Source organism: uncultured Paraglaciecola sp. (genome assembly GCF_963977085.1).
GTDB lineage: Bacteria > Pseudomonadota > Gammaproteobacteria > Enterobacterales > Alteromonadaceae > Paraglaciecola.
In genome coordinates this window covers 288,357-346,027 of sequence record NZ_CAXBNC010000002.1, presented here as the reverse complement: position 1 = coordinate 346,027, position 57,671 = coordinate 288,357, and the positions used below count along the sequence as shown (strand labels likewise).

Genomic DNA, 57,671 nt, shown 5'->3' with positions numbered 1-57,671 from the left:
GGCATATCTCCGATAGGTGAGGCATTAGCCACGTTGCCACCCAGACTCGCTTGGTTGCGAATAGGCGTGGCAGCAAAGCGCCATAACAATTCAGATAGTTGTGGAAAATGTTTCAATAAGCTGGTTTCAATTTTACCCAAGGGTAGGGCGGCACCAATTAATAAACCTAGCGGTTGTTCAACAAGTTGGTTTAATTCAGGTACTTCACCTAAAGCAATTAGTTTATCAAAGGTTTTTAATTGTTGAGTGACTTGTAATGCTAAATCTGTACTGCCAGCATATACATTGGCAGTAGGGTATGTGGATTTGGCCGCTGCTAATTCTTCTCTTGTGGTAGGTACCAGTAAATTAGTCGTGCTGATACCTTGTTTATTGATGTCATCTAGACGAGTAATTGTTTGGGCTTGTGTTTGTTGAAACTTGTCGGGTTCTTTATTTTGGCAGGCACTCAAAGTGGCATCAATTATGGGGCGATAACCAGTGCAACGACATAGATTGCCGGATAGTGCTTGGATCACTGCTTCTCGGTCTGGTTGTTGTGCTTTTTGGTACAAAGCAAACATAGACATAATAAAACCAGGGGTACAAAACCCACACTGGGAACCGTGATGTTCGACCAAACTTTGCTGCACTGGATGCAGCACTTTGCCTTCGGGCAAATGTTCAACAGTAATCAATTGTTTGCCATGTAATGCAGATAAAAAAGTCACACAACTATTAATGGCTCTATATTCAAGGCTACGGGTTGTTTGGTCATCATCTTTGACCACTTCAGCTAACACTACTGTACAAGCTCCACAATCACCTGATGCACAGCCTTCTTTTGTGCCAGTTAGTTTTTGTTGTTCCCGTAAATATTCAAGTAAAGTCAAGTCAGCTCTGGCTTGATCTATGTTTGTCATTTTATTATTAAGCAAAAAGCTGATCATGTTGCGCTCCATTAACGGGATTCAGTATGCATATTATCCGACTAGTGATGTTAAATACAACAAAAACTAGACTATTTGGTCAGGTTTTTTAGTATCTACGAAAAAAGAAGTCTTGTAGAATAATTTTTCACTTAAACTAGAAACTATCTTTATTTTATGTTTCATCTTTTTCTTAGGTGAAAGCAATTAAAATGCCGATCGTTATAACAATTGCAATTTTGTTTTGCTGTCATGATTCTAGTAATCCCTTAGATTGGGTGATATTTTTGTGTGGAGCGACTGAGTTTGTATCTATATTACGTAAAGGGAAATGAATTAATAAATGTCTGCAAGTATGAATTACAAAGAACTAAGCATTGGTGAGCTTAACCGCAACAAAATATTGAACGCTGCTGAAAAGGAGTTTGCGTTACACGGTTTTAAAGGCGCGCGAGTTCAACAAATAGCCGATAGAGCTGAATTACCTAAAACCAATGTGCTTTATTATTTTAAATCTAAGGAATCATTATATTTAGCGTTATTGGAAGATATTTTGCGGTTATGGAATAGCCGGTTTGACGAAGCTACAGTGGGGGACGACCCTGCTGAAGTGTTGGCACATTATATTGCCGATAAAATGGAAATTTCTCGTTGTCGTCCCGACGCTTCGAAAATGTTTGCACTAGAAATAATCAATGGTGCACCTAATTTAAACGAATTTTTTAAAGACCAACATGCATCTTGGATGGCAGGTCGAGTTGATGTTATTAAACAATGGATTGATCAAGGCAAGTTAGCTCCAACTGATCCACATTATTTGCTATTTAATATTTGGGCAACTTCACAACATTATGCTGATTTTTCGGTTCAAATAAATGAACTAAGAGGCAAACCTATGACTCAAAGTGACTTTGCCGAAGCCACAAATAATTTGATTAAGCTAATATTAACTGGTTGCGGACTAACTGTTCCAACTGAATTTGAATAAGGTGCTCAATGAGACATGCATACCCTAGAGATTTAAGCGGTTACGGTCAGTTTCCCCCTCATCCTAAATGGCCTAATCAGGCTAAAATTGCGGTGCAATTTGTACTCAATTACGAAGAAGGTGGTGAAAACTGTGTATTACATGGTGATGATCAATCAGAAACTTTTCTTTCAGAGATCATTGGCGCCCAAGCTTTCTCAGACAGACATTTAAGCATGGAGTCAATGTATGAATACGGCAGTCGTGCTGGATTTTGGCGACTCTATAATTTGTTTGTTCGTTATAATTTACCGATTACCGTATTCGGTGTCACTATGGCACTGCAACGTAACCCAGAAGCGGTTGCAGCGATGAAAGAAGCAAACTGGGAAATAGCCAGTCACGCTATGCGCTGGATCAGTTTTCAAGATATGCCTGAAGCCCAAGAAAAGAAAATGATCAATGCTGCAGTGCAATTACATCAAGCGATCACTGGCAGTAAACCTAGAGGTTGGTACACAGGTCGAACTAGCCCTAACACACTGAAGTTGATAGCCGATCGTAGTGATATTTTATACTGTGCTGACTCTTATGCCGATGACTTACCCTATTATGATACGCAGAATTCCCAACCCCTATTAATGGTACCTTACACCTTAGATACCAACGATATGCGCTTTGCTACTCCACAAGGTTTTAATAGTGGTGAACAGTTTTATCAGTATCTAAAAGACGCCTTTGATGTGTTATACGCAGAAGGTGAAATCGCGCCTAAAATGTTATCCATTGGATTACATTGCCGAATTATTGGACGTCCTGCACGCATGGCCGCACTACAAAGGTTTATTGAATATGTGCAAAGTCATGACCGGGTTTGGTGTTGCACCAGGGAGCAGATTGCTTTGCATTGGAAGGAACATTTTCCGCTTTAAAAATAGTTAGCATCAGTGCCAAGCTAGCCCATAAAATTTCCTAAAACCGACTTGATTGATTGTGATTAAGTCGGTTTTTTGTTGTTCGCGAGTTTAGTGTTATTCGAACTGAATTTGCCTCTGTAGAGATTAAAAGCAAAATCTTGCTTGTACCTTGAAAAGACAGACATGACCATGAGTACAGATAAAGGTTTAAAAATATAGGACATAAAAAAGTAGTCGACTTACTTATTTAATTAAACCGTTGTTATAGGGATATCACTTTATTCTTCTAGTACAGGATATCCTTGTAAAAAGTGCTTAGCCTTGAGAGTTTGCACTATGTTGTACTTACTTGAAGCCGTTACAGTGCAAAGTGTTTTACTACAAGATAATAAGATATCGACAGAGTCGTATGCTTTGTTGTTATTTAATGTCTCAACTTTAGCTGCAATACTTTGTAAGGTGTCAGTGTCAGTAATATTAAAGTTTATTTTCTGAGAATAAACTGACTGACTAAAAAAGTTAAAATTATACATGTGCAAAGTGCCTAAATTGAAAGCTAATGCAACGATATAAAAGACTATGGTACCCAAAATTATTTGGCGTTCATCAAATCCCTCTAACAATCTTGACATGGTATTTTCCTAAAGGTTTTACAACATCTACTATTACGAGCCCTGTACATTTTTTACTCTATCAAATTTAATCGGAAAATCAATTGCTTACTAAGTGTAATTGAGTTGCCTTAGCAATAAGCTGTTGTGTAGCCTTAGGAACTCACCGCAAATTACCGTTACGTCGCAGTAGGAACTTCTCCTTCCATGTTCGATGATAACTAAGGCATATTAAATCCCATGGGTAACTCCCTTCAGCACTGCTGTAAGCCCTGATCCCATTTATGACTGGCATTTGTATTATGCTGATGGTGTAACTGCATTATTTTTTATCGTTCACCACAAAACATTTATTTACGCCACCTTTCAAAGCTGAAAAGCCACATCACTTTACCGTCAAGATTTACTTCTGCTGCCATTTTCTAAGTGTTGTTGCTGATGCTTTTAAGATTATTTGGTTGCTTATTTATTTTGTTAACCCGGCCTTAACCTTGGCCTTGTTATCCTTTAGTCAATAGTGGCCTTATAACCCTTTATATTGAGTTGTTTCAGGAATATTGGGTGGTATTGGCCTGGTTTATTTAGGTTATTAACGAGGAACGCTTTATCATGAAATCTTCAATCTGCATTGCAGGGCTGCTATTCACTGCTGCTGTGCTAAGTGGGTGTCAACAAGACAGCACGCCGGCCATCAGTGCACCTGTACCTGCTGTTTCGTATATTACGGTCACCACAGCTGAGCACAATATTGACACAAAAATGCAAGGTCGCGTCGTCGCTTCCCGTAGTGCTGAAGTGCGTCCTCAGGTTGGAGGCATCGTATTGCAGCGTTTGTTTGAGGAGGGTAGTACAGTAGAGCAAGGCCAATTGCTTTATCAAATTGATCCTGCCACCTATCAGGCTGCTTACAACGAAGCTAAAGCTAGCTTAAACAGTGCTAAAGCATCCCTTGAAACGGCAAAATTGAAAAATGAACGTTACGCAAACTTACTCAAGTTTGAAGGGGTATCACAACAGGATGCCGACGATGCAAATGCTACCTATCTGAAAGCTAAAGCGGATATCGAAAAATATCAAGCGGCCTTAGCGACAGCGTCTATTAATCTAGAATTTACTAAAGTGACTGCACCTATTTCAGGAAATATTGGTATTTCTAATGTGACAGTAGGCGCGTTAGTTTCTGCTGGGCAATCCACTGCTTTGGCCACTATACGTACATTAGATCCTATCTATGTGGATATGACAAAAAGCAGCAAAGCGTTACTTAAACTACGCAAAATGATAAATAAGAGCGGGATCTCCCAAGGGTCTGCTGAAGTATCTCTTACATTAGAAGATGGCTCTGAGTATGGGCCCGTAGGTAAACTTAAAATGCAAGAAGTGTCAGTTGATGCGTCTACTGGCTCTGTTACATTACGCGCCGAATTTCCTAATCCTGAGGGAGTTTTATTGCCCGGTATGTTTGCACGTACTCAGGTAAATGAAGCCGTAGACAAAAATGCCATATTAGTACCCCAACAAGGTGTTTATCATGAGGCAACAGGTGAAGCTTATGCTTATGTAGTAGATGATAACAACTTAATCGAAAAACGTATTTTAGAAACCATCAATGCCGTTGATAATAAATGGCTGATTGCCAGTGGTTTGTCAGTCAATGATAAATTATTGGTAGAAGGCTCCAATAAAGTACGTCCAGGCAGTGAGGTTAAGCCTTTAGAAGTGCTAATGGACACTAACGGCTCTATGGTTACTCTAAACGAACAAACAAAAGACTCCTCCGCAATGCAAGGAGGCGTGTAATTTATGTTTGCCCGTTTTTTTATCGACCGCCCTGTTTTTGCTTGGGTTATTTCGATCATTATAATGTTAACTGGTATTGCATCGATTATGTCCTTACCGATAGCGCAGTACCCAAGTGTGGCTCCACCCGTTATCAGTGTTAAAACTAGTTATACAGGTGCAGATGCGCAAACCGTTGAGAATAGTGTTACCCAAATACTCGAACAACAATTAACTGGTCTAGATGGCCTGTTATACTTTTCGTCATCCAGCACCTCAGATGGGGGGGCGTCAGTAAACATTACATTTGAACAAGGTACTGATCCAGATTACGCTCAGGTTCAAGTACAAAATAAAGTACAGCAAGTTACCTCTCGCTTTCCTGAGTCAGTACAAACTCAAGGGGTAACAGTAACCAAATCGAATAGTGACTTTTTACTAGTGACTGCGATCTACGATTCTACGGATCAGGTTTCTTCATTTGATATCGCAGATTACATTTCATCTAGCATAGAAAATGAGCTGGCACGAATTAATGGAGTAGGAGATACGCGGGTATTTGGGTCAGAGTATGCCATGCGTATCTGGCTAGACCCCACTAAATTGGCAGCCTATGAGTTAATGCCCTCTGATATTACTAAGGCGTTAGCTGCACAAAATGTGCAAATACCTGCGGGTAAAATTGGCGCGATACCTTCTTTAGCTGACCAAGAACTCAATGCCACTGTGACGGCGCAGTCAATGATGTCTACTCCTGAACAGTTTCGTAATATTATCGTGAAATATGACGCAAGCGGTGCCAATGTGCGCCTGAGTGATGTTGCGCGAGTTGAAATAGGCAGTGCAAGTTACGATGCTATTCCCCGTTTAAATGGCCATCCGGCATCGGGTATTGCCGTTATGCTGTCGCCTGGGGCCAATGCCTTAGACACCGCAACTCGAGTAAAAGAGAAAGTGGCCGAGCTTTCTAAAAACTTACCAGATGGCTACAAAGTAACCTTTCCTCGTGATAGTACTGATTTCATCAAAATTTCAATCAGCGAAGTGGTACAAACCTTAGTGGAAGCAGTGGTGCTGGTTGTGATAGTGATGTTCTTATTCCTACAGAACTGGCGAGCCACACTCATACCTGCAATCGCGGTACCAGTGGTATTGCTCGGTACCTTTGGGGTGTTATCAGCCTTTGGGTTTTCCATTAATACTCTGACTATGTTTGGTATTGTGCTATCCATTGGTTTACTGGTAGATGATGCAATAGTGGTGGTTGAAAACGTCGAGCGACTGATGCGCGAGAAGAACTTATCTCCGCGGGATGCGACCATTGAGTCCATGTCAGAAATAAGTAGTGCTTTGGTGGGTATTGCGGTGGTGTTATCCGCAGTATTTTTACCTATGGCGTTTTTTGGTGGTTCAACTGGGGTTATCTATAAACAATTCTCTGTGGCTATTGTATCGTCAATGACACTTTCGGTTATTGTCGCCTTAACCCTTAGCCCGATGTTGTGTGCCAGCTTACTGACCAAAACTACACATAGTAAACAAGGTAAAGGTTTTTTTGCTGGATTTAACCGTATATTCGACCGTATGACCGCCTCTTATACAGGGCATGTGGAGCATATCATTAGCCGTAAAGTGCGCTGGATAATAGTGTACGGCGTTATTATTGGGATATTGGGTTTACTGATTGTGCGTATGCCAACGGGCTTCTTACCCCAAGAAGACCAAGGCAGTACTATGTTTCAAATTAGTTTGCCTAATGGCGCGTCTATTAAACGGACACGGGCTGTAGCCCAGCAAGTAGAAGAATACCTTTTGACCCAAGAAACAAGGGATATTGAGCGAGTGTTTTCTATTTCTGGTTTTAACTTTTCTGGTAGCGGACAAAATGCGGGTATGGGATTTGTAGGGTTAAAGCCTTGGGATGAACGTACCGACGAGGATCAAAGTGCCGATGCATTAATTGCACGCATGAATAAAAACCTCTCTACTATTCGTGATGCAAGTATTTTTGCTATGCAACAACCTGTTATACGAGGGTTAGGGCAAAGTAATGGTTTTACCTTTGAATTGCAGGCTGCCACAGGCACAAGCCGTGAAGAGTTAACACAATTGAAAGACGAACTGCTAAATAAAGCGCGACAAAGTGAGTTACTCACCAGTATTCGCGAAGGTGCCCTAGGTGATACCCCTCAACTCAAGATTGATATTGATAACGGCAAGGCCACAGCCCTTGGTTTGTCGCTGGCGGATGTGTCCTCAACGTTAACCTCGGCCTGGGCGGGGTCTTATGTCAATGACTTTGTAGACAATGGCCGGGTGAAAAAAGTGTATGTGGAAAGTGACGCTGAATATCGCTCGAAACCAGAAGATCTTAATGAGTGGCATGTTCGCGGTGTGAATGCAGACGGTGAAACCACCATGACGCCATTTTCAGCGTTTAGCTCCACTTCTTGGTCGAATGCGCCACAAAGCTTGTCTCGTTTTAACGGAATTGCATCTTATTCAATACAGGGGGCTTCTGCTAGTGGGGTAAGTTCGGGCCAAGCCATGGCAGAAATGGAGCGCTTAACTGAAGAAGTAGGTCAAGGTAAGTTAAGTTACGCATGGAGTGGTTTATCTTATCAAGAAAAGCTTTCTAGCGGGCAATCAAGCATGCTGTACGCCATTTCTATTTTGGTGGTGTTTTTAGCACTCGCAGCCTTATATGAAAGTTGGGCAGTGCCGTTTTCAGTTATTATGGTTATTCCATTAGGGTTAGTTGGAGCGGCATTAGCTAGCTCAATGCGCGGATTAGAAAATGATATTTATTTTCAAGTGGCGCTGTTAACCACTATTGGTCTGGCGTCTAAAAATGCGATTTTGATTGTTGAGTTTGCTGAGGTGTCCTATCAAAAAGGCATGTCATTAGTAGGTTCTGCATTAGAAGCGGCAAAATTACGTTTACGTCCGATTATTATGACCTCTTTAGCTTTTATGTTTGGTACTTTACCACTGGCATTGTCATCAGGAGCGGGCGCAAATAGCCGTATTTCAATAGGTACTGGTATAGTGGGGGGGACATTAACTGCAACAATTTTAGGTATTTTCTTGGTGCCTATGTTTTTTGTGTTAATTCGCGGTTTATTCCCAAAGAGGCGCCCGGTTTATGACGTTGCGGCACCTACAAGGGAGAATGCTCATGATTAATTCATCACAGACTGTGTTTAGTGCTAAGTTATTATCTATTGTTGGGGCGTTAATATTGGCAGGTTGTGGCACTTTAGCGCCAGATTATTCTCGTTCTAAATTACCAGTATCAAATCAATGGGAGAATCAACCCAGTACTCAAATTCAAGGTTTGTCTGACCAACAAGCCATGGAGGTGCCATGGCAAAGTTTTATCCAAGAACCCCGTTTAGTGCAGATCATCGAACTGGCACTCAGTAGTAACAGAAGTTTGCAGCAAACCCTTGCTGCTGTTGACGCGGCTCGTGCGACCTACCGGATTCAAAAGGCGGATTTATATCCGAATTTAAATGCTGGGCTAAGTGGAAATCGTACTAAGTCGTCATCTGGAAATATTGCTACCACTTATGAAGCCGAGGCTGGCTTAAGTGGTTATGAAATAGATTTGTTTGGTAAAATTCGTAGCCTTAATACGGTGCAAATGGAGGCTTATTTAGCCAGCGAAGAAACCGCCAAAGCAACAAAAATCACGCTAATTGGTGAAATTGCAAATGCTTGGTTAACCTTAGCTGCAGATCAAAATCAACTTAGTTTAGCCCAAGAAACCGCGGCTAATAGCCAAAAAACCATGGACATCACTAAAAAACGCTTAGAGCTAGGAGTCGACTCTAGAATAGACTTGGCCAGTGCTGAAACAGTTTATTATAATGCTCGTTCAGACATGGCTAGTTATACAACCCAAGTTTCCCAAGATATTAATGCCTTACAGTTATTGGTTGGTGCACAATTTGATGACAACTTATTGCCAGTAGGGTTACCTGAAAGCCAGAGTTTGGTATCTGATGTGCCTGCGGGGTTGTCTTCTGAAGTGCTATTACAACGCCCTGATGTATTAGCGGCTGAGCATAACCTAAAATCAGCGAATGCGAATATAGGAGTGGCGAGAGCGGCGTTTTTTCCGACATTGTCATTAACGGCAACCGGTGGCGTGGCGAGTTCGGTTTTGGCAGATATTTTTAGCGGTGGCGCTAGCTCAATTTGGAGCATAGCGCCTAGTTTAACTCTTCCGATATTTGATGGTGGAGCGAATGAAGCGAATTTGGCATACACCAAAGCGCAACAACGTAAATATTTGGCGGCTTATGAATATGCCATTCAAAATGCTTTCTCCGAAGTGGCTGACGCCCTTGCACGCAGAGCAACGATTCAACAACAGTTGCACGCTCAAGAAGCCCTAGTGGCTGCAGCGAGTCGCAGTTATGACTTGTCGTTAGCGCGTTATGAAGGTGGAGTGGATAGTTTTCAAAATGCCCTAGAAGCGCAGCGTACTATGTATAGTGCAAGGCAATCCCTGATAACCACAAGATTGACGGATCTCGATAATCGCATTACTTTGTACCGTGTGTTAGGTGGTGGTGTGGCAGAAAATGTCATTGTATCAAGTGAAGATTAAGCTTGTTTTGAACATGGTACTTAATCCTTGCTTTGTTTTCGGCCGAAAGGTCAATTGGAATATAGTAAAATGATGAATGTGTTGCTGGTTGAGGATGATATTGATCTTGCTACAACCATTGTTGATTATCTCGAAATTGAGTCAATAGAGTGTGATCATGCGAGTAATGGGCTTATGGGGTTAAGTTTAATAGAAAGTCACCGTTACCAAATGATAATACTCGATGTCAATATGCCCAAAATGGATGGATTGACCCTATGTAATACATTGCGAGATAGGGGGTTAGACATTCCTATTCTGATGCTTACGGCGCGGGATACGCTTGAAAATAAGTTGCAAGGGTTTGCTGCCGGTAGTGATGATTATCTCGCAAAGCCTTTTGCTATGAAGGAGCTAGTGGCCCGTGTACAAGTACTTGCGAAACGCCGCAGTGGCGAAGTAAAACGCTTAATATTAGGTGATTTGACACTAGATTTAAATCAGCACACTGCACTGATAAAACACCAAACATTGAAGCTCTCGCCTATCGCCTTTAAATTATTGGAGGCCTTAGTGCGAGTGAGTCCACAAGCGCTGAGTCGCCAGCAAATCATGCAAACTGTTTGGGGGGATGAACAACCCGATAGTAATAGCTTAAAAGTGCATATTTATCATTTGAGGAAAATACTCGAAACCGCAACGGCTAGTATTACGCTAGAAACGTTGTCAGGTATAGGTTTTGCTATTAAATTAAAGAGAACAGTGAAGTAGATGTTAAAGATCATATTGAAGGAAGTTCCTAATGAAAATTAGGCCAAGTATTAGGCTGTATTTGTTTTTCAGTGTGGTATTTCTAGGCTCAGTGATGGCGGTTGGTTTTTCACTATTGAGTGTGCATTACTTTATTGATGGCCTCGATAAAGGATTCAGTGTTGTCATGAGTGATCTAGCCAAATCAGTAGACGTTGAAGAGGGGGAACCCAAAAATATCGCTGGCTTTAATGTATCAAATCGTTGGCAAGATACGCCTGATATTATTCAACAGCGTTTTATATCACCACCCACTGAAGTGGGAAAACTGCAAAAAATAAAAGAACAGTCATCTATTTTTGCTGTGCCTGAGAATATATATTTTGTGATTCTGTTTTACAGTCCTCAAGGTGAAAAAAGGTTTATTTCTAGGGTAATGCTCGAGAAAGATCGACCTGTTATTGTTGGTTCATCTGCGCCAGAAAAACGTTTATATTTAATCATTTTTACAGGTGTGGCCGCGATTGGCTTGTTCACCTTCTTTTTAGTGATGATAATGCAAAAAATCGCTAAACCAGTGGAATCTTTGAAACATTGGGCTAAATCGCTAAAACAAGATAATCTGCAAAAACCGCTTCCGGATTTTACCTACAATGAATTAAATCTGTTAGCGTCTTTGCTGCAAAGTAGTTTAAATTCTGCTCATCAAAGTTTGCAGCGAGAGCAACATTTTTTAAGTTATGCAAGCCACGAGTTACGCACGCCTATTGCAGTTATTCGTAGCAATGTTGACTTATTGCAACGGCTTAGTGAAAAAACGCCTTTATGTGAAAAACAGCAACTGACCTTGCAGCGAATTCAGCGAGCTGGTTTAACCATGAGTAACTTAACAGACACCTTACTTTGGCTTAGCCGTAATGATGAACAAGAGGTTACTCAAGAACCGATAAATCTATATGAAAAAATTAAACAATTATGTGCAGATCTTGATTATTTACTGAACGCTAAAAACGTTAAAGTGAATATAGACAGTGAAGACTTTGTCGTGAATGTCGAAGCGACCGCCTGCCATATTGTATTAAGTAACCTTATTCGAAATGCCTATCAACATACACAGCATGGGCAAGTCTTTATTAAACAGCAGGGCAGTCGTGTGACTATTATTAATTGTAATGACAATGCTGATAGTACTGCGCCTATTTCTGAAACAAATGTTAAACAGGCTGCGTTTGGTTGTGGTTATGGTTTAGGTTTACAGCTTAGCGAAAAGATTATTAAACGCCATGGTTGGTTTTATGAAATAGCGGATGTTCATGGGCGTTATCAAGTCACGGTAGATTTTAATCGGAATAATAGTTAAAGGTAAGCAACAAAAAAGTCGCCACAATTAAATATTGAGGCGACTTTTTATTGTTAGTTAAATTGTAAACTTTAAAATTTTTAGAAGCTAGAAGCTAGAAGCTAGAAGCTAGAAGCTAGAAGCTAGAAGCTATTTCAAATCTAACATGTACCGCAATACAAACACCGCTGCCATGATGTAGGTGATCCAAGTGACTTGTTTATAGCGTCCTGTGCCCAGCATAATACCGACATAAGTAATAAAACCTAAGGCAATACCTTCACTGATGCTGAAGGTGAGCGGCATAGCCAGCAAGGCAACTGTAGCAGTGGCGAGTGAAGTTAAATCGTCAAAGTCGAGTTGTCTGAAGGAGTCCATCATAAGGATTCCCACCATGATCAGTGCGGGGGTAGTTGCCATTAGTGGGATCACTTTCATGAGGGGCGTGAGGAACAAGGCCAACATAAAACATAAGGCTACAAATACTGACGTCAGTCCTGTTCTGCCACCAGCTGAGACACCAGCGGCTGATTCCACATAAGAGGTAACAGGTGAGGTACCAATGGCTGCACCCATAACACTTGCCACGGCATCTGCAGTCATGGCTTTACCCATTTTAGGTAATTTACCTTCTTTATTTAAGAGGTTTGCTCGACGAGATACGCCAATTAGGGTGCCTATAGTATCGAACATATTGACAAAGAGTAGGGCAAAGATGAGATCCCAAGTTTCTGCAAGATTCTCAATGGGGTACATGATGTCCATAGCAAAAAACGTACTGCTAATACTGTCAGGTAGACCAATAAACTGATCGGTATGTTGAGTGAGGTACCCGTCTCCAACAGGAATAAATGTACCTATTATGCTCAATACAATGACAGAAATAAGAATAGCGCCAGTCACTTTTCTAATGACTAATACTATGGTCAAGATGATTCCTGCTAAGGCTAACAAGGTTGCAGGCTCTGACAGATCACCAATAGAAACAAAGGTAGCAGGATTATCGATAACCAATCCCGCATTTTTTAAACCAATAAACGCAATAAATAGTCCAATACCACACTGTACCCCAATTTTAAGGGCTGCGGGGATTGCCTCGGCGATTTTGGTTCTAACACCTGTAAGTGACAAGATTAAAAATAAAATACCATTCCAAAATACTATGCCTAAGGCTGCGTCCCATGGGATTTCACGCGTTAAACAAATGGTAAATGCAAAGAAGGCATTGAGTCCCATTCCCGGCGCCATTGCGATGGGATAGTTGGTCATGTAGGCCATTAATAAGGTACCCAGACATGCCGCTATGGCCGTTACTGTGATAAGTCCAGCTATTGGCATACCCCCAGCACTTAATATGCTTGGGTTGACTACCAACACATAAGACATAGCAGCAAAGGTGGTTAAACCGGCAATAAATTCAGTTTTAAGGTTGGTACCTTTTTCTTTAAGTTTAAAAAAGTGATCAAGAAAATTAGACATATTTAACGCTCTGGTTTTGATGTGACATCATTTTTGTAATTTTAATTTATAGGTTTACTGCAATAAGCTGACCATCTAGTCTGGCCTTGGTCTGATTTATGCTGGTAACATAGGCTAGATGGTATCTGACGTGAAGAAACATTTATATATTTTTACACTAGCCCTTTGATTTGATGTAAATAAATCAACAATATAAGACTAACATAGTCAGTGTTGCACCAAGATTTAGCTAAGTTACTTATTTTGGTGCAAGTAGGAACAATAATAATCATAGAAATAGAATACTAAGCAGGTGAAAAAATGACCAAAGATGACTTGAAAAAATGGGTTGCAAATTTACCTAAAGTAGAATTACACCTGCATATTGAAGGATCCTTAGAGCCTGAGTTAATGATGGCCTTAGCAGAAAAACATCAGGTTGCATTACCCTATGCAACAATTGAAGAGGTAAAAACGGCCTATAATTTTGATAATCTGCAGAGTTTTTTAGATCTGTATTACTTTGGCGCATCGGTACTAAAGGATGAAGACGATTTTTATCAATTGATGTGGGATTATTTGTGCAAATGTAAAGAAGATAATGTTGTGCACGTGGAAATTATGTTTGATCCACAGACCCATACTGAGCGGGGAATTGGATTTGATGTGTTTATGCCAGGTTTTAAACGAGCCATACAAAAAGCTGAGCAAGAATGGGGACAATCTTGTTTATTAATTATGTCTTTCTTGAGGCATTTACCCGAACAAAGTGCTATTGAAACCTTAGAAGCGTCTACTCCTTACCTAAAGGATATCATCGCGGTTGGGCTAGACAGTGGTGAATTAGGTAATCCACCTGAAAAATTTACCCAAGTGTTTAGTATGGCTAAAGAACTCGGCTTAAAGCGAGTGGCTCATGCAGGTGAAGAAGGTCCAGCTGAATATGTTTGGGGTGCACTTAACGCCTTAGATGTGCATCGCATCGATCATGGTGTGCGTAGCATAGAAGATCCAGAATTGATTCAGTTTCTTATGCAGTCACAACACCCACTTACAGTGTGTCCTTTGTCTAATACTAAATTAAAAGTGTTTAAACACATGCAAGAGCATAATCTTTTAGAATTGCTCGACTTAGGGTTGATGGCGACTATTAATGCCGACGATCCTAGTTATTTTGGTGGTTATTTAAATGATAATTTTTTTGCAATCATCGATCATTTACCTATAGAGAAACATCATTTAGAACAGTTAGTGAAAAACAGTTTCAACGCCAGTTTTATGCCAGCAGCACAAAAACAACAGTGGCTAACAAAAATTAACAGCGACTAACTGCATTTCCTTTTTTATTGCTTAGTATTTACACGTTATTTGCACATTCTGAGCGTAACTTTGTACCTCTTAGTAATGAATTTGCTGCAAGTGGTGGTGTAAAGATGACAATTAACAAATCGATGAGTGTAGTAGCAATAGCGCTGGTATCGCTATTTAGTGTAGTTGGATGTGGTACCAGCGATTCAAGTGATGAGGTGGTCATTGATGACGGTGATACCGCTACTAGTGATACCCAGATTGGTTTAGACCCAGCACTCTTTGTTGACGGTGCACTCATTGAGTCGGTGACAACCGAGAATTGCACATTGAGTGGTGGTACCGCCACCACTTGTTATCGTATTAGCATAGCGGGTGTACCGGCTAATGCTGAAATTGGCCCGTTTTGTCCACCTAATATTACGTCTGATGCGTCAGAAGGAGGAATTTGGTTCGACGGTAATGGCGAAGTGTATGACATTAGCGGCGAGTTTATTAAAAACTTAGATTCTTTATATGGTTCTAGTTGGTTGTTGTACGACCCTGCAACGGGTGACGTCAATATAACTGACAGCCAAGTGGCCTGTGAAGCAGCCGCAAGACCAGATGTTGCTGAAGAGTATCAAAACCATTGTGTGGTGTGTTCAATTGATTATTACGATGGTGGGATATCGTCTACTTTTTTGATCCCTACAACGCCTGTGCCTTTAAATAATCCACAGAACATTGGAAATGATGATTTAGGGGTAACGTTAAACGGAGTAGTGTTCGCACCTGCAGCGCCTGTAGACGCCATTCTGGCTGCCAACACTATAGCTGCATTCGATGATTGTGGTGGTCATGTTAATCCTTTTGAAGGTTATCATTATCATGCAGCGACAGGCTGTACTGAAACACTTTCAGAAGCCGATGGACATGCCAGCTTATTAGGTTACGCACTAGACGGATATGGTATTTTTGCTATGCGAGATGCGGCAGGTGAAGAAGAGTTTGATCTCGATGAATGCCGTGGTCACAGCGACGATACCCGAGGCTATCATTACCACTCAGCCAGTGCTGCAGAAAACATGTTTATTGGTTGTTACCATGGAGAGCAGGGAGCGAAACAATGATAGGTCACAATAACCTAAGGGTTTTGCTTGTCGCAACCCTGCTTGGGTTGTCACTGAATTTAAGTGCCCATGAAGGACATGCTAATACTAAGGCGATACAGGTTTGCCATGACAAAGCCCTTGCAAGTGATTGTGCTTATGTATTAGGTAAAAAATTGTATAAAGGCAGTTGCAGAATTATCGCTAACAAGTCGATGTGTGTGAGAAGTGCGCCTATAGAGCTTTTAACAGAAGACACTGAGTTGAATTTAACAGCTAACATTCAAGACAAAAAAAATTAGGATTTTGTTAAAATAGTAATATAAAAAAACGGCTCTATGAGCCGTTTTTTTATATTACTTGTGAACCACTAGCGCTTATCTTGCGATGCCATTGCAACAACAAGCTGAAGCGCTTCGTCTTTACTAAATCCGCTTTGGATGAGTGCTTCATAGTGTTTACGTAACAGTTCAGCCTGAGCTTTTATCAATTTTGAATCACTCAATGCCAAAGTTTGATTCAGCAACTGTTCCGATAATTGTTCATTCATAAAATTGAGAGGTTTTCTCTCTTGAGCGTCACTGTTAGCAACGTACAATGCCAAAATGGCGACAACTGGAATACACAGATGTTTCATATGTTTACTCGACTTTAAATAAGTAAATTAAGTGGCAATGTTTGTAGGAGTCCAATGGCTTAATAAAGTTCATCAGTCGCGACTGAGTTCAGTAATGAGCTGGGTATACTTAGGAAACTGTTTAAGTAAGTTAGCCTTTTTACCTAACTGCATATCTGCATAGTCAAATCCAGGCGCTACTGCTTCCCCTATTAGCCCGTATCCATATTGTCCATCTTGAGGAATTTTTGAAGCTTTCCATGTACCACCTTTAACCAGCATTTGCATCTGCTGCCCTTTTGTTGGATCTGGTCCTAAAATAGTTTGCTGCAAACTACCGTCAGGATTAAGCATATAGTAGGTAATTGGGTCGCCCATATGAAAATAATGCATGATATCTGATTGATTCATATGAAAATGTCCAATAGGTGACTCTGCACTTAACAGGTAATAAATACTGGTCATTGTCACTCTTTCACCATTTTCAGTGGCAATAGTAGGGCGGTGATCTGCTTTAAAGGTTTGTCGAAAATATCCGCCTTCAACATGGGCTTCTAAGTTTAAAGCTTCTGCCAATTGTTTTGCAGTCATCTTACCTTTGTTGGCGGTACTGGAAAGTTCACTGATTGAGGTAGAACTTTTATTGTTTACTGTAAACCGTTGTTGCGCCACTTTTGTGGTATTGCCGTCAACGTCGTAAGGCATGGTTGTTTTGAAAGTCGACCAATTAGCAACAATAGTATCCACCACTTTACTGCCTACTAAATACGCAGATTCAAGGGCAGATTGCATGCCAGCATAGCCATTTTCACCACTCTCTAGTCGTAAATTTTCGATAGCACTCAAGTCTTTGGGAGGCGCAGAATAATTGCTGCCTGTACGCACCACCATAAAACGCGATTTATCGACCTTTTGCACTTTGTCTAGATAAATCATAGATTGGTAACTGCCAGTATCTTCCATACCTGAACTGACAAAATTACCTTGTCCTGCCGTCCAATAATGGGTCCAGTTATTGGCCCATTGATTTAATAAATCCCCATGCCAAAAAGTGGATGCAGCCAAATGTTCGCCTTTTAATACAAAGGGCAATTTTTGTGCGTTAGGATAACCTGTGTACTTGTCTCGCAGTGCCTGCATTTGCGGGTAATCATTTAGCTCAATATCTTTAGTGAGTGCGTAAGCCCAATCCACTAACTGAGGATCAAGTTGATAGACTTCTCCATTTGAAGATTGGCCGTGTCTATTAATTTTTTTAGGATCTATAGTTTGCTTTTCTAGCAATGGATCTGTAGTAAACAAGGGAAAATAGCCAGAATCCCAGCTATCAGGTATTTCTCTGGCATCAATTTGATGGGCTAAATCCCCGTCAAGCAACCAAGTCGCCCAAGCAGCAGATCCTATTGAAGCATCAGCAGGGTCAAAACCGGCGATCCCTGCCACTAACCAGTAGGCATGGGTTAAATCAAATCTAGGGTCTAAGCCTAATGCCAAAATGGCTGTTGCAGCTTTAGCCGTGCCCATACCTGTGACTATGCCCAATACACCTGTTTCTGTGTTAATACAAATATCATGGTGTGAAACCGCAAAAGGTAAACAAGTGTCGAGCTTTTGGCCTGCTTTCCATAGCTGAAATTCACCTGGTTTATCACCCTCATCGGCACCAATTTCAAACATAGTGACTACTACTACTTTTATTTCTATGGGGGCAGGGGCGTTAGTATGCTGCGATACTGATGCTTCTTGAGGGGAACAACTAGATAACAATAACAGTGTGAGTCCAGCAAGGTGAGTGATTTTTAACAAATGGGTAAACATAAAATTTCTGCCAATAAAAAAGGGTAAATACATCACATATTTACCCTAAATATTAATTTTATAAAAGTTAATTAAAACTTATAACTGAACTTCGCTTGATAACTGGTTGGTAATTCTGGCAACACAATTTGTGCACCAAATAAATCAGGGAAGTTAGCACGGTAATATTTTTCATCCGTTAAGTTTTTAACTGAAAGATTGGCTGACCAGGTATCTGTCGTATAAGAAATACCAGCATTGACTAGTGTGTAGGCTGGTAATGTTACACTCTTGGAAAAGCCTGAGTAGGTTGAATCAGCACGAATTATACTAGTGTTAATGGTAAAGCCATTTTGGAAGTCATAAGTGGCAGTCGCAGTGTAAATGTTTTCTGGAATACCTTGCTTACGGGCATCTTCAATCGTTCCGCCATCTTCGGCGCTAGCAATTAGGGTCAAACCAATTGGGTTACCACCTAATACTAAGGAAGGATCCGTTAAACCTGTTAAGTCCTCAATGCCTAAGAAACCGAATAGTGAGCCACCTTGACCGTTATTCCAAGCCGTTAAATTATACACTTTCATATTGGTATAACCGGCTGTAACAACTAATTGGTCGTCAACTACCCAACGTAGTTCAAACTCAGTCCCTTCATTAAGTGTTGTTGCATTAGTCACTATGGCTTGAGCATTAAAGTCCGTTCTTTCCTGTTCATATGAAGCAATAGCAAAGTATAAGCTATCATCCAAGAACGAACCTTTCACACCGAATTCAGTGAGTGTTGATGTATCAAATGCACCATTGAAAGAATTGCCGTCATCATCAATCAATTGTCCATAACCAATTTCAGCACCTTGACCCGCTACTATTGTCGCTTGTTCCGCTTGGGTGTAATAAGGAATCAAACCGAAGTCAAACTTATATGAAATACTGGCATTCCATGAAGTGCCACTAAAGGTGTCTTCTGCAGTCGCGACAGGTACTTTAGTTAACAATAAATCGCCACGAGTAGTGGTTTTGACATCTATGCTGTCGTAACGCACACCTAGTACAATGTTAAGTCCAAAATCCCACGTGAGATCAGTCATCGCGGCTAAACCTAAATCGGTATAGTGACCTACATCATAATTATCAAAGTTATCGTTGATTCGAGTGGAAAGTTCACGTTTGTCTAGTGCCGTAGAAGGTCCAGTTAAATCACGTCGGTTAAAATATTCATAGGTGAAATCGTCAGCATGCATAAACTCAGTGTGGCGAATTGAAGGTGATAACTGTACTTGAGCAACAAAAGAATCAGTCTCATATGTATTGGCAAAAACCAATTTATTTTCAATTACTGAACTGTCATGCATTTGTGAAAAGCCGTAAGCATTTTCATTTAGGTTGTCATATGCTTCATAGAACAACTGGTTTTTAATTTCCCAACCGCTATCGGTGTAGTACATAATGTCAAAATACAAAGTGTCCACGGTGTTGAGTAATACATCATCTGAAGAAACCAGAGTTTGGTTGCCTTTTAATGTGGTAGTCCCTGGGTTATCTAACTGCATCAGTTCAGTTGCATCAGCATCTGTGAAACCTGGTGCATAGGGGTAAAAGTAACCCGCTCCAGCTATATTTACCGCACCATACTCGGCATGAGATATCAAACCATCACTATCAGTATCTAAAGGTTTAGCTGTACCGGTAATATAGGTACCATTATCTACTAAATCTTGCGTTAAACGGTTCCAACCAGCTACTTGGTTACCATCGTATAAATGATGCATGCCGCCCATTTCGAGGCGCAAATTGTCAGTTACATCAATGTTGAACGAGCCCTGTAAGATGGTTTGATCTGTACCGCTGTTGTCGTAGTAACTGCCAGAGTTTTCAACTTCACCGTATAAGTAAAATCCGCCTTTTTTATCACCAATTGAGGTTGGTCCACCAATCTCGGCCGTTAACACACTTTTATCCCAGCTGCCGCCTGTATAAGAAATCGCACCAGCATTGTCTGCTAGATATTGCCCGCGACTGGCACTGGCTGATTTGGGATTAAAATTTAAATAGCCACCAATTTTGGCTGGTCCATAAATAGGTGACGCTGGGCCACGTACAATATCTATTCGGCTAGATGCGCCAATAGGTGTTGGGTAGTTACCAGGGTTATCTAAGCGTTTAACACCACGAAAGTATGCTTCACCGGGTGTACCACGTACATCCAACGAGCCTGCCACGCCAAAAAATGATTGAGTATAAGTACCAGGGGCGAATGCCACCAGTTCATCAATATCACTAATAGCAAAACGCTCCATTTGCTCTTCACTGATAGTTGAAGCAGAACGAGGTGTTTCTAGAATAGATTTACCAAAGCCGAAAACAGCTTCAACATCCTGTCCGGGTAAGCTACCTAATGAGCCTGTTACCTCAATGCGCTCGAGATTTTCTGCTTCCGCTTCTTGAGCTATGCCTTGAAATGGCAATAAAGTGGCTAGGCTTAAAGCAACAGCTTTAGCAAGTGGATTAGTTATAAAATTTTGTTTTGTCATTCTTGTGATCCCAGGTAGTAGCTTTGCTATTTGTCGTTAGGCTCTGTGGACTATTCAACGCATAGTATAGTTTTTAATAAAATTTAGTGATTTGTTGAAAGATTTTGCATGAACAATGCCAAGATCTTGTCCAAATGGTCTGGTAATGGAACTATTCTATAATTCATTGAAAACATTGGATATTTACGAAACTTAGAAAAAAAATCTGGTAAATTAATTGCCGGTGTAATTGGGCGCCCAATTTTATAACGCACCAAAGCAAACCAATAAGGACTAAATTGCACCTTCTAAGTGCTTGGTCAATCTAGATAAAGGAATTAAAGGATCCCTTTATCTAGAATTTTTTGCGCTAATAATTGATGTTTTTCCATAAGTTGCCCACTGATGATTGAACTGTGCTCGGTGTTTTCTATCAACCATTTCCCTGCAATCATCAATTTGTCTACTTGATATGCTCCACATGTAATCAGCCCATCAAGGGCGCTTCCCACTCCAGAAAAACGCAATTCATCTAAACTAAAAAGGGCTAAGTCGGCCTGCATTCCAACAGCAAATTGCCCTATTGAAGGTCTGCCTAATACCTTTGCAGAACCTGTTGTTGCGTAACCAAGTACGCGCTCTGCGGTGATAACTTCAGCGCCATAACGCAGACGTTGCTGCAATAATGATTGACGCACTTCTTGAATCATATTTGAACAATCGTTTGATGCGGACCCATCTACAGCTAATCCCAAATGACATCCAGCGGCTTCAAGATCAACAGTTGGGCAAATACCTGACGCCAATAACATATTGGAGGTGGGGCAGTGAGCAATGCCCACCTGAGCTTTGCCTAAGCGGTTAATTTCATCTTGGTTAAAGTGGATCCCGTGAGCGAGCCAAGTTTTGTCTCCAAGCCAATTGCAATTTTCCAAATAATCTAACGGGCGCATGCCAAATTGACGCAAACAAAAATTGTTTTCGTCTTCAGTTTCTGCCAAATGAGTGTGAAGCATAACGTCATTTTCTTTCGCTAACTGGGCCGTATCTTTCATCAATGAAGTAGATACTGAAAAAGGCGAACATGGGGCCAAGGCTATTTGTATGTAAGATTCTGCACTGGTGTCGTGGTATTTCGATATTAATCTTTGGCTATCTTGCAATATAGTGTCTTCAGTTTGAATGACACTGTCTGGCGGTAACCCTCCGGCACTTTCTCCTAAACTCATTGAGCCTCTAGTGAGTGTTGCTCTGCATCCTAAGGTATGAATAGCCTCTACTTGAATATCTATGGCGTGTTCAAGACCTGTGGGAAATACGTAGTGATGATCGGCAATACAGGTTGCGCCAGATAACATCAACTCCAAGCCCGCTAATTGTGTCGCTGTGTAGATCATCTCTTCATCTAAATTTTTCCATATTTGATAAAGATATTTAAGCCAAGGAAATAAGGGTTTATTTAACGCACCGGGTACTGCTCGAGTAAGTGTTTGATAAAAGTGATGGTGTGTATTTATAAGCCCAGGTGTAATGACTTTATTACTACAATCAAGGTAACTATCGATTGCCGTTTTGGGTCGCATTCCCGATGGCACTAATTCTACAATTGTATTGCCTTTGATAACTAAGCCATTAGTAGCGTCTAGGTTATTTCCTGTGAATATCGCGGCGGGTGACTTAAGCCATAAGGTCTGATTTTGCATAGTTGATGTCTCGTACTGCTATATTGGGGAGGTGGTCGGCTGTGAACTATTGTCAGGTATCAACAAACTCATAATTATCGCACAGAAACCCGCAACGGTAACCGAGGAAGATAAGATATTAGCTGCCAATGGTGGTAACTGAGTTAGCGCCTCTGGCACCATCATGACGCCTAAGCCTAAACCTAATGAAGTGGCTATAATCAGACTTTTACGACGATCAATAGCATCAGTTGTTAGTATTTTGACACCGGCCACCGCGATTGTGGCAAACATAACTAGGGTTGCTCCCCCTAAGACGGCTTTTGGCATCAGTAGAATGAACGCCCCTACCGCAGGAAACAACCCCAATAACACCAATAATCCAGCGATATAAAACCCCACATGGCGACTTGCTACACCTGTCATTTGTATCACCGCATTATTTTGACCAAAAGTGGTGTTAGGAAAGGTATTAAACACTGCTGCCAGTAGTGAATTAAAGCCATCGGCTAAAATTCCACCTTTAATACGTTTTATGTAAAGTGGCCCGGTAATAGGTTGATTGCAGAAAAGACTATTGGCGGTGAGATCACCAGAGGTTTCAATGGCGCTTAAAAAATACACTAGCGCAACTGGAATAAATACGTCCAATTCAAAGGAAATGCCATATTTAAAGGGTTCAGGAAAGCTAAAAAGAGGCAAGGTCAGCATCTTATCGAAAGACAACATGTCTTGCGACCATGCGATAATAGACCCTGCAAGCATACCTAAAAAGATTGCCGATAAACGTAACATGGGGTGTTTCGAGGTATTTAATGCAACCACTATCACTAATACAGTAAATCCCAATAGTAAGTTGTCTACTGAACCAAAGTCAGCGACGCCAAACCCACCTGCCAAGTCGGTTATACCCACTTTAATTAAGGTGATGCCAATAGTTGTAATCACAATTCCAGTGGTAAGTGGGGTGATAATTGACTTTAGATGGCCAATAAATCGGCTGAGTATAATCTCTACAAATGCTCCCCAAAAACAAATCCCAAACATTATGGCCAAAATTTCATCGTTGCTGCCGCCTTTTCCCTTAACCAATAAACCTGCTACCAATAAGGCACTAATAAAGGTAAAGCTGGTGCCTTGCACGGCAATTAGCCCACAACCTATAGGGCCAATAGTTTTAGCTTGTATAAATGTCGCTACTCCAGACACCATCAATGCCATGCTAATTAAATAAGGGATTTCTGCAGTTAACCCTAGTGTTGTTCCTATTATTAGGGTCGGAGTAATAATACCGATAAAACAGGCCATAACATGCTGTAAGGCGGCGTTGACGCAATGTAATACTATGGGTTTATCGTGTAATCCGTAAAGTATTTCATTTTTGTAAAACATATTTTTTGTGCACCTAATAGAAAACAATTTACCTATATATCTAAGTAAGCAAATATTTGACCAACTAGTCAATTTTGATGTCTATTAGTTAACGTATTGAAAAATATGTATATTTATAAAGTCTGATAGCTAATTTATGGTATATATTGAAGTTGTAAACGACTATTGGCACTGGCTTGGTGCAGGGGGAACGCAAATTTTATAACTGGTCATAAAAATGACTGCAAAGTAAAATACTCCAGAATCCACACTATCTTTAAGGAATATAATATGCAGCCAAACACCAATTTGGTCACCAGTGATTGGCTTAAAGCGCATATGGATCAGCCTAATCTGGTGGTGTTGTACACTCAAATGGACAACCCAGTAACAGCTGAAAGCGATAATCACCCTGAGGCTTATATCCCTAATTCACTTTTTTTTGATTTCGAAAAAGTGTTTTGTGATCCTGATTCTAGCTTGCCACACACCATGCCAAACGAAGCACAGTTTACAGATGGTGTACAAAAGCTTGGTATTGATAAGCAAAGCTTAATCGTTATTTATGACAACAAAGGCATATATTGTGCGCCTAGAGTGTGGTGGATGTTTAGGTCTATGGGTCATCACAATGTATTTGTACTTGACGGTGGATTACCTAATTGGTTAAACCAGAACATGCCAAGTGTACCCAAGCTTGTTTCTGCATCCAAATTAGGGAATTTTGTAGCACAATACCAAAGTTGTTATTTTGTCAGTGCTGAGAAAATAACCCAGCAATTAGCTAGTATGACTGTAATAGATGCCAGAAGTGCAGGGCGTTTTAATGGTACCCAACAAGAACCCCGAAAAGGTTTACGTTCGGGACATATCCCCAAGTCTGTTAATCTACCTTTTACAGAATGTATTCAAGGTACAACCCTGCTACCTAGTAACAAGCTAAAATTAATGTTTTCTCAATTGGTTAGTAATCTAGACAGAGAGTTAGTGTTTAGTTGTGGCTCAGGTGTCACAGCGTGTATTTTGGCTTTGGCTGCCACTGAAGCAGGCTATGCAAATATAGCGGTTTATGATGGCTCGTGGAGTGAATGGGGCGCTAAAATGGAATTGCCGGTTGAGTTGTAGCATAAAAAAAGCCCGTAAAATCATATAAGTTTACGGGCTTATTAATTGGAATAGGGTTAAAACTCGTTTGTTTCGTTTTCAGTTTTAACTTCTAGTTCCAATTGTGACAAATAGCCATCTTGGTTGATATCCAGCTCTGCAAAAATGGCACTTAAAGTGGTGTCTATTTTTGCTTCATCAATACTGACTAATCCGTCTTTGTCTGTATCTAATGGGTGAATTGCCATTTCTTCTGATTCTGCAAATACACTAAGGGTTGCAAAGCCAAGTACAGATGCTAATAGTAATTTTTTCATAATGTCATTCCTTTATATATTAAATTAAAACATCAAATTTAGTTGGATTGGATTTGTACTAGTGTGCAAAAATCCGTCTAAATTATTTGAAACTTTATTTATTTTCTAGCTCGCTAGGTGAGAGGTAACCGTCTTTATCGGTATCAAGTTCAGTAAACATTGCTGATAACGCTGCATCTTCTGCGGCTTCTTGGATACTAATTCGGCCATCGTTATCAGTGTCTAATTTTGCTATTAAGTCTTCTTCAGCGATTAAAACCATAGATGCGAACGTCAGGGCGAATAGTGGGATTAACTTTTTCATACATTGACTCCTTTTTGTCTTAGTTTAAAAACGACCAAGTTTAATTAAATAGCAAACTGCTTTGATTAACTGTTTGCTGTTAAAACTGATTTTTAAAAATGTAAAATGAGAAGTTTAAAAAGTTATCTGAGGTTTTCTTTGATTACTACCCTCTGAAACTTCACTCGCAGGTGTTATTACAAAGGTCATGCCAAAAACGAAAAGTCATTTAAATACAATTGGTTATCATGATTTTGTAGGCTGTAATTGGATGTGTTGAAAAAATTTACCTGAAATGTGTCTTTGGATCCAGACAGATATCAATTGGAATGCATAAAGTATATAAAAATCAAATGAATAGGGTGAGGCTTATGTGCTACATAAGCCTAGTGTTGGCTATTTCAGGGGGAGTTAACCTCTAATATTTGAGATCCACATAGATTGGTAGGGAGTCAGTTGGCATTCCAAATCTTCTAAACTAATGGTTTGCCCGCTGATAAGATCGAACCACATGTCTGTGCCAATCAAGTTAAGGTCACTTAGCCTAATGATTTGCGGCTCATCAGACACATTGTAAATACAAAAAATACTTTGTCTTCTGTCTGTACTTTGACGCCAAAATCCAAATATTTGTTCGCCCAATTGCAATGTAAACTGAGTCGCGCTAGGGTGAAATGCAGGTTGATTTTTTCGGATGTTGAGTAAGGTAATCATTCTATCGTGTACTTTACTGTGCTGACTATAAGGCGCAGCTAACTGTTCCTGTAACTCAGTATAATTCCATTTATGACGATTGATTGAGCGATTGTGGCTGGTGTTTTTGACTCTTTCATAGTCATTGCCCGTACCTAATAAACTATGAATGTAAATACCAGGAATACCTTCTAGCCCAAACATTATACTGTGGGCACATATAAATCTGTCGAGTCCCCATTTATCAGTACCTTTAGTGGTACCTTGCAGTGCATCATAAAGGGCAATATTGATTTCATAGGCTTTTTGTTTGCCTTCTTCAGAGGTTCGCCAAGAAATTCTGCCACCAAAGTTTTGCATAGTATTCACTAGCTCGGTGAGTTCCTGATCCTCCAATAGTCCCTCTGCTGGTCGCAATCCAATGCCATCATGAGAGGCAATAAAATTAAAAAAGAAGGTGCCGTTTTGTGAAGGAGGCATACTGCCTAACCATGATTTAAGGTGTTTACAAGAGCCAGTCACCAAAGTATTCACTAATAAAGGAGGTAGCGAAAAGTTATAGATGCCGTGTGCTTCATTGGCATTTCCAAAGTAGGTGAGATTTTGCCTATTAGGAATGTTGGTTTCGGTGATGATAACGGCATCACTGACCGCATGTTCTATTAAGGTCCGTAACAAGCGCACCACTTCATGGGTTTGTTCAAGGTTAATACAGCTTGTACCTATTTTTTTCCAAAGAAAAGCAACGGCATCCAAACGGAATATGCGGATCCCCATATCGAGATATTGGCGCATGATTGAAACAAAGGTATCCAATACAGCAGGGTTTCTGAAATCAAAATCCACTTGATCATGACTAAAGGTACACCAAACTTGTTTTTCGCCGTCTTTTGTTTCGGTTAACCTAAGTAAATCAGAGGTTCTAGGTCTAACCACGTTAGAAACGTCGTCTTCTAAAGAGGCTGTATAAAAGAAGTCGCTACCAGTGCCTTCACCTTTGATGAAATTTTGAAACCATAAGCTTCTAGACGAACAATGGTTAATCACTACATCAGACATTACTCTATAGTCTTGTGTAATGGCCTTTATGTCATCCCAGCTTCCTAGAGATTCATTCACACTGGAATAATCAATAACAGAAAAACCATCATCTGAACTGTATGGAAAAAATGGCAATAAGTGCACGCTATTGATTGCATCCCCACAATAATCTTTTAGGAAATGATGTAAAGAGTGCAGCGGTTTTTCTCCTGGCTTTTCAATGCTATCGCCATAAGTGATCAGCATGACATCCCTTTGATCCCAATTATTATGATGACGTTTTGGCTCTACCAACAATTCACCACTGTCTATACGCATAGTGCGTAATAATTGTTTACATAATTCAGGATACTGAGTGTTCAACTCAACATCCTGATATATAACAGCTAAGTGATGCTCAACACGCTCTGTTAGTTGTTCTAATACCGATAACATTAACTGCCCCTTAAGGTTGCTTAAACTCTAAGTAATCTTGTTCTACTGCGTCTTTTAATTGTTCTAATACATCAGGCATGGCACTCACCACACGGTTCCAACTTGGAATAAAAGGAGTTTCCATAGGATTATCTAGAAAGCTCTCTCCAGCTTTCATAATATTACTGGCGAATAGCTCTACGGCTTTTTCTTCGCTGTGAATATCTAACTTAAGACCGTTTATAATGGCGTCATTGTTATAGGTTTCTATGAAATCTAGGGCAATGCGGTAATAGGTGGCTTTGAGTGATCTAAAGGTCTCAGTGGAGAATGTTTCACCCTGAGTGGCCAGTTTTCTCACTAGCGCTTTAGTGATATCGATAGACATTTTAGACAGTCCACCTTGATCGTTATTGGCTGATAAATCTTGGTGTTTATGATCGTAGGTTTTGGCGATATCTGCCTGACATAATCTATTATGAGAATAGTTACGTTGCATTTCAGACAACACCCCAATTTCCAAGCCCCAATCACTTGGGATACGGATATCATTTAACACATCTCGTCTGAAGGAAAACTCTCCAGCTAAGGGGTATCTAAAACTATCCATATATTCGAGATATTCATTGTGGCCCACAACTTTTTGTAACGCTCTGATCAATGGTGTGACCAATAATCTTGACACCCTGCCATTAATTTTGCCATCGGCTACTCGTGCATAGTAACCCTTACAAAATTCATAATTAAACAGTGGGTTGGCAACGGGGTAAATTAACCTTGCTAGCAGACCTCTATCGTAAGTCAAAATATCGCAATCGTGTAATGCCACCGATTCAGCTTTTCCTGTAGCTAACACGTATCCCATGCAATACCAAACGTTACGACCTTTACCCAATTCTTTAGGCGCTAACCCTAAGGCCTCTAATTTTGCATCTAAGGCTTTTAACCTTGGCCCTTCATTCCATAAAACACGGTGATTTTGTGGCAATTTACCAAAGAATTTAAGAGCATGTTGGTATTGCTCAAGATTGGCTCTGTCTAAGCCTATTACGATTTGTGAAAGGTAGGGGACTTCAGTGATATGTTCGATTATGTTAGGTAAAGCGGTGCCTTCAAGCTCGGAAAATAAAGAAGGGAGTATTAGCGCCATTGGTCGTCTTTTTGAAAATGCGACCAGTTCGTTTTCTAGATCTTCAATTGGTCTTTCAGACAAGTTGTGTAACGTTGTGACTATGCCATTTTGATAAAAATCAGCCATAAAATCTCCGTACTAATTGTTAATTTGTGAATCGATAAAAATAATTTGCTCAAGGCATTCTGTCCAACCACTTGGACCATATGCTTGGCTAGTATAAACATTAGTTTGTTTTGTTAATGTTGGTGGGGCGTTAGCAGGTGATAAAATTCTTACTGCTATATCAGCAGCCTCAAGCATGGCCACATCATTTTGCCCGTCTCCTAAGGCGATAGTGTTGCAGTGCTCAATAGCCCTTTGTATTTGGAATTGTTGACTTAGCCAAACCAGTGCTTGACCTTTGTCACATTGGCCTGACAAGTGTAAAAATCGTCCTCCTTGTAAGGGGGTGGCACCCAGTTCATTGATTGCCTGTATAAATTGACGCTTTGTAGTGTCATTACCTAACCATAGGATTGGCTCACCGTATTGCCGAGAAGCCGCCAATTCTGCCTGTTTAGCTGAAAGTCCCGTTGCTGAAATTATTTCTTTATTGGACATATTGAAAAAATAATTGAATTCACCTTCAAAGCGGCTTTTTAATTTTTCAATGAGAGATAACCAATGAGCTCTTGGTTTTGAAAATTCTTTAATCCAGTAACCATTTTCGGTTTTGGTACCCTTGGGTTGGGTTGTAAAAAAAGAGGTGGGGATATAAACGGCTGCGCCATTTTCCACCACAAAAGGACCGTCTAAACCTATTTCATTTCTTAATTCTGTGAGTTCTGCAAAAGTTTTACTGGTATTTGCAATGACAGGAATATTCGCAGCGCGAAGTTTTTGCAACATAGGTAATGCAGGGGCAAAACTATAGGTGTGATGGTCAAGCAATGTGCCGTCTAGATCCGAAAATACTAAAACATCTTTAAGCATGGATATCCTTAGTCTTATGGTCAATGATGGCTCGAACAGAGTTAAGTTCAAACACGTGATCACATTTTTTCGGTAAAGTGCTCAGTCCATGTTCAGTTAAACGCTGATAGTGCTGAATAAAACGTAGAATTTGCTGTTCATTCATAATGCCAGACTTCTCTTGACCATTAGTGGCGGCACTGAGCTTTTGTTCTTGTTCTAAGCGCCATGCAAAGACATCCGCAAAAGAAGGAGCCTTTAACATCACCCATTTGTTCATCAAACTATACAGGGGTTGGTAATACAGAGACAGTTGTAAATTCGCGTGGTTGCGCCAGTCAGAGTTAGGGTCTTCAGTTGCTTCAAATGTATTGACGGGTTGTTTTAGCTGTTGATAGGTTTGTGGTTCAACGCCCCAACACCAGCCTTCAAATATTACCACATCTACTGCAGTAGTTACTTTGGTCCAGGCTGAAAACGGATGAGGGTCGTCAGTCGCTTTATTAAATCTTGGAATGGTTGTGGGTTGTTGTTCTTTTAGCTCATCTAATACCGATTTGGCCAAAGACATATTGTGAGTGCCAGGGACACCACGGGTCGCAAACAACGGATGCACATCATCTGCAATTATTTGTCGTTCTATACGGCTAAAGTAGAAATCATCCAGCGACATCACCACCACATTCAAAGCATAAGTCTCAGTTAAGTACTCTTTCAAAAATTCAGATAAAGTAGACTTTCCAGAACCTTGACTGCCATTAATCCCGACAAAGTAAGTGCTTTTTGCACCTAGTTGGTGCGTCTTAATTTCCTCTGCTAGAGGAATATAATAACCCTCAGCAATTTTAATGAAATCTTCGGAGAGCTTATTTTTGTTGATAAATGTGCTGATCATAGACTTATAAAATCTCATTTTATGCACTGTAAAAGTGCTTTATATTTAATCATTAATTTATATCCTAATAAAATAGCTACAACATATGTGCCATCTTGCTATAAAAGTGTGTATGTGCATTTTAGATTTAAATAAAGTGCTTAGCAGTTTCTCATTACAAAAATACAATTATGTGGTACAAATACCTCGTTGTTATTTGACCTGTAAATCAGATAATCTGTGAATAACTCCGAGCTATCTCACCTAAATCTACGACAAGGTGTTTTAGCCGTGAATTGGGCAATTTTGCCGATTCGCCAGGGTTGTAAGAGAAATCGAGCAGCCTCCCGCAAGTGTCATAATGTTTATGTCACTTCACTTTGGAAAGGTGTTAAATAAAATGTTAGAAGATAAATTTGGACGACGTTTCCATTACTTGCGGCTGTCTATAACAGACGTATGTAATTTTAAATGTAATTATTGTTTGCCTGACGGTTATGCTTGCGACACTGATCGTGATTTTTTGGCGTTGCCAGAAATTAAAACATTAGTGAACGGATTTGCCTCTTTAGGCACCAGTAAAATTCGTATTACCGGCGGTGAACCTTCCCTTAGAAAAGACTTGCCTGAGATCATTAAGGCCTGTGCCACTGCGCCTAATATTCAGCATGTTGCTATGACCAGCAATGGCTATAAGTTAGAGTCCGACATTCAAAAATGGGTGGATGCTGGACTGAATTCCCTGAATATCAGTATAGATAGCCTGGATCCTCGGATGTTTGCTGCCATTACTGGACACAATAAACTTGAAACTATATTGCGTGGTATCGACAAAGCTATCGCATTAGGTGTGAAGGTTAAAATCAATGCGGTATTGATGAAACAATACAACGCACAAGAACTGCAAAATTTCCTCACTTGGTTGAAAGCCACCCCTGTAACCCTAAGATTAATTGAGTTGATGCAGACGGGTGATAACTTGAGTTTTTTCAAGGAGAACCATGTTTCTGGAATGCCAATCAAAGGGCAATTACTTGAAGGGGGTTGGGGACAATTGATCCGCGATAAAGCGGCAGGTCCCGCTCAAGAATTTTTCCACCCTGATTATCAGGGAAAAATAGGCTTGATCATGCCCTATAGCAAAGATTTCTGTGCAAGTTGCAATCGCTTGAGGATTTCGGCCACAGGAAAATTACATTTGTGTTTGTTTGCCGACCAAGGTTTGGATATTCGCCCTGCTCTACAATCGGCTGACAGCAACGAATTACAGGCCAAGTTAATTGAATTATTAGGAGACAAAGAAGCCACACACTGGTTACAAGAGGGATTCACTGGTGCCACTAAACATCTCGCTATGTTAGGTGGTTAAGGTACAAATAAATGATAAATAGGTGGCTTTTTGAGAGGCTGAAACTATGTTAGCGGGGGTGATTCTAGCTGGCGGTAGGTCAAGTAGAATGGGCACAGACAAAAGTTTGTTAAGATTGCCCGAGAATCATTTATCCTTGCTAGAGCATGCAAAAAAGCGATGGGCATTGGTATGTAGCCAGCATGTTTTTGTCAGTGGTGTCCAGCATGATCAAGGTATTGCCGATAGTATTCCGAATTGTGGGCCTTTATCGGGTATACATGGGGTCATCACCCAAATTGAAAGTGAACATCCTGACATTAACGAGTTGTTGGTGGGGGCAGTAGATATGCCTGAATTAGGGACTGAAGATTTGAACTACTTACTTGAAATGGGCCGAAAAAATAATAGCATTTGCTATTTTGAATCCTGTTTTTTACCTTTGTACCTTCCGTTATCAGTGGCTGTCTCTCACTATCTGACAACTCATCTTACGCCCCAATATGACAACACACTGGTACAAAACAAAAAAAGCCAATATTCTCTAAAAAAGATGTTGGACTCGTTACAAGCCATACAAATACCAGCGTTGAAAAAAACACGATTAGACAATATTAATACGCCAGAGCAGTGGCAAGAGTACTGCGCTGCGCAACCAAATTTTAAGGCGAACAAATGACAGTAAATGCTCCGGTGACTAAACAAGCTTTGAATATTGCAGTGTTAACTGTTTCGGACACTCGTAATGAAGAAAATGATACCTCTGGGCAATATTTGCAAATAGCCGCTATAGAAGAAGGTCATAAAGTATTGGATAAAAAAATAGTCATAGATGACAAGTTTCAGATTCGAGCCGTGGTGTCTAATTGGATTGCAGCAAATGATATTCAAGTTGTATTGATAACAGGTGGAACGGGGTTTACCGCAAGAGATACCACACCAGAAGCCTTATCGCCTTTGTTTGAAAAAGAGATAGAGGGATTTGGTGAGTTATTTAGACATATTTCCTATTTAGAAATTGGTACCTCAACAGTGCAGTCAAGAGCGCTAGGCGGAATGGCCAATGGTACGGCTATTTTTTGTATGCCTGGTTCAACTGGGGCGTGTAAAACTGCGTGGACTGGAATTTTGCAGCAACAATTAGACTCGACCCATAGACCTTGTAATTTTGTGGTGCATCTAAAAAATACTGACACTAAATGCACGAGTAGAGGATAAGCACTATTATGGAAAGTCCAAATACTGGTTTAACCCATGTAAATGAACATGGCAAAGCCAACATGGTAGATGTCACCGATAAACGAATTACCCAAAGGCAAGCTGTAGCTGAAGGCTATATAGCTATGTCTGCCCAAGCCTTTAGTATGTTAAAAGACAATAGCCATGCCAAAGGTGACGTCTTGTCTATTGCCCGTATTGCGGGAATTCAAGGGGCCAAAAGGTGCAGTGATTTAATCCCACTTTGCCACCCATTAATGTTATCTAAAGTACAAATTGAATTTGAAACCTTAGATGAACAGTGCAAAGTGCGCATTCAAGCTTTATGTAAGTTAGCGGGGCAAACTGGTGTTGAGATGGAAGCGTTAACAGCGGTCAGCGTGGCGGCTCTGACTTTGTTTGATATGTGTAAAGCAGTCGATCCTCATATGCAAATCAGTGACATTAAAGTGCTCAGCAAGCAAGGTGGTAAGAGCGGGGACTGGACGTGTTAACAATATTGTTTTTTGGACATTTGAAAGAAGTACTAAAAACCGAATCGATTCAGGTTGATCTCGCTGTAAATAGCGACGCGATAACTACAGTGTCTAAGTTACGTAATATGTTGCAGAGCAAGGGGGAGATGTGGAGCGAATATTTGGCTTACGGTAAGGCCTTAGTTGCGGTCAACCAAGAAATGACCAGCGACGCTACTGTATTAAAAGAGGGCGACGAAATTGCCTTTTTCCCTCCCGTAACTGGTGGTTGAGAAAAGCCATGAGCCACTTTACCCATATTAGTGTGCAAATACAGGATTTCGATTTTGCTCATGAATATCAAAAATTAAGAGATAGTAACGATAGCGACGGCGCGATAGTAACCTTCGTCGGTTTGGTACGTGATACTAATCTTCAACAATCAGTCAGTGGGCTATTTTTGGAACACTACCCCGCAATGACTGACAAAGTCTTAAACAATATTGTTGAACAAGCAAGGGATAAATGGCAATTAGGCAGCGTTTCCGTCATCCATAGAGTAGGGCAGTTGCATGTGTCTGACCAAATTGTGTTTGTTGGTGTGACTAGTCAACATCGTCAATCTGCTTATCAAGCTAATGAATTTATAATGGACTTCTTAAAAACCCAAGCGCCTTTCTGGAAGAAAGAAACCACCGCGCAGGGTGATAGATGGATTGAAGCGAAAGTCAGTGACTTAAAAAAATCTGCAGACTGGTAGTCATTAAAATACCTGTGTTTAACATTGCTTGCTATGGTTTTTCCCTGAGCCGATTGCTCAGGGAAACTCATCATAAAGGATTGTTAAACCGCTTCTTTTTCCTCAGTGTTATCAGTTGTGTTTAAAACACCCCGATTAATTTGATCTCGTTCAATTGATTCGAATAATGCTTTAAAATTACCTTCGCCAAAGCCGTCATCACCTTTACGCTGAATAAACTCAAAAAACACTGGACCCAATTGTGTTTCAGAGAATATTTGTAAAAGCAGTCTTGGACCACCCTCGGTGCTGCCATCCATTAAAATGCCCCGAGATTGCAGCTCTGCAACGGGCTCGCCATGATTTGGTAGCCGCCCTTCAAGTAACTCGTAGTAAGTTTTAGGGGGCGCTGTCATAAAGGGCATCCCCATATTTTTTAAGCGATCCCAGCAGGCCACTAAGTCGTCACAACTGAACGCTATATGTTGAATGCCTTCACCATTAAATGCCCGCAAAAATTCTTCAATTTGGCCTTTTCCTCCTTCACCTTCTTCATTAAGAGGAATACGAATTTTGCCATCTGGAGCGGTGAGGGCTTTAGAGGTTAATCCTGTGTATTCACCTTTAATGTCAAAGAAGCGTATTTCTTGAAAGTTGAAGAGTTTTTCATAAAAATCGGCCCAATACTTCATGCGACCGCCATAAACGTTATGGGTTAAATGATCTATGACCTTAAAGCCAGCGCCTAATGGGTTGCGGTCCACGCCATCAATGTAATTAAAGTCGATGTCATAGATAGACAACTCGTCACCGTATCGGTCAATCAAATATATAATGGCATTACCAATACCGCGAATGGCAGGTAAGCGAAGTTCCATAGGCCCGGTTTCTACAGCAACAGGCTCAGCTCCTTGGGATAATAAATATTTATAAGACTGAACCGCATTTTTTACTCTAAAACCCATACCACAAGCAGATGGACCATGTTCTCTGGCAAAATACCAAGCTGCTGATTTGGGCTCATAGTTAGCAATTAAGTTAATACCGCCTTGTCGCCATAACTGCGCATCCTTGGTACGGTGATTGGCAATATGGGTAAATCCCATGCCTACAAATACTTTCTCTAATTGTCCTTTTTCAGGAGAAGAAAATTCAATGAATTCAAATCCATCTAAACCCGCTGGATTCTCAAATAAGTCTGCCATTATTTAATCTCTCTTGTTTTGTCTAAAACTAACCTGGAAGCTCGTTTTAGGATTTTTAATTGGTCTCTATTTGTGGTTTAAGTTTCTAAACGTTGTAGGAGACATACCACTAAATAACACGAGCGCAGCTTAGAGTATTTCAATCAAAAATTCCCCATAAGGGCATGCCAAAGGTAAATCGAGATTGTTGTTAACAACATGTAAGTGTAAATATTTATATACGGAGGGATTGTGATTAGGGCTTTTATGGGGCCTTCAATAGGGGAAAGGTTATTGTTACCCAGAATCAGACTGTTTTGAGTGATAGCGGTTATTAAAGAAGAGCTAGTGTTATGGAAACTCGCTATTCCATAACACTACTGATTTCGGATCTAGAATCCGTGATAACGCACAAAATCTTCATTGTCAGCGCGTACTGAACGCACGTTATTTGCTGCAAAATCGTCATCAGGGTAACCCATTGCAATACAAATCATAATGGCTTCGTTTTCCGGTATTTGTGCATGCTTATGCACAACATCAGATTGCATAATACCCTGTCCGTTAATGACGCAGCCTAGACCTAGATCCCAAGCAGCAAGTACTATCCCATAAGCTAATGAACCTAACCCAAATTGGGTAATCCCAGCGGGCTCCAAGGATTTATCATAGGTCAATACAAGAGAGACTGGTGCATCAAACTGACGAAAGCCTCTCATCATCCATTCCATACGTTTTTCTTTGTCTTCTCTGGAAATGCCCATTACTTCAAACAATTGAATCGCAACGTCTATCTGACGTTGTTTATGCACCCCTTCATACTTTTCCTTGTAGGGAAAGTCACGTACATGGGGTTTACCAGCAAGGGTGTTTTTAGTGTTGTCTTCACGAATCTTATCAAGGACATCGCCTGCAACCGCGTGCACACGCCAAGTCTGGGTATTGTAGGAAGAAGGAGCCCATTTTGCTGCGTTGATAACGGCATCGACAACTTCTTTGGAAACGGCTTTATTTTTAAAACCTCGCACACTCTTTCTAGAAGCAGCGAATTCTGCAAAATTCATATAAACCTTAGATCGTTAGAGTAGATGATTAGCAATCACTATAACGTAGCCTTGGGTGAGGTATAAATCATGTAAAATGATTTCTAAGTTTAAGTCTCATTTATTGGGGATCTATTAATAACTTTTGTTACCTTGTTTTTAATGAAACGTAAAAGTATGCTGATGCTCGCTGTCCCTATATTTTGTCAGTGTACTTGTAACTGCTTGAATATTGGATAAATAATCGCACTTTATAAAAACTCAAATAGCGAATGAATATGTCAAAAAAACTGGGTATGGGATTTTTATTTTTTTCATTGCTGTACATCTTTGCTCTGATTTATGGGGTAGACAGTCTATGGCTCTTAAAAATTATGCCAATCGTTTTATTGGGTGTTGCAGTAGTAAAAACTAAGCCTAGTTTAATCCGAAATTTTTTACTCTTGGCATTATTCTTTAGTGGCTGCGGCGACTTGTTACTTGCTTTTGACCAATTTATTTTTGGTGTAGCAGCGTTTTTATTGGCTCAGCTTGGTTATGCATTTTTATTTAGCCGATACTGGCAAGGTATTCAGAATCGTTGGTCACTGAGTCTGCTGTTGATTGTATATATGCTCGCCATGGCCTGGTTGTTAATTCCTAAACTCGGGGAGTTGCAGATACCAGTTATGGCCTATTTGTTTGCAATTGGTGCAATGGGGTTACTGGCGTTTCAGTCTTCACTACCCATGCGCTGGGCAGTGTTGGGTGCAGTGTTATTTATTATTTCGGATTCATTTATTGCTATTAATAAATTCATTTGCGTTTTTCCATTGGCGAGTTATTGCATTATGGCCAGTTATTACGCCGCGCAATATATGTTGGTAACGGGTTTCCTCAACTCTGTTAAAAATAAAAAAGCGTAAAACCTAAGTAGAGTGTTTAACAAGTAGTACGTACTCTTAGCAAAGGTGGGCCAGCAATAACCCGTGATGAATTAAACTCCAGCTGCATGGGTTATTTCCCCTCGACAACGAGGGTGACATTGACGGATATGAAGTTAAGTTAACTTAAAGGTTTCTTCATTTCGTAAAGTAAGCACTTCAAAACCTGAAGGGGTGACGAGAATAGTGTGTTCCCATTGGGCAGATAACTTTTTATCCCGTGTGACTACTGTCCAACCATCTTTCTTTTGTTTGGTTTTATATGAACCTTGATTAATCATGGGTTCAATTGTAAACACCATGCCTGCACGCAAGGCAGTGCCAGTATGCGGTCTTCCAAAGTGTAAAATTTGTGGATCTTCATGCATTTCACGGCCAATTCCGTGACCACAATAATCACGCACTACGCTAAAGCCATGATGTTCAGCATAGGTTTGAATTGCGTGACCTATGTCGCCAGTTGTAGCCCCAGGTTTAACACATTCAATACCTTTCCACATTGCATCGTAAGTCACATCAACGAGTTTTTTAGCGTTAGGTAAAACATTACCGATCATATACATTTTACTGCTGTCAGCTATGTATCCATCTTTTTCTAAGGTGATATCTAAATTGACAATATCGCGGTCTTTCAACCTTTTTGTTTCAGAAGGGATACCATGACAAACTACATCATTTAGCGACGAATTCAGTACATATTGGTAATCATATTGGCCTTTACTTGCTGGCCTCGATTTTAGATTGTTAACTATATGGTCTTCAACAAAATCGTTGATTTCCATCGTTGTTACACCGGCTTTCACAAAGTCATCTAAGACATTAAATACGCTAGCAAGTAATCTGCCTGATTCACGCATCAATGAAATCTCATTTGGGGTTTTAATCAATACATTACTCATTGATCAACCTCACCGAGGCAACATTTTGGGTTTGCATTTCACGTTGAAGAATTTCTTCGTAAGTCATAGTGGGATTTTGCTCGGCTAGCCTGCCAATTTTTATCCAGAATTCAGCCTGAGAGTTGATAGAGCGCTCCATCACTGAACTGTTTTTTCTAACGTCTTCATGAAGTTTATCTGAAATTTTTACTATACCCATAAAATATACCCATAATGTATGATGTGCTACATTATGTAGTGTATCGTATATTATTAAAAAGTGCTAATAGTCTGACAATATTGAATAGCTTGATTGTTTCCAATCAAGCCATCGCTAAGTTTAACTAGGTAATTTTAATGGCTTAAATGGGATAATTGTTTAGCACATTCCGATTATTAGATTACAACCTGGTTGTTCCCTTTATTACTATTAACTGAGTGGATTGAGGAGCACGATATTGAGTTCATTTTTCAGAGTAATTAATGCAATCTGACTGTTTTTACGAACCTTTTTGAACATTTAAAAGGGGGGGGGGATTTATAGATTGAGTGTGGATTAGACTAAAAAACCGCTTAATAAAGTGTCCAACTTATTGGGGTCACTTCATATATACGGCTTTTCATTTTTAACAATTAATCTGCGTCGCAGTCTTCTTTACATTCACCGTACAGATACAAACTGTGATGAGTGAGTTTTATATTATGACGTTCGGCTACTTCTTCTTGGCGTTTTTCGATCACTTCATCTTCAAACTCAATCACTTTACCGCATTTTAAACAAACTAGATGATCATGATGTTTTTTATGGCTAATTTCAAAAACGGATTTACCCCCTTCAAAATGATGACGGTTTAAAATTCCTGCATCATCAAATTGGTTGAGTACTCGATAAACCGTGGCTAAACCGATGTCTTCATCGTGCTCAATTAAAATCTTATATACGTCTTCTGCGCTGATATGTTGGTTTTCAGGGAGTTGTAGTATCTCTAGGATTTTTAAGCGAGGAAGGGTGATTTTTAGCCCCGCTTTTTTTAATTCTTTATTTTGATCCATTAGCTTACTTAATAATAAAACTGTGAAGTCATTATAGGGTACCTATTTTGATTTAAAAGCTATTTACCTTGTTAGTTATTAAATAAGGAGCCTTAGCTCCTTTTTTAAACTTAGGCTAATTCAGCTAAACAAAGTTCTTCGTGAATTTGTTTGCACCAAGCTTTCACCCGTTGTTCAGTGAGTTCGGGCTGACGGTCTTCATCAATGCCTAAGCCTACAAAGTGATTTTCATCGGCCATGCCTTTTGACGCTTCAAAGTCATAACCTTCTGTTGGCCACTGACCTACCAAAATTGCACCTCTAGCTTCTACTATATCCCTTACCATACCCATGGCATCTAAGAAATATTCCGCGTAATCTTCTTGATCACCACAGCCAAAAATGGCTACTAATTTATCTTCAAAATCGATCTGTTCTAGCTCAGGGAAAAAGTCATCCCAATCACATTGTGCTTCACCGTAATACCAAGTTGGAATGCCGAAAAGTAACAGGTCAAATTCAGCAATATCTTCTTTGCTGCTTTTGGCAATGTCTTTTACGTCTATTAGGTTTTTACCTAATTCTTTTTGGATCATCTTAGCAATATGTTCTGTATTGCCGGTGTCGCTGCCGAAAAATAGCCCCACACTTGCCATTATTACTTATTCCTCAACTAAAATATAAATTCAATCTGGTTTTGCCAAAGCTTGGCTATTAAATAACTCAGCCTTCGATTACCAATTGCATAATGCCTTTAAATATAAATCCTGCGGCACCTAAAAACAGTACAAAATACACTACAACTTTACCAATAAGTGGTACGTTATTTTTCTTAAGTACATCATGAACAACGTAGGCCATCAATAGAAACAGGCCTATAATCGCAAGGTCTAAACCTATTGCTTCAATTTGCTCATAATGATCACTTAACATGTACTTTGTTCAACTCCTTTAAAAATCTGGCGCATATTAACATAGAGTCTTAACTATGAAAATTGCCCAGAGTGTTAGCATTCCTATTTAGTCAAAAATGAGGCTATTATTTTGCCACATAGTTCAGGTTTTTCCGCATGTAACCAATGGCCTGTGCCGTTTACCATTTTATAGTTGCTATTAGGAAATAACTTCAGAACTGCTTGTCTGTACTCTGGCAATAAGTAGTCTGAATGTTCACCCTTAACAAATAACACTGGCCCCGAATAGGGGGTATCCGCAATAATTGCTGCTGAAATCATTGCATAGTCTTTTTGCAACAGGGGGAGATTAAAGCGCCAATTCCAAACGTTGTTTTCGTGAAATAAACTTTTTAATAGAAACTGCCGAGTTGAGCTTTCTTTAACATAGTGTGACAAGGCAGTATCAGCCTCTTTACGACTGGTTATATCCGCCAGTTTTACATTGTTTAAGCCTGCAAAAACATTGCTGTGTCGGGCAGGGTACTTAACCGGTGCAATATCTAACACCACCAAATGATTAATTTGCTCGGGTTGAGTAAGAGCCAATTGCATAGCTACTTTACCACCTAAAGAATGTCCAACTACGCTGAGATTATTGATCCCTAAGCCCTTGATGAGTTCAGAAATCAGATTGGCGTAACCTTTAAAACTAATGGTTTCAGTAAAAGCAGATTTTCCGTGGTCGGGTAAATCTATTGATAACACTTGGTAAGAATCGGTAAATTGTCGACGCAAAGCAGACAAATTATCCAAACTTCCGAATAAACCATGAATTAACATAAGCCATGGTTTGTTTTCTGAATCTGAGTGTATTTGGTAATTCACTGCGCTCATAGAGTAATTTTATTCCTTACTAAATACTTAGATAGTAGTGAGGTTTGCCTCACTACTATTATTAACCTTACATATTTGGATAGTTGGGTCCGCCGGCACCTTCAGGTACTACCCAAGTGATATTTTGGGTGGGATCTTTGATATCACAGGTTTTGCAATGCACACAATTCTGAGAATTTATCTGCAATTGTTTTTCACCTTGTTCAGTTTCGATTATTTCGTATACACCCGCTGGGCAATAGCGTTGTGCAGGTTCATCATACTTTGCCAAATTAATCGTAATAGGAACCGAACTGTCTTTTAACTTAAGGTGACAGGGTTGTCCTTCTTCATGGTTAGTATTAGATAAAAATACTGAAGACAATTTATCAAAACTTAACACACCGTCGGGTTTTGGATAATTAATTTTAACGCAATCTTCTGCATTTTTAAGTATTAAATGATCGGCAACATCATCTTTAAAATTAAAGGGTAAATTGCCTCTGAACCAGTTTTGCTCAAGAGTGTTATAAGCGCCACCTATAAAGGTGCCAAATTTATGTAGGGCAGGGCCGAAGTTACGGGATCTGAACAGTTCGTCATACAACCAAGACTCTTTAAATTTTTGGGTATAAGCCACTAACTCTTGTGAAGGTGCTGCATCTACCTCAGTTAACGCTTCCATAATTGTTTCAGCAGCAAGTAACCCTGACTTCATTGCGGTATGATTACCTTTGATTTTGGCAAAGTTTAAGGTGCCAGCATCACACCCTACTAATAAACCACCAGGGAAGGTCATTTTAGGTAGAGAATTAAAGCCTCCTTTGGCAATCGCTCTTGCCCCATAAGAGACTCGTTTACCCCCTTCTAGATACTGTTTAAAAACAGGGTGATGTTTTAATCGTTGGAATTCGTCAAAGGGACTCAAATGTGTATTGCTATAGTTTAAATCTAATATAAGCCCAACTAACACTTGGTTATTTTCGCCATGATAAAGATAAGAACCACCTGTTGCGTCAGTAATTGGCCATCCAGCAGTATGCACTACTAGGCCTTCTTGATGTTTAGCAGGATCGATATCCCAAATTTCTTTAAAACCTATACCGTAATGTTGCGGAGATTGTCCTTTATCCAACTCAAATTTTTCAATCAGCTGCTTTCCAAGGTGTCCTCGGCATCCTTCTGCAAACACAGTATATTTAGCTTTTAATTCCATACCTGGCATAAATGAATCTTTCGGCTGGCCTTGTTCATCTAGCCCCATATCGCCAGTAATCACACCACCGACACTGCCATCTTCGTTGTATAAAACATCAGACGCGGCAAAACCAGGGAAAATCTCAACACCAAGGGATTCTGCCTGTTCGGCTAACCAGCGGCATATGTTGCCCATGCTAACAATATAATTTCCGTGGTTATGCATGGTTTTAGGCGTCATAAAACCAGGAATTTTGGTTCCTTTGGTTTCATTATTTAACCAATAAATATCGTCTGTTGTAACGGGAGTATTAAGAGGCGCACCTTTTTCTTTCCAATCTGGAAATAACTCATTTAATGCCCTAGGTTCGAACACTGCACCAGACAAAATATGAGCACCCACCTCTGAACCTTTCTCAACCACACAAACCATTAATTCTTGGTCTTTTTCCTGGGCAATTTGCATCAACCGACACGCAGTTGACAGTCCAGCAGGGCCAGCACCGACTATTACTACATCAAACTCCATCGATTCTCGTTCCACTTGTTTGTCCTCTTTTAAGTTTCAACTATTCATAAAAATGTATTTAACTATTCATAAAAAAAATGTTTCTGAGTCTTATTTATAACCGTCTTTTAGTCGGCGTATGTCTGTTTTTGTCTCAATAAAAGCCCTTGTTAAGAGCAATCTCAACATCATTATTAGACCAACGCAAAGCAAATGATGACTTGGTGGAAATAAAAAATATTCTTATTTAACAAAGCGTTAATGTATTTAATTATGTTAATCTAATGTGATCCTATTCTCATTCTAACGCATTTATTATGACATATAATAACGGTTAAAAGTGGTGCTAAAAATGATCAATGACAAAAGGACATCTAAGTTGACGTTAACGTCAACACAAAGTAAATTGTCGCCAACCAGATTTGAGTGACAATTTAACGTTAACTCAAATTATAAACTTGATACCTGTAAGTAGAGGTGAAAATGAAAATACTCGTGCCAGTAAAACGTGCCATTGATTACAACGTGAAAGTTAGAGTTAAGGCAGATAATAGCGCAGTTGATTTAACTAACGCTAAAATGTCGATTAATCCTTTCTGTGAAATTGCAGTTGAAGAAGCTGTTCGCCTAAAAGAAAAAGGTGTGGCGACAGAGATTGTAGTGGTTTCTATAGGCAACAAGAGCTGTCAGGAACAAATTCGTACTTCTTTAGCATTGGGTGCTGATCGTGGTATTCAAATTGATACAGATTTGAGCCTCGATTCATTACAAATTGCTAAGTTATTGCAAAAGGTAGTGGAACAAGAGTCCCCCGACTTAGTGATTTTAGGTAAACAATCTATTGATTCAGATAACAACCAAACGGGACAAATGCTTGCAGCACTAACGGGAATGCCGCAAGGTACATTTGCTTCTGAAATAGTAGTTGATGGCGGAAAAGTGAAAGTGACACGTGAAATTGACGGAGGTTTACAAACGATTGAATTGTCGTTACCGGCAGTTGTCACAACTGACTTAAGACTTAACGAACCTCGTTATGCGTCTTTGCCAAATATAATGAAGGCTAAGCGTAAACCGCTAGACGTTAAACCAGCGGCCGATTTTGGTGTTGAACTCACATCTGCTGTGAAGGTTTTAAAAGTAGAAGCACCTGCACAGCGTAAAGGTGGAATTTTAGTGGCAGATGTCGCGGAATTAGTCGACAAATTAAGAAATGAAGCGAAGGTGATCTAATGGCTATTTTAGTATACGCAGAACATGACAACGAACAGCTTAAAACTGAAACTCATAAACTAATACATGCTGCGTCACAATTAGGTGGCGACATACATCTATTAGTGGCAGGCTCTGGTTGTGAGGCCGTTGCACAGCAAGCCTCGAAAATAGAAGGCGTAAGTAAAGTGTTATTGGCTGACAATGCAGAATATGCGCAGCAAATGGCAGAAAATATCGCTGATTTAGTCACTGAATTAGGCAAAGATGCCAGCCATGTTTTGGCCGCAGCCACCACTACGGGCAAAAACTTTATGCCAAGAGTGGCAGCCTTATTAGATGTTGCACAAATTTCTGACATCATAAAAGTAGAAAGTACTGATACTTTTGTTCGTCCAATTTATGCAGGTAACGCAATTGCGACTGTTCAATCAAGTGATAACATCAAAGTGATTACCGTGAGAACGGCTGCTTTTGATGCGGCCGCTGAAGGCAATTCAGCGCCAATTGAAGCCTGTTCTGTTGTCAAAACATTGGATAAATCTAGCTTTGTTTCGGCTGAATTAACTGAGTCTGAACGACCTGAGTTAACGGCAGCAGACATTATCATCTCTGGTGGTCGTGGTATGCAAAATGGCGAAAACTTTAAACTGCTTGACGGCATCGCTGACAAGCTTGGGGCGGCAATGGGTGCTTCACGAGCGGCAGTTGACGCAGGCTTTGTTCCTAATGACATGCAAGTAGGGCAGACCGGTAAAATTGTGGCACCTAACTTATATATTGCAGTCGGTATATCTGGAGCCATTCAACATTTAGCCGGAATGAAAGACTCAAAAGTTATTGTGGCTATTAACAAAGATGAAGAAGCACCCATATTCCAAGTCGCAGATTATGGTTTGGTGGGTGATTTGTTCGATGTTCTACCAGAACTAGAAGCGGCCTTGTAAAAATTAAATTAAGTAAAAAGCAAGCCATGACTAATTAAATTAGTTATGGCTTTTTTTTTGTCTTATGTGGATTGACATTACAGACATAACTTTATTTCCTATCACCTTTTTTACCACTGTCTATTCAAGAGCAAACAACGGGACAATCTGAACAGGATACCTTGAAGTATTCGGCGAAAAACTGGCACATTAACCCAGTTAAATTACGATCAGCCTTAGGCGTTATCTGCAGTGCTATTTCCTCATCATATAATCAACCTTCAAAATAAATAGTGGTTATACATAATTGCCCCACAATTGACCGTTAGGCTACTCATCATAAATTTTCTATACTTAATTGATTGTTCTTTGGGGTCTAAATGATGAAAAATATATATTCGCTTTTATTCGTTATTGTGTGCGGCTTTTCGCTAAGCGCATGTCATGGTGAAAGTCCTAAATCTGGGCAACTACTTAAAGCTAGTGAGTTTGTTTTAACTAGTTCTACTATGGTGGATGGCGGTATTTTACCTAATACTTATACTTGTGATGGAGACAGTGTTAGTCCGCCATTAAGTTGGAGTGGTGCTCCAGAAAACACTCAGTCCTATGGGTTAATTATGCACCATAATGCGCCAGATGGTGTGCATTGGTATTGGACTATGTACAACATTAGCGCTGATGTTACCCAAGTTAATAGCAATGAAACTCTTGGCATATTGGGCACTAACAGTGTAAATGATTTAAACGCCTATGCTCCACCTTGTTCTAAAGGTCCAGGAGGGAAAAGCTATAGCTACACCATTTATGCTTTATCTGCGCCTGTGGCTTTAGATAACAATATAAAAGTAGACCGAGAAACTCTTTTAGCTGCAATGCAAGATATCACCTTAGGATCAGCGCAATTAACTGTTAGTTATGAACGCAATCATAAAAATACTGAAAGACATAGCGGCGATATGAAACCGTCAAGTACGTCAAGTTTAAAACCTAACCCAGCACCTAGACCCGATCCTTCACCTTTTATCCCCCCTGATTTGTCTGTCAATATTGATTCTGCTCGATGCAAAACAATTCAGCATTCGGTAACTGAAGCAGGTTTTGAGCAAGATGTTGCGGTTATTTGTGATGAAGATTATGCCTACATTGTGTCCTCCACTTATCCACAACATGAGTTGATGACAGGCATTACAGACACTAATGAACAAATTCCAGTACCAGCAGCAGGTTATGCTGCGCCTATTAAACTTGAACCTAAAAAGGCTAAAAAATTAACAACTATTGACGCAGCAGTTGGCGTAGCAGTAAATGGAGTGCCTATTTACGATTATTCATCCCAAGGCGATTTAGATGTAAGTCAATACGATGTAAAACACGACACATTAGTCTTAGGGCAGCTAGACAACTGTGGTGGGCATTCTGGACGAGGTGATGACTACCACTATCATGTATCACCGACTTGTATGATCGATACCATGAAAAACCAAAAAGATGCTGCCATTATTGGTTGGGCATATGATGGTTACCCCCTTTATGGTGATAAAAACCCAGATGGCAGTGAAATCGCAAAAGGTGATTTAGATGTGTGTAATGGCCAAGCTGACGATACTTTTGGTTATCGTTACCAAACGTCGGCTACGCCACCCTATATTATTCAATGTTTAGTAGGGGAGGTTGATACTGCCAAATTACCAAGAGTGGCCCCCTTAAATGGTGATTTAAAGGGTATAAGAGCCGACCTTCGCCCGCCTCAAGATGGTGTCGAAAATTTAACCCATACTGTGGCTAAAGATGGTAGCCGTACTATGCGTTATTCATATAAAGGTGAAGACTATTTTACCACTTACAGTCATTCCACTCAGGGCGATAGCTGTTACGACTTTAAACAAAAAACCATTAGCAATGGTGGCAACCTTGAAGAAGGGACTTTTTGCAGAAACAGTGAACAGCGAAAGGTTAAAAATAAACAAAAGCCTAAGCCAGCACCAAGCTCTAAACCCAACAAAAAATCTAAGTTAACAACAGTGCATTCAGTTAATCCTAAAATTTCAGGTGAGCATAATTTAAAACTAGAAGCCTGGGCTGATAACTGGTTTGCTGCCTACATTGATGAAAATCTTCTTATAGAAGATTCGGTATCTATAACCACTGAACGCTCCTTTAATGCTGAGAGTATTACCTTTTCTGCAAATTATCCTATTCAGCTTAATTTGATCATCAAAGATTTTAAGCAGAATGACTCAGGTTTAGAATATATAGGTGCCAGAAATCAGCAAATGGGTGACGGTGGATTTATTATGCAAATAACGGATACCGATACTCATAAAGTTGTTTCGGTTACCAATAGTAGTTGGAAGTGTGAAGTGCTGCATCGAGCACCACTTAATAAATTATGTGAGCAAGGATCTAATCCTGTTGCCGGTGAAGGTTATTGTACTTTTATGTCTAAAGAAGCCCCTACCAATTGGTTGCAAGCTGATTTTGACGACTCATCTTGGTCAAACGCAACTGAGCATAGTGTTGCATCTGTTGGACCAAAAGATGGCTATGATGAAATCAATTGGGACAAAAATGCTCAGTTGATTTGGGGTGATGATCTTGAAACTGATAACACCATCATTTGTCGAGCTAACATTCAACAACCCAAATAAGTACATTGAAGGTAATAATTATGTCTGTATTTAAAAAAGCAAAATGTGCAAAATTAGCTTGGATTTTAGTCTGTGCGTTATTCAGTATTTGTACCTCGCTAAATGCTCATGTTTTAACAGAAACAAGCGCCCAAGTTATTTTGCGAGATGGTCAAATTGAAGTAAAAGTACTCACTGATATTGAGCATTTGATATCGAGTTTACAAAATGATCAAGCATGGTTGTTGGGCGATATAGATTCAATCATGCCGCAAAATTTAAGCCTTAGCGAACAAGATACGTTTATAAAAAATGCCCTTAAACAAAAGATGCACTTAGTGGTAAATGATCAGGTTATAGGTATTGAGGCTGTTATGTTGGAACGTGATAGTAATAGCCACGAGCCGAGTAAGTCTCACAACAAAGAAATTGTTTTTCAAGCAAGGCATAGCTTTACTCAAATAGTATCGCTCTCTATTTCATTTCATAAAAGTTTAGGTGCAGTGCATACAAGTTTTATTAAACCGCAATATAGACTGATTAATGCTGGTGAAATTACCCAGATGGTATTTTAAAGCAGTGTTACTGACATTAGGCGAGTTAAAAAGAAAGGTCAGTAACCAACAAGCTCCTGGATATAGGTAACTACCTTAATTGTAGGCATATAGTCAGTATGCAATACTGCTACTCAAGCATAAAATTATGACCTTAAATATCAGGGAACCAGTGAAGTTAATCCATAAATTCTTTTTAGCTTTTTTTATTACTAACATTATCTTAGTTGGGTTAATGTTTGGTTTTATATACATGAATTTTGCAGCGGAGTTTAATCACTTTGTTGAACAGGAAGAACAAAAACATCTTGTAGAAGTTAAGCAACAGTTAGTGCAGCTGTATTCAGAAGTGGGTAGTTGGCAGCCTATTAGCCAGAATACTCAGTTATGGCGTTCTATTGTTGATCCTAAAAAGGATCCAGGCGAACCCAACGCCATACAGAAAAATAATAGCAACATTACCCCTAAGGACTATGCTGGGGAAAATATTAGCGAGCAAAAAGTACCCTCATTATTATGGCCAAACCTGCCTCCAGATTTATTGCAAACAGGTAGGCGTATCAGCTTGTACGACCAAAATAAGGATGTTGTGGTTGGTCGTACTAATGTAATTGAAAATCCACATATAGAGCCTATTTTATTAAATAATAATGTTATTGGCTGGATAGGCTTAGTACCTTCAAGGTTGGTTGTAAATAGCTCGGCAAATGCCTTTTTGTCCGCTCAATTTGATAACTATATTACTATCACTTTATGCATTATATTACTGGCTTTTATTATGGCTATTGTTTTATCTAGGCATTTAACTAAACCCATAAAACAGATTGTTGCCGCCACGAACGAGCTCAACAAAGGTAATTATGAAAGCAGGATCTTACCCTTCACTCAGGATGAGTTGGGCACCTTATCTAATAACGTCAATGAATTAGCTTGTACACTTGAACAAAATCAGCAATTGCGTTTTCAATGGGTTTCAGACACGTCCCATGAATTAAGAACACCACTAACAGTTTTACGATCTCATTTATTAGCTGTACAAGACGGTGTATTTATTGCTGACGCTAAGCGTATTAGTTTATTGATTAATCAAGTCGATAATTTAAATCACATTGTTGATGACCTAGCTCAATTAGCTAACAACGACACCGCTAATCTAACTTACACAGAAGTTGCTGTTGACGTAATCGAGGTACTACAACAAACAATTGAAAACTACACTGCTCGCTTTCAAGAGCACAATTTAAGTGTTAATAGTGACGGGTTAAATAGTGCTCAGCCTTGCATAATAAACGGCGATAAAGATAGGCTACAGCAGTTATTGGCTAATTTATTCGAAAATACCTGTAGATATACCCATGCAGGCGGTCAGGTAAACATCAAAATAAATAAAGTGGACACTAAACTAGTGTTAATTATTGAGGATTCTGCACCAGGAGTGTTACCCAAAGACCTAGGGCAATTATTTGAACGTTTTTATCGTGTAGAAAAATCACGTAATAGAAATTATGGAGGATCAGGTCTGGGGTTATCCCTATGTAAAAAAATAGTAGCAGCCCATGGTGGCGATATTTCATTACAAAATTCACCCTTAGGTGGCTTAGAAGTAAAAATAACCCTTCCTATGTTAGGTTAATAAAAATGACAACACCCAAAATACTCATAGTTGAAGACGAAGAAAACATTGCTGAAGTACTGATCGCTTATTGCAATCAGCAAGGGTATGTCACCGAATATTTTAATAATGGCAAGGGGGTGGTTAACTTTGTAAAGCAAGAACATGTTGATTTAATACTGCTAGATTTAATGTTGCCAGAAGTGGATGGCATTACTCTCTGTAGAGAAATAAGAATGTTCTCGAATGTGCCTATTATTATGGTAACCGCTAAAAGCGAAGAAGTAGATCGCTTACTCGGTTTAAACCTCGGGGCCGATGACTATATATGCAAACCCTTTAGCCCCAAAGAAGTTATCGCAAGAATACAGGCCGTGTTAAGAAGAATAGAGCAGCCTAAAACTGATGTTATTCTTCAGTCTGGTTTCAAGCTTTATAAAGAAGATTATGTTGCTTTATTCAAGGGAATTAATATTGGTTTTACGGCTGTGGAATTTAAAATATTTCTGCTGTTTATAAGTCATGTTGGACGTGTGTTTACTCGCGAAGATATTATTAACAATATCTATAACCAATCCTTAGATATGTCAGATCGTAATATTGATACTCATATCAAAAATATACGCAAAAAAATAAATGAGATTGAAGCTGGGGTAAACCCAATTTCTGCTGTTTACGGTGTTGGGTATAAATTTAAAGAAACGTAACTGTAAGCGCGGCTTATAAGCTGGAGAACTAAAGATTAATGCTTTTCACCACAGAGGGCACAGAGTACACAGAGAAAAGCAATCCTAGATGCGGCTTTGCCGATAAGACAAATATCGTTGAGTCACTGATTCTAGACTTTCAACAATACTGGTTAATGTTGCTTGCAAGGTCACACTAACAAATTGTTAGGGAATCATTTGGAGATTTCATGGATTTTAATTGGCAAGGAATAATCACTTCGGCTATAACTGTTGGCCTCATTACGTATGCAATTAAATCTGCTAACCACTCTGTTGAGAAAGGACAGTTAAAATACGGGCTATTTATAAAAGGATTGGGGATAGTTTGTTTGATATGCTGTTTGGTCCCTCTTTGGGTTTATTTAACAGATGGCTATAAAGTAAATAAACTAGGGGAAGCTACTGCACTCATTGGATTAATGATAGGTTTTGGCATTTTTTCAATCTGTACGATAGGAGAGGGATTTTTTGTAAAGGGAAGTTATGATGAGTCTTCAATTAATTTCTCAACACCATGGACAGGTTCAAAAGCCAATAATTGGAGAGACCTTAAATCGGTAAAGTTTAATATCCTTTGTTTCTGGTATGTTTTGCAATTTAACGATGGGAATACTATACGCATATCATCTTATTTAGGTGGAAACTGCTATCTATTGGATTCTTTACGTGAAAAAGGAGATGGTTTCTAACAAGCCAAGTCTGTGGGACTTTTATTCACTGGATTTCAGCCAAAACACTAGCAAAATTTCCAGTTAGTTTTAGCTCCTTTATCTAGCAATAACCCTCTTTTCAGCCGCTTTTCCTCTGTGCTCTTTGTGTCTCCGTGGTTCAAATTCTTTTGCTTTGAAATATAAGTCTTTTGCGCTTGAAATATTTTGAGGGAGAGCAGATAAAAAAGATTAAGAAGGTGATATCAGACTGTGACATCACCTTCTGTTAATAACTTAAACTTGTACAACAGAATTATCAGCAAAAGCGACAGATGAAGGGACATATGCATCTGCCTCCCAATCATTCTCCCATTCTTTCTCATCCAATAAATATCTAAATTGATATTGTGAATCTTTAGCCAAGTTAACAGTGGTTGTAAAATCACCATTCTTGAGTTTTTTCATAGGAGTTGATGATAGATCCCACTCGTTAAAATCTCCCACTAAATGCACAGATTTTGCTGCATGGGCTTGTTCTTTCGACAACTTGAATGTCACCTTGCATACATCTTTAGATTTCAAATATTGCTTTTTAAAAGCCATGGTATTTCTCCTGTGTATCTGTTGTGTAAATTAAACGATTGTTGTTAGGTTTAGTTAAATGGCAACCCTTATGTTCAAAAAATGTGCAGTAATGTCTCTTTTTGATGCAATCAATGGTTTGACCTCAAAAGGCAAAACAATTCATTTAAAGTATTGATATAGAGTATTTTTATACGTCAATATCACTCGAATGAATAGGATAACGGTATTTTACTGGCAAATTATGTCAATCAGCAACATCTGCATCCACTTTAGAGCAAAAAACGTGCAACTTTTTAGTTTGGGCTTATATTTTAACGCTTAAACTTTTTTGCATATTGGCTAGGAGATAGGCCTGTGTGTTTTTTAAAGAGTCGAGTAAATGAACTTAAATCGTCATAACCCACTTGGGAAATAATACGCTCTACACTATCGTGAGTGGTTTCAAGCTGCTTTTTAGTCGCCTCAATTCTTAAGGTTTGTAAATATTCTAAGGGGTTTTGTTCGGTGGCTTTTTTAAACCTTCGATTAAAAGTTCTTAACGTGAGATTTACCAGTGTGGGTAGGTCAGCCACCGAAATTCGTTCTTTGTAGTTTGCCTCTAGCCATTCTTGGACTATCAAAATATCGGGATCTTGGTGATATTTTTTGGTGAGAATATTGGCATATGCGACTTGCTCACCTCGATAAATATCTATGACGTGAGCCTTAGCCGTTGTTGTTGCCACATCATGACCACAATAGCGCTCAATTAATAACAGAGCTAAATCAAACCACGCCATACCGCCGCCAGAGCAATAGATGTTTTCAGCAGAAGTGATCATTTTCTCAGCCCGTAAATTGACTTGTGGATAGCGAGATTTAAATAAACTGGCGTAGCCCCAATGTGTAGTGGCTTCTTTTCCATCTAAAATACCGGCTTCAGCTAATAAAAATGCACCACTACAATTGCTGGCAATATCAGATTGATTCGCGAAGTGTTTTTTAATATGAGTCAATAATGGTCGATTATTTTTAATCACGTTAATCAATTCACCTCCAATTGTAGGTATTAACAATAAGTCTGTATGTTCCACATCTTCAATTGCAATATGGCTATTAATGATAAGTTGATTGATACAGCGAACAGGACGCTTTTTAAGAGACGCAATTTGCACCTCAAAAAAGGGCGAGGGTTTCTGACCTTGCAAGCGTTGCCAGGTTACTCCTGCTAATGCAAATAAGTCGAGGGCACCTGTAATAGCACTTGCGTAAGCCTGATCAAAGCCAAGAATGGTTACTTTAAACATGACAAATAACCGCAGTGATTAGACATAAATAATATCTCGTTATAACTGTCGTAAATGACCATTAATATGTCATATATGACAGTTATGGTGAAGTGATATTTTTGTCAATCTAAGGCCATCATTTTAGTCAACTACAGTTTTATCTGTAATCACTTCCATAGGTCAGAAAATATGAGCAATGAACTAGTTAAACGCAAAGAAATGGCGTTTCAATTATACGAACTATTGGATACTGAAGGACTTTGCGGTAGAGAAAGATTCGTTGAACACAACCGTGAAACATTTGATGCGGTTTTGGAAATTGCCAATAAAATCGCCACCGAAAAATTTGCTACCCACAATGCCAAAGGCGATGCCAATGAGCCGACCTTTGATGGTAAAAAAGTCCATATGATCCCTGAAGTTCAGGAAGCCTTTGATGCCTACGTTGAATCTGGCCTGTTAGCAGGGCGATTTGATTTTGACGAAGGTGGGATGCAGCTTCCAGAAACGATAATGACGGCTTGTGCTGGATATTTTATGGCCGCTAATCCCTCAAGTACTGGTTATCCATTTTTGACTATGGCGGCTGCAAATGTGATCCGTAATTTTGCCTCTGCGCAGTTAAAAGAAGCGTTTATGCCAAAAATGTTAAGCGGTAAATTTACCGGCACTATGGCATTGACTGAACCTCATGCGGGTTCATCTTTGGCTGATATACACACCACTGCCATTAAACATGAAGATGGAAATTATCGTCTTAAAGGTAATAAAATCTACATCTCTGGTGGTGATCATGAATTATCTGACAATATTGTGCATTTGGTATTGGCGAAAATTAAAGGCGCCCCTGCAGGGGTTAAAGGTATTTCACTCTTTGTAGTGCCTAAATATCGTCTTGATGACTCTGGAAATCCAGCGGAGCGCAATGATGTGGCTTTGGCTGGCCTGATCCATAAAATGGGATATCGAGGTACCACGTCAACAGCATTGAGTTTTGGTGAAAACCAAGATTGCCACGGTTATTTGATTGGTGAAGAACATCAAGGTTTAGGTTACATGTTCTTGATGATGAACGAAGCACGACTAGGAGTAGGTTTTGGCGCCGCTATGGTGGGTTACAGTGGTTACCAATATTCCTTAGCATATGCCAAAGAGCGGACTCAAGGGCGCGTTGCCCCTAATAATAAACCCACAGATAAACCCGCCACCATTATACAACATGGCGATGTAAAACGAATGTTGTTAGCGCAAAAATCTTATGTTGAAGGCGCCATGGCGCTTTGCTTTTATGCCGCTCGTTTAGTGGATGACGCCCATACACTTTCTACAGACGACGAAAGAAAACATGCCAGTGAGTTATTGGATTTGTTGACACCTATAGTGAAAGCATGGCCTTCAGAATATGGCCCTAAGGCAAACGATTTAGCGATTCAAGTGTTAGGTGGTGCGGGTTATACCCGTGAGTACCCTGTTGAACAATGCTGGCGTGATAACAGACTTAACCCGATCCACGAAGGTACCAATGGTATTCAAGCGTTAGATTTATTAACGCGAAAACTATGGCAAGCCAAGGGTGCTGGACTTAAGTTATTGCAACAAAGGATGGAAAGTGATTTTGCATCAATAAAAGGCGAGCAAAGCCAACAACTAATTGCGTCTTTGTTACCTTATTTAGAGCAAATGCAATCTTTGATACCTATGCTTGCTCAACATTTACAATCTGATAAACAAGCCACTTTATTGGCTAATGCCACTTGTTTTATGAATATATTTGGTCAAATAGTTATGAGCTGGATGTGGATACGCCAAGCCAACGTGGCAGAAATCGCCTTGCAAGCCTCTGGATTACCTGATGACGATGAGGCGTTTTATTTAGGCAAGGTGCAAGCTGCAAAATATTTTGTTCGTTGGGAGTTGCCTGAGATCCAAAGAGATTTTGCTTTATTGAAGGATATGGACGACAGCTGCAGCGAAATGCAAGCGGACTGGTTCTAATCAATTCAATTCTAACAATGTATAAAATAGTTAAAGACGGAAACAAAATGAAAAATAAACAGTTTTTATTAGCGGCACGACCTGTTGGTACACCCACTAGGCAAAACTGGGACTATGTTGAAACCGAGGTCCCTGAATTATCTGAAGATCAAGTATTGGTACAGGTAGAGTATATTTCCTTAGATCCTGCTATGCGTGGCTGGATGAATGACGGCAAATCCTACATTGAACCTGTGCAAATTGGCGCGGTAATGCGTGCCGGTACAGTAGGTAAAATACTTAAGTCAACCAGTAGTCAGTTTTCTGAAGGTGACTATGTTTATGGACATTGTGGAGTACAGAAATACGCGGTTGTGGGGACCGAAGGACTACACAAAATTGATCCAAGCCTTGCACCATTGGAACGTTACTTAGGTGTACTTGGTATGCCGGGCATGACCGCATATTTTGGACTGCTAGATACGGGCTTGCCAAAAGCCGGTGAAACAGTGGTGGTATCCGGAGCCGCTGGAGCCGTTGGCTCAGTAGTGGGGCAAATCGCTAAAATTAAAGGCTGCCGAGTGGTGGGTATTGCTGGCGGCGCTGACAAGTGTAAATACTTAGTCGATGAGTTAGGTTTCGATGAGGCTATAGATTACAAAAGTGAAGATCTGAAAAAGGCTCTTAGAGCAGCTTGTCCTAAAGGTGTGGATGTGTATTTTGACAATGTAGGCGGTGACATTCTTGATGATGTGTTAACTCAAATACGCATGAAAGCACGCATTGTGATTTGCGGTGCAATCAGTCAATACAATAATACTACCGCGGTAAAGGGGCCATCAAATTACCTGAGTTTACTGGTCAATAGGGCCAGAATGGAAGGAATAGTGGTGTTTGATAATGTCGCTAACTATTCTAAAGCGGCTGCCGAAATGGCCGGATGGATAGCTGCTGGTAAGTTAGTGGCTAAAGAACATGTTGTGAAAGGCATTGAGCATTTTCCAGAAACCTTATTGATGTTATTTAACGGCGAAAATATGGGTAAATTGGTACTAAAAGTAGAAGCCGAATAACCTTTACTAATTTGAAGTAAGTTCACAGAGAGAGTGATGTATGAAGAAAGATATTTTTGATTTAAGCGGTAGAGTCGCCTTAGTGACAGGCGCAAGCCGTGGTATTGGTGAGTCTATTGCACGTTTATTGGCTGCCTATGGCGCTAAAGTGATAGTGTCTAGTCGTAAGATTGATGGTTGTGAAGCCGTTGCACAAAGCATTAGAGACGAGGGGGGCGACGCAGTGGCTATGGCCTGTCATGTAGGTGAAATGGCCCAAATTGACAACGTCTTCGAACAAATCGATAAGCAATATGGACGTTTGGACATACTGGTAAATAATGCCGCGGCAAATCCATATTTTGGGCATATTTTAGACACTGATTTAGCTGCCTATGACAAAACCGTTGATGTCAATATTCGTGGGTATTTCTTCATGTCCACTGCAGCGGGTAAAATGATGAAAAAGCAAGGCGGTGGGGTTATTTTAAATACAGCTTCTGTCAACGGTATATCACCGGGTATGGGCCAAGGTATTTATTCTATTACTAAGGCTGCTGTTATCAGTATGACCAAAGCGTTTGCAAAAGAATGCGGTGGTTTAAACATAAGAGTGAATGCCTTATTGCCCGGTTTAACCGAAACAAAATTTGCTTCAGCACTTACAGGTAACGACAAAATACTTCAAACGGCCTTAATGCAAATTCCCTTAGGTAGAACTGCTCAGCCTGATGAAATGGCCGGTACTGTATTGTATCTAGTCTCAGACGCGTCTAGTTATACTACTGGTACTACTGTGGTAGTGGATGGTGGATATTTAAGCTAAGAGTTTGTTTTGACTATACAGCTTTAAAAACGGCAACTTTTTAGTTGCCGTTTTTGTTTATGTTTAGATGTGTTCAAAAAACAATCTGTTGCATGGGCTAACCACAATCACGGCTAGTCTGTTATCAGAACTTCTACAGTGATGTAAATAATTCGTAACTTAACTTCCTAAAAACTATCATTTTTTCCATGCTTTTATTTTGCCAAGGGACCTATAAATACGCTTTAATAGCCCCGAGATTTCTTACTAAATTGTCAAAGGCTTACTGCATGTCAAAACTGAATAAAAATGGCTTAATATTAACGAGTGTCGCTTGTTTTTTAATGGCCTGTTCTGCAACCCAAACTTCAGAGCCTCTGTCGGCTAAAATAGCGGAGGTTACACCCACAGTTATTAAAGCTAGCCAGTCTAATGTGGTTAGTAAACAGTCAGATTTATTGACCTTAGAAAAAATTATGGCTGATCCAGATTGGATGGGGCGACAACCTACTTCTGCTTATTGGTCAGACAATAGCCAGAGTGTCTATTACCAGCAAAAACAACAAGGCTCACTTGAGTCAGATTTATGGGAAAGGCCCTTAAAGGGAGCTGGTAATGGTACTAAAATTGACTTGTCAAAGTTACATTTACACGCCTATAAAAAACGGGTTTTAAACCACAATAAAGACCAAGCTGCCTGGGTATTTGAAGGTAATATCTTTGTTAAAAATCTCAGCAACAATAAATTAAAACAACTCACTAAAGACAATAGACAGCCAAATAATTTGATGTTCTTAACTGATGGTCGTTTAAGTTTCCAAAGTGGTAATGCAATTTATGCGATTCACCCTGAACAGGGATTATATGA

Annotated in this window: 54 protein-coding genes and 1 riboswitch (2 of these 55 cut by a window edge); of the genes, 29 read left to right on the top strand and 25 right to left on the bottom strand. The window is 39.9% G+C overall.

Features of this window, described 5'->3' with window-relative positions:
* Window positions 1-929 carry the 5' portion of a xanthine dehydrogenase small subunit gene (xdhA, locus tag AAC000_RS04025; protein ID WP_339720305.1) on the bottom strand. Its footprint begins 550 nt before the window's first position, so 929 of the gene's 1,479 nt are visible here — the first part of the coding sequence; its start codon is at window positions 927-929; the stop codon falls past the left edge of the window.
* A gap of 322 nt (window positions 930-1,251) precedes the next feature.
* On the opposite strand from xdhA, the gene AAC000_RS04020 reads away from it, so the two are divergent.
* Window positions 1,252-1,896, top strand: a complete 645-nt coding sequence (locus AAC000_RS04020; RefSeq protein ID WP_339720304.1) for a TetR/AcrR family transcriptional regulator — start codon at window positions 1,252-1,254, stop codon at window positions 1,894-1,896.
* An 8-nt stretch (window positions 1,897-1,904) separates the two neighbouring features.
* Window positions 1,905-2,807 carry an allantoinase PuuE gene (gene puuE, locus AAC000_RS04015; protein WP_339720302.1) on the top strand — a complete coding sequence of 301 codons (903 nt, stop codon included), beginning with the start codon at window positions 1,905-1,907 and terminating at the stop codon, window positions 2,805-2,807.
* Between the two features lie 263 nt (window positions 2,808-3,070).
* Here the strand turns inward: puuE and AAC000_RS04010 are convergent, their stop codons facing one another.
* On the bottom strand, window positions 3,071-3,424 hold the full coding sequence (locus AAC000_RS04010; RefSeq protein WP_339720300.1) for a hypothetical protein: 354 nt from the start codon (window positions 3,422-3,424) through the stop codon (window positions 3,071-3,073).
* Window positions 3,425-4,012: 588 nt separating this feature from the next.
* On the opposite strand from AAC000_RS04010, the gene AAC000_RS04005 reads away from it, so the two are divergent.
* The 5 genes from AAC000_RS04005 to AAC000_RS03985 all read left to right on the top strand — a co-directional run bounded on the left by AAC000_RS04005 (window position 4,013) and on the right by AAC000_RS03985 (window position 11,889).
* On the top strand, window positions 4,013-5,203 hold the full coding sequence (locus tag AAC000_RS04005) for an efflux RND transporter periplasmic adaptor subunit (RefSeq protein WP_339720298.1): 1,191 nt from the start codon (window positions 4,013-4,015) through the stop codon (window positions 5,201-5,203).
* A 3-nt stretch (window positions 5,204-5,206) separates the two neighbouring features.
* Complete coding sequence (locus AAC000_RS04000; RefSeq protein WP_339720296.1) at window positions 5,207-8,368, top strand: efflux RND transporter permease subunit; 3,162 nt, start codon at window positions 5,207-5,209, stop codon at window positions 8,366-8,368.
* Entirely contained in the window at window positions 8,361-9,800 is a 1,440-nt protein-coding gene (locus tag AAC000_RS03995) for an efflux transporter outer membrane subunit (RefSeq protein WP_339720294.1), read from the top strand. The genes AAC000_RS04000 and AAC000_RS03995 overlap by 8 nt, the downstream gene beginning before the upstream one ends.
* Before the next feature lie 69 nt (window positions 9,801-9,869).
* Window positions 9,870-10,550 carry a response regulator transcription factor gene (locus AAC000_RS03990; protein WP_339720292.1) on the top strand — a complete coding sequence of 227 codons (681 nt, stop codon included), beginning with the start codon at window positions 9,870-9,872 and terminating at the stop codon, window positions 10,548-10,550.
* Window positions 10,551-10,581: 31 nt separating this feature from the next.
* Window positions 10,582-11,889 (top strand): HAMP domain-containing sensor histidine kinase, encoded by a 1,308-nt coding sequence (locus tag AAC000_RS03985; protein WP_339720290.1) that lies wholly within the window; start codon window positions 10,582-10,584, stop codon window positions 11,887-11,889.
* A 129-nt stretch (window positions 11,890-12,018) separates the two neighbouring features.
* Here the strand turns inward: AAC000_RS03985 and AAC000_RS03980 are convergent, their stop codons facing one another.
* Entirely contained in the window at window positions 12,019-13,347 is a 1,329-nt protein-coding gene (locus AAC000_RS03980) for an NCS2 family permease (RefSeq protein ID WP_339720288.1), read from the bottom strand.
* Window positions 13,348-13,647: 300 nt separating this feature from the next.
* On the opposite strand from AAC000_RS03980, the gene AAC000_RS03975 reads away from it, so the two are divergent.
* The 3 genes from AAC000_RS03975 (at window position 13,648) to AAC000_RS03965 (ending at window position 16,027) form a co-directional block, all read left to right on the top strand.
* Window positions 13,648-14,655 carry an adenosine deaminase gene (locus AAC000_RS03975; RefSeq protein ID WP_339720286.1) on the top strand — a complete coding sequence of 336 codons (1,008 nt, stop codon included), beginning with the start codon at window positions 13,648-13,650 and terminating at the stop codon, window positions 14,653-14,655.
* A gap of 104 nt (window positions 14,656-14,759) precedes the next feature.
* Entirely contained in the window at window positions 14,760-15,746 is a 987-nt protein-coding gene (locus AAC000_RS03970; RefSeq protein ID WP_339720284.1) for a YHYH protein, read from the top strand.
* Window positions 15,743-16,027 (top strand): hypothetical protein, encoded by a 285-nt coding sequence (locus tag AAC000_RS03965; RefSeq protein ID WP_339720282.1) that lies wholly within the window; start codon window positions 15,743-15,745, stop codon window positions 16,025-16,027. The genes AAC000_RS03970 and AAC000_RS03965 overlap by 4 nt, the downstream gene beginning before the upstream one ends.
* Window positions 16,028-16,095: 68 nt before the next feature.
* On the opposite strand, the gene AAC000_RS03960 is transcribed toward AAC000_RS03965, so the two are convergent.
* From AAC000_RS03960 to AAC000_RS03940, 5 genes are all read right to left on the bottom strand, one after another.
* Window positions 16,096-16,362, bottom strand: a complete 267-nt coding sequence (locus AAC000_RS03960) for a hypothetical protein (protein WP_339720280.1) — start codon at window positions 16,360-16,362, stop codon at window positions 16,096-16,098.
* A 72-nt stretch (window positions 16,363-16,434) separates the two neighbouring features.
* Window positions 16,435-18,159, bottom strand: coding sequence for a cupin domain-containing protein (locus tag AAC000_RS03955; protein ID WP_339720278.1), 1,725 nt, complete (start codon window positions 18,157-18,159; stop codon window positions 16,435-16,437).
* 71 nt (window positions 18,160-18,230) lie between these two features.
* Window positions 18,231-20,669: a TonB-dependent receptor gene (locus AAC000_RS03950; protein ID WP_339720276.1), complete on the bottom strand. Its 2,439-nt coding sequence runs from the start codon at window positions 20,667-20,669 to the stop codon at window positions 18,231-18,233.
* Window positions 20,670-20,986: 317 nt separating this feature from the next.
* The gene (locus AAC000_RS03945; protein WP_339720274.1) at window positions 20,987-22,351 is read right to left on the bottom strand and encodes an 8-oxoguanine deaminase; all 1,365 of its coding nucleotides are present in this window, start codon (window positions 22,349-22,351) and stop codon (window positions 20,987-20,989) included.
* 18 nt (window positions 22,352-22,369) lie between these two features.
* Window positions 22,370-23,722 (bottom strand): nucleobase:cation symporter-2 family protein, encoded by a 1,353-nt coding sequence (locus AAC000_RS03940; protein WP_339720272.1) that lies wholly within the window; start codon window positions 23,720-23,722, stop codon window positions 22,370-22,372.
* 270 nt (window positions 23,723-23,992) lie between these two features.
* Here AAC000_RS03940 and AAC000_RS03935 point away from each other — a divergent pair, with 270 nt between their 5' ends.
* A complete protein-coding gene (locus tag AAC000_RS03935; RefSeq protein WP_339720271.1) occupies window positions 23,993-24,826 on the top strand; it encodes a rhodanese-like domain-containing protein in 834 nt (277 codons plus the stop codon).
* 56 nt (window positions 24,827-24,882) lie between these two features.
* Here AAC000_RS03935 and AAC000_RS03930 read toward each other — a convergent pair whose 3' ends face one another.
* From AAC000_RS03930 to AAC000_RS03905, 6 genes are all read right to left on the bottom strand, one after another.
* Window positions 24,883-25,122: a hypothetical protein gene (locus AAC000_RS03930; RefSeq protein ID WP_339720270.1), complete on the bottom strand. Its 240-nt coding sequence runs from the start codon at window positions 25,120-25,122 to the stop codon at window positions 24,883-24,885.
* A 94-nt stretch (window positions 25,123-25,216) separates the two neighbouring features.
* Window positions 25,217-25,426, bottom strand: coding sequence for an EF-hand domain-containing protein (locus AAC000_RS03925; protein ID WP_339720268.1), 210 nt, complete (start codon window positions 25,424-25,426; stop codon window positions 25,217-25,219).
* Between the two features lie 390 nt (window positions 25,427-25,816).
* A complete protein-coding gene (locus AAC000_RS03920; RefSeq protein ID WP_339720266.1) occupies window positions 25,817-27,574 on the bottom strand; it encodes a sugar phosphorylase in 1,758 nt (585 codons plus the stop codon).
* A gap of 10 nt (window positions 27,575-27,584) precedes the next feature.
* Entirely contained in the window at window positions 27,585-28,811 is a 1,227-nt protein-coding gene (locus AAC000_RS03915) for a glycosyl transferase (protein WP_339720265.1), read from the bottom strand.
* Window positions 28,812-28,823: 12 nt separating this feature from the next.
* Window positions 28,824-29,660, bottom strand: coding sequence for an HAD-IIB family hydrolase (locus tag AAC000_RS03910; protein ID WP_339720263.1), 837 nt, complete (start codon window positions 29,658-29,660; stop codon window positions 28,824-28,826).
* The gene (locus tag AAC000_RS03905) at window positions 29,653-30,534 is read right to left on the bottom strand and encodes a kinase (RefSeq protein WP_339720385.1); all 882 of its coding nucleotides are present in this window, start codon (window positions 30,532-30,534) and stop codon (window positions 29,653-29,655) included. Before AAC000_RS03905 ends, AAC000_RS03910 begins: the two co-directional genes overlap by 8 nt.
* Before the next feature lie 215 nt (window positions 30,535-30,749).
* Window positions 30,750-30,920: riboswitch (molybdenum cofactor riboswitch) on the top strand.
* Between AAC000_RS03905 and moaA the strand changes: the two genes are divergently transcribed.
* The 6 genes from moaA to moaE all read left to right on the top strand — a co-directional run bounded on the left by moaA (window position 30,914) and on the right by moaE (window position 34,294).
* On the top strand, window positions 30,914-31,882 hold the full coding sequence (gene moaA, locus AAC000_RS03900) for a GTP 3',8-cyclase MoaA (protein WP_339720261.1): 969 nt from the start codon (window positions 30,914-30,916) through the stop codon (window positions 31,880-31,882). (Overlaps the previous riboswitch by 7 nt.)
* 46 nt (window positions 31,883-31,928) lie before the next feature.
* Window positions 31,929-32,540: a molybdenum cofactor guanylyltransferase gene (locus tag AAC000_RS03895; protein ID WP_339720259.1), complete on the top strand. Its 612-nt coding sequence runs from the start codon at window positions 31,929-31,931 to the stop codon at window positions 32,538-32,540.
* On the top strand, window positions 32,537-33,079 hold the full coding sequence (gene moaB, locus AAC000_RS03890; protein ID WP_339720258.1) for a molybdenum cofactor biosynthesis protein B: 543 nt from the start codon (window positions 32,537-32,539) through the stop codon (window positions 33,077-33,079). Before AAC000_RS03895 ends, moaB begins: the two co-directional genes overlap by 4 nt.
* Before the next feature lie 8 nt (window positions 33,080-33,087).
* Entirely contained in the window at window positions 33,088-33,573 is a 486-nt protein-coding gene (gene moaC / locus AAC000_RS03885) for a cyclic pyranopterin monophosphate synthase MoaC (RefSeq protein WP_339720257.1), read from the top strand.
* The gene (moaD, locus tag AAC000_RS03880; protein ID WP_339720256.1) at window positions 33,567-33,827 is read left to right on the top strand and encodes a molybdopterin converting factor subunit 1; all 261 of its coding nucleotides are present in this window, start codon (window positions 33,567-33,569) and stop codon (window positions 33,825-33,827) included. Before moaC ends, moaD begins: the two co-directional genes overlap by 7 nt.
* 8 nt (window positions 33,828-33,835) lie before the next feature.
* Window positions 33,836-34,294, top strand: a complete 459-nt coding sequence (gene moaE / locus AAC000_RS03875) for a molybdopterin synthase catalytic subunit MoaE (RefSeq protein ID WP_339720254.1) — start codon at window positions 33,836-33,838, stop codon at window positions 34,292-34,294.
* An 83-nt stretch (window positions 34,295-34,377) separates the two neighbouring features.
* On the opposite strand, the gene hppD is transcribed toward moaE, so the two are convergent.
* Both hppD and AAC000_RS03865 read right to left on the bottom strand, forming a co-directional pair.
* Complete coding sequence (gene hppD, locus AAC000_RS03870) at window positions 34,378-35,478, bottom strand: 4-hydroxyphenylpyruvate dioxygenase (RefSeq protein ID WP_339720252.1); 1,101 nt, start codon at window positions 35,476-35,478, stop codon at window positions 34,378-34,380.
* Window positions 35,479-35,849: 371 nt separating this feature from the next.
* Entirely contained in the window at window positions 35,850-36,521 is a 672-nt protein-coding gene (locus AAC000_RS03865) for a nitroreductase (RefSeq protein WP_339720251.1), read from the bottom strand.
* 257 nt (window positions 36,522-36,778) lie between these two features.
* On the opposite strand from AAC000_RS03865, the gene AAC000_RS03860 reads away from it, so the two are divergent.
* Window positions 36,779-37,405, top strand: a complete 627-nt coding sequence (locus tag AAC000_RS03860) for a lysoplasmalogenase (RefSeq protein WP_339720250.1) — start codon at window positions 36,779-36,781, stop codon at window positions 37,403-37,405.
* Between the two features lie 134 nt (window positions 37,406-37,539).
* On the opposite strand, the gene map is transcribed toward AAC000_RS03860, so the two are convergent.
* The 7 genes from map to AAC000_RS03825 all read right to left on the bottom strand — a co-directional run bounded on the left by map (window position 37,540) and on the right by AAC000_RS03825 (window position 42,828).
* The gene (gene map / locus AAC000_RS03855; RefSeq protein ID WP_339720248.1) at window positions 37,540-38,322 is read right to left on the bottom strand and encodes a type I methionyl aminopeptidase; all 783 of its coding nucleotides are present in this window, start codon (window positions 38,320-38,322) and stop codon (window positions 37,540-37,542) included.
* Window positions 38,315-38,521 carry a ParD-like family protein gene (locus tag AAC000_RS03850; RefSeq protein ID WP_339720245.1) on the bottom strand — a complete coding sequence of 69 codons (207 nt, stop codon included), beginning with the start codon at window positions 38,519-38,521 and terminating at the stop codon, window positions 38,315-38,317. Before AAC000_RS03850 ends, map begins: the two co-directional genes overlap by 8 nt.
* Before the next feature lie 413 nt (window positions 38,522-38,934).
* Window positions 38,935-39,354, bottom strand: a complete 420-nt coding sequence (gene fur / locus AAC000_RS03845; RefSeq protein ID WP_339720244.1) for a ferric iron uptake transcriptional regulator — start codon at window positions 39,352-39,354, stop codon at window positions 38,935-38,937.
* Between the two features lie 110 nt (window positions 39,355-39,464).
* Entirely contained in the window at window positions 39,465-39,989 is a 525-nt protein-coding gene (gene fldA, locus AAC000_RS03840; RefSeq protein ID WP_339720242.1) for a flavodoxin FldA, read from the bottom strand.
* A gap of 67 nt (window positions 39,990-40,056) precedes the next feature.
* Complete coding sequence (locus tag AAC000_RS03835; RefSeq protein WP_339720240.1) at window positions 40,057-40,266, bottom strand: DUF2788 domain-containing protein; 210 nt, start codon at window positions 40,264-40,266, stop codon at window positions 40,057-40,059.
* Between the two features lie 83 nt (window positions 40,267-40,349).
* Window positions 40,350-41,123, bottom strand: a complete 774-nt coding sequence (locus tag AAC000_RS03830; RefSeq protein ID WP_339720239.1) for an alpha/beta fold hydrolase — start codon at window positions 41,121-41,123, stop codon at window positions 40,350-40,352.
* Window positions 41,124-41,190: 67 nt separating this feature from the next.
* Window positions 41,191-42,828: an electron transfer flavoprotein-ubiquinone oxidoreductase gene (locus tag AAC000_RS03825; protein WP_339720384.1), complete on the bottom strand. Its 1,638-nt coding sequence runs from the start codon at window positions 42,826-42,828 to the stop codon at window positions 41,191-41,193.
* A 462-nt stretch (window positions 42,829-43,290) separates the two neighbouring features.
* On the opposite strand from AAC000_RS03825, the gene AAC000_RS03820 reads away from it, so the two are divergent.
* From AAC000_RS03820 to AAC000_RS03790, 7 genes are all read left to right on the top strand, one after another.
* Window positions 43,291-44,040, top strand: a complete 750-nt coding sequence (locus AAC000_RS03820; RefSeq protein ID WP_339720237.1) for an electron transfer flavoprotein subunit beta/FixA family protein — start codon at window positions 43,291-43,293, stop codon at window positions 44,038-44,040.
* Window positions 44,040-44,966: an FAD-binding protein gene (locus AAC000_RS03815; protein ID WP_339720235.1), complete on the top strand. Its 927-nt coding sequence runs from the start codon at window positions 44,040-44,042 to the stop codon at window positions 44,964-44,966. Before AAC000_RS03820 ends, AAC000_RS03815 begins: the two co-directional genes overlap by 1 nt.
* 359 nt (window positions 44,967-45,325) lie before the next feature.
* Window positions 45,326-47,596, top strand: a complete 2,271-nt coding sequence (locus tag AAC000_RS03810) for a YHYH protein (protein WP_339720233.1) — start codon at window positions 45,326-45,328, stop codon at window positions 47,594-47,596.
* Between the two features lie 20 nt (window positions 47,597-47,616).
* Window positions 47,617-48,150: a hypothetical protein gene (locus AAC000_RS03805; RefSeq protein ID WP_339720232.1), complete on the top strand. Its 534-nt coding sequence runs from the start codon at window positions 47,617-47,619 to the stop codon at window positions 48,148-48,150.
* 232 nt (window positions 48,151-48,382) lie between these two features.
* The gene (locus AAC000_RS03800) at window positions 48,383-49,762 is read left to right on the top strand and encodes an ATP-binding protein (RefSeq protein ID WP_339720231.1); all 1,380 of its coding nucleotides are present in this window, start codon (window positions 48,383-48,385) and stop codon (window positions 49,760-49,762) included.
* Window positions 49,763-49,767: 5 nt separating this feature from the next.
* Window positions 49,768-50,448 (top strand): response regulator, encoded by a 681-nt coding sequence (locus AAC000_RS03795; protein ID WP_339720230.1) that lies wholly within the window; start codon window positions 49,768-49,770, stop codon window positions 50,446-50,448.
* Window positions 50,449-50,657: 209 nt separating this feature from the next.
* Window positions 50,658-51,158: a hypothetical protein gene (locus tag AAC000_RS03790; RefSeq protein WP_339720228.1), complete on the top strand. Its 501-nt coding sequence runs from the start codon at window positions 50,658-50,660 to the stop codon at window positions 51,156-51,158.
* A 255-nt stretch (window positions 51,159-51,413) separates the two neighbouring features.
* On the opposite strand, the gene AAC000_RS03785 is transcribed toward AAC000_RS03790, so the two are convergent.
* A complete protein-coding gene (locus AAC000_RS03785; protein ID WP_339720226.1) occupies window positions 51,414-51,722 on the bottom strand; it encodes an isoamylase early set domain-containing protein in 309 nt (102 codons plus the stop codon).
* A 293-nt stretch (window positions 51,723-52,015) separates the two neighbouring features.
* A complete protein-coding gene (locus tag AAC000_RS03780; protein ID WP_339720224.1) occupies window positions 52,016-52,990 on the bottom strand; it encodes a helix-turn-helix domain-containing protein in 975 nt (324 codons plus the stop codon).
* Between the two features lie 171 nt (window positions 52,991-53,161).
* Here AAC000_RS03780 and AAC000_RS03775 point away from each other — a divergent pair, with 171 nt between their 5' ends.
* The 4 genes from AAC000_RS03775 to AAC000_RS03760 all read left to right on the top strand — a co-directional run.
* The gene (locus AAC000_RS03775) at window positions 53,162-54,967 is read left to right on the top strand and encodes an acyl-CoA dehydrogenase (RefSeq protein WP_339720222.1); all 1,806 of its coding nucleotides are present in this window, start codon (window positions 53,162-53,164) and stop codon (window positions 54,965-54,967) included.
* Between the two features lie 47 nt (window positions 54,968-55,014).
* Window positions 55,015-56,019: an NADP-dependent oxidoreductase gene (locus tag AAC000_RS03770; RefSeq protein ID WP_339720221.1), complete on the top strand. Its 1,005-nt coding sequence runs from the start codon at window positions 55,015-55,017 to the stop codon at window positions 56,017-56,019.
* Window positions 56,020-56,059: 40 nt separating this feature from the next.
* Complete coding sequence (locus AAC000_RS03765) at window positions 56,060-56,824, top strand: SDR family oxidoreductase (RefSeq protein ID WP_339720220.1); 765 nt, start codon at window positions 56,060-56,062, stop codon at window positions 56,822-56,824.
* Window positions 56,825-57,093: 269 nt separating this feature from the next.
* Window positions 57,094-57,671, top strand: partial view of a prolyl oligopeptidase family serine peptidase gene (locus AAC000_RS03760; RefSeq protein WP_339720219.1) — the 5' end (the start) only. Its footprint extends 1,912 nt past the window's final position; 578 of the gene's 2,490 nt are visible here — the first part of the coding sequence; it begins with the start codon at window positions 57,094-57,096; the stop codon falls past the right edge of the window.

Bases quoted from the DNA above. Each gene is read 5' to 3' on its own strand.
- AAC000_RS03910 (WP_339720263.1), bottom strand. From the start codon at position 29,660: ATGCTTAAAGATGTTTTAGTATTTTCGGATCTAGACGGCACATTGCTT.
- fur (WP_339720244.1), bottom strand. From the start codon at position 39,354: ATGGATCAAAATAAAGAATTAAAAAAAGCGGGGCTAAAAATCACCCTT.
- AAC000_RS03800 (WP_339720231.1), top strand. From the start codon at position 48,383: ATGAATTTTGCAGCGGAGTTTAATCACTTTGTTGAACAGGAAGAACAA.
- AAC000_RS03820 (WP_339720237.1), top strand. From the start codon at position 43,291: ATGAAAATACTCGTGCCAGTAAAACGTGCCATTGATTACAACGTGAAA.
- AAC000_RS03835 (WP_339720240.1), bottom strand. From the start codon at position 40,266: ATGTTAAGTGATCATTATGAGCAAATTGAAGCAATAGGTTTAGACCTT.
- AAC000_RS03995 (WP_339720294.1), top strand. From the start codon at position 8,361: ATGATTAATTCATCACAGACTGTGTTTAGTGCTAAGTTATTATCTATT.
- AAC000_RS03915 (WP_339720265.1), bottom strand. From the start codon at position 28,811: ATGGCTGATTTTTATCAAAATGGCATAGTCACAACGTTACACAACTTG.
- AAC000_RS03795 (WP_339720230.1), top strand. From the start codon at position 49,768: ATGACAACACCCAAAATACTCATAGTTGAAGACGAAGAAAACATTGCT.
- AAC000_RS03780 (WP_339720224.1), bottom strand. From the start codon at position 52,990: ATGTTTAAAGTAACCATTCTTGGCTTTGATCAGGCTTACGCAAGTGCT.
- moaA (WP_339720261.1), top strand. From the start codon at position 30,914: ATGTTAGAAGATAAATTTGGACGACGTTTCCATTACTTGCGGCTGTCT.
- AAC000_RS03980 (WP_339720288.1), bottom strand. From the start codon at position 13,347: ATGTCTAATTTTCTTGATCACTTTTTTAAACTTAAAGAAAAAGGTACC.
- AAC000_RS03920 (WP_339720266.1), bottom strand. From the start codon at position 27,574: ATGTTATCGGTATTAGAACAACTAACAGAGCGTGTTGAGCATCACTTA.
- AAC000_RS03955 (WP_339720278.1), bottom strand. From the start codon at position 18,159: ATGTTTACCCATTTGTTAAAAATCACTCACCTTGCTGGACTCACACTG.
- AAC000_RS03805 (WP_339720232.1), top strand. From the start codon at position 47,617: ATGTCTGTATTTAAAAAAGCAAAATGTGCAAAATTAGCTTGGATTTTA.
- AAC000_RS03775 (WP_339720222.1), top strand. From the start codon at position 53,162: ATGAGCAATGAACTAGTTAAACGCAAAGAAATGGCGTTTCAATTATAC.
- AAC000_RS03810 (WP_339720233.1), top strand. From the start codon at position 45,326: ATGATGAAAAATATATATTCGCTTTTATTCGTTATTGTGTGCGGCTTT.
- AAC000_RS03930 (WP_339720270.1), bottom strand. From the start codon at position 25,122: ATGAAAAAATTACTATTAGCATCTGTACTTGGCTTTGCAACCCTTAGT.
- puuE (WP_339720302.1), top strand. From the start codon at position 1,905: ATGAGACATGCATACCCTAGAGATTTAAGCGGTTACGGTCAGTTTCCC.
- fldA (WP_339720242.1), bottom strand. From the start codon at position 39,989: ATGGCAAGTGTGGGGCTATTTTTCGGCAGCGACACCGGCAATACAGAA.
- AAC000_RS03950 (WP_339720276.1), bottom strand. From the start codon at position 20,669: ATGACAAAACAAAATTTTATAACTAATCCACTTGCTAAAGCTGTTGCT.
- AAC000_RS03785 (WP_339720226.1), bottom strand. From the start codon at position 51,722: ATGGCTTTTAAAAAGCAATATTTGAAATCTAAAGATGTATGCAAGGTG.
- hppD (WP_339720252.1), bottom strand. From the start codon at position 35,478: ATGGCAGACTTATTTGAGAATCCAGCGGGTTTAGATGGATTTGAATTC.
- AAC000_RS03925 (WP_339720268.1), bottom strand. From the start codon at position 25,426: ATGAAAAAGTTAATCCCACTATTCGCCCTGACGTTCGCATCTATGGTT.
- AAC000_RS04010 (WP_339720300.1), bottom strand. From the start codon at position 3,424: ATGTCAAGATTGTTAGAGGGATTTGATGAACGCCAAATAATTTTGGGT.
- moaC (WP_339720257.1), top strand. From the start codon at position 33,088: ATGGAAAGTCCAAATACTGGTTTAACCCATGTAAATGAACATGGCAAA.
- AAC000_RS03975 (WP_339720286.1), top strand. From the start codon at position 13,648: ATGACCAAAGATGACTTGAAAAAATGGGTTGCAAATTTACCTAAAGTA.
- AAC000_RS03850 (WP_339720245.1), bottom strand. From the start codon at position 38,521: ATGGGTATAGTAAAAATTTCAGATAAACTTCATGAAGACGTTAGAAAA.
- AAC000_RS03985 (WP_339720290.1), top strand. From the start codon at position 10,582: ATGAAAATTAGGCCAAGTATTAGGCTGTATTTGTTTTTCAGTGTGGTA.
- AAC000_RS03790 (WP_339720228.1), top strand. From the start codon at position 50,658: ATGGATTTTAATTGGCAAGGAATAATCACTTCGGCTATAACTGTTGGC.
- AAC000_RS03965 (WP_339720282.1), top strand. From the start codon at position 15,743: ATGATAGGTCACAATAACCTAAGGGTTTTGCTTGTCGCAACCCTGCTT.
- AAC000_RS03935 (WP_339720271.1), top strand. From the start codon at position 23,993: ATGCAGCCAAACACCAATTTGGTCACCAGTGATTGGCTTAAAGCGCAT.
- AAC000_RS04000 (WP_339720296.1), top strand. From the start codon at position 5,207: ATGTTTGCCCGTTTTTTTATCGACCGCCCTGTTTTTGCTTGGGTTATT.
- AAC000_RS03895 (WP_339720259.1), top strand. From the start codon at position 31,929: ATGTTAGCGGGGGTGATTCTAGCTGGCGGTAGGTCAAGTAGAATGGGC.
- AAC000_RS03860 (WP_339720250.1), top strand. From the start codon at position 36,779: ATGTCAAAAAAACTGGGTATGGGATTTTTATTTTTTTCATTGCTGTAC.
- AAC000_RS03865 (WP_339720251.1), bottom strand. From the start codon at position 36,521: ATGAATTTTGCAGAATTCGCTGCTTCTAGAAAGAGTGTGCGAGGTTTT.
- AAC000_RS03825 (WP_339720384.1), bottom strand. From the start codon at position 42,828: ATGGAGTTTGATGTAGTAATAGTCGGTGCTGGCCCTGCTGGACTGTCA.
- AAC000_RS03830 (WP_339720239.1), bottom strand. From the start codon at position 41,123: ATGAGCGCAGTGAATTACCAAATACACTCAGATTCAGAAAACAAACCA.
- AAC000_RS03905 (WP_339720385.1), bottom strand. From the start codon at position 30,534: ATGATCAGCACATTTATCAACAAAAATAAGCTCTCCGAAGATTTCATT.
- AAC000_RS03815 (WP_339720235.1), top strand. From the start codon at position 44,040: ATGGCTATTTTAGTATACGCAGAACATGACAACGAACAGCTTAAAACT.
- AAC000_RS03765 (WP_339720220.1), top strand. From the start codon at position 56,060: ATGAAGAAAGATATTTTTGATTTAAGCGGTAGAGTCGCCTTAGTGACA.
- AAC000_RS03940 (WP_339720272.1), bottom strand. From the start codon at position 23,722: ATGTTTTACAAAAATGAAATACTTTACGGATTACACGATAAACCCATA.
- map (WP_339720248.1), bottom strand. From the start codon at position 38,322: ATGAGTAATGTATTGATTAAAACCCCAAATGAGATTTCATTGATGCGT.
- AAC000_RS03990 (WP_339720292.1), top strand. From the start codon at position 9,870: ATGATGAATGTGTTGCTGGTTGAGGATGATATTGATCTTGCTACAACC.
- AAC000_RS04020 (WP_339720304.1), top strand. From the start codon at position 1,252: ATGTCTGCAAGTATGAATTACAAAGAACTAAGCATTGGTGAGCTTAAC.
- AAC000_RS03945 (WP_339720274.1), bottom strand. From the start codon at position 22,351: ATGCAAAATCAGACCTTATGGCTTAAGTCACCCGCCGCGATATTCACA.
- AAC000_RS03970 (WP_339720284.1), top strand. From the start codon at position 14,760: ATGACAATTAACAAATCGATGAGTGTAGTAGCAATAGCGCTGGTATCG.
- AAC000_RS03770 (WP_339720221.1), top strand. From the start codon at position 55,015: ATGAAAAATAAACAGTTTTTATTAGCGGCACGACCTGTTGGTACACCC.
- moaB (WP_339720258.1), top strand. From the start codon at position 32,537: ATGACAGTAAATGCTCCGGTGACTAAACAAGCTTTGAATATTGCAGTG.
- AAC000_RS03960 (WP_339720280.1), bottom strand. From the start codon at position 16,362: ATGAAACATCTGTGTATTCCAGTTGTCGCCATTTTGGCATTGTACGTT.
- moaE (WP_339720254.1), top strand. From the start codon at position 33,836: ATGAGCCACTTTACCCATATTAGTGTGCAAATACAGGATTTCGATTTT.
- AAC000_RS04005 (WP_339720298.1), top strand. From the start codon at position 4,013: ATGAAATCTTCAATCTGCATTGCAGGGCTGCTATTCACTGCTGCTGTG.